Here is a 57,498-nt window from a genome sequence, read left to right on the forward strand (position 1 = left end):
GTTCCGTAAGCCTGTGAAGGGACAGTCGTGAGACATCCTGGAGGTATCGGAAGTGAGAATGCTGACATGAGTAACGATAAAGGGAGTGAGAGACTCCCTCGCCGAAAGTCCAAGGGTTCCTGCTTAAAGTTAATCTGAGCAGGGTTAGCCGGCCCCTAAGGCGAGGCCGAAAGGCGTAGTCGATGGGAACCACGTTAATATTCGTGGGCCTGCAGGTAGTGACGGATTGCGTGTGTTGTGAGGTCTTATTGGATTGATCTTGCAGCGAAGCGGTTCCAGGAAATAGCTCCTGCATATAGACCGTACCCTAAACCGACACTGGTGGACTGGTAGAGAATACCAAGGCGCTTGAGAGAACTGCGTTGAAGGAACTCGGCAAAATGCACGCGTAACTTCGGAAGAAGCGTGACCCTTCTTTAGGCAACTATTGGAGGGTGGCACAGACCAGGGGGTAGCGACTGTTTACCAAAAACACAGGGCTCTGCGAAGTCGCAAGACGACGTATAGGGTCTGACGCCTGCCCGGTGCTGGAAGGTTAAGAGGAGATGTGCAAGCATTGAATTGAAGCCCCAGTAAACGGCGGCCGTAACTATAACGGTCCTAAGGTAGCGAAATTCCTTGTCGGGTAAGTTCCGACCTGCACGAATGGCGTAACGACTTCCCCGCTGTCTCCAACGCAGACTCAGTGAAATTGAATTCCCCGTGAAGATGCGGGGTTCCTGCGGTTAGACGGAAAGACCCCGTGCACCTTTACTATAGCTTTACACTGGCATTCGTGTCGGCATGTGTAGGATAGGTGGTAGACTTTGAAGCCGTGGCGCCAGCCATGGTGGAGTCATCCTTGAAATACCACCCTTACCTATATGGATGTCTAACTGCGGCCCGTTATCCGGGTCCAGGACCGTGTATGGTGGGTAGTTTGACTGGGGCGGTCGCCTCCTAAAGAGTAACGGAGGCGCGCGATGGTAGGCTCAGAACGGTCGGAAATCGTTCGTCGAGTGCAATGGCATAAGCCTGCCTGACTGCAAGACTGACAAGTCGAGCAGAGACGAAAGTCGGTCATAGTGATCCGGTGGTCCCGCGTGGAAGGGCCATCGCTCAACGGATAAAAGGTACGCCGGGGATAACAGGCTGATGACCCCCAAGAGTCCATATCGACGGGGTTGTTTGGCACCTCGATGTCGACTCATCGCATCCTGGGGCTGGAGCAGGTCCCAAGGGTATGGCTGTTCGCCATTTAAAGCGGTACGTGAGTTGGGTTCAGAACGTCGTGAGACAGTTCGGTCCCTATCTGCCGTGGGTGTAGGAATATTGATAGGATCTGTCCCTAGTACGAGAGGACCGGGATGGACGTATCTCTGGTGGACCTGTTGTCGTGCCAACGGCATAGCAGGGTAGCTATATACGGACGGGATAACCGCTGAAGGCATCTAAGCGGGAAACCCACCTAAAAACGAGTATTCCCTATCAGAGCCGTGGAAGACTACCACGTTGATAGGCCGGGTGTGGAAGTGCGGCAACGCATGTAGCTTACCGGTACTAATAGCTCGATCGACTTGATCACTCCCATTTACAATATCCATCGAACGAAGTTCGATGTCTCTTTTGTCCTTGCGAAGTAAACTTCGAAGATGACAATAAGCATACGACTGTATGCCGCCGAATGTTCGGCGCGCCCGCGCAGCCATTCACAAAGTGAATGTGGCGTGAGCGAAAATAACAGCACGAAAGACAACAGCTTCTCATATTTGTGTTCTTCGCCGACCTGGTGGTTATGGCGGAGCGGCTGCACCCGATCCCATTCCGAACTCGGCCGTGAAACGCTCCAGCGCCAATGGTACTTTGTCTTAAGACACGGGAGAGTAGGTCGCTGCCAGGTCTGCTAAGCACACAAATCAATCCATCTTCTCATAATTACAAAACAGTCACAAAACGCGTAGTTCGCCAAAAATAACAAACCGGTTCATAATAAAAACCCTGGCGCGGGGTGGAGCAGCCCGGTAGCTCGTCAGGCTCATAACCTGAAGGCCGCAGGTTCAAATCCTGCCCCCGCAACCAACAATACGAACAAACCCGTCGCACTAGCGGCGGGTTTTGTTGTTTTTATAGCCCTTCCAATGGTTTGACGCTCCACCCAGTTGAGGATCGTGCCCAGTTCGCCGTGAAGCCTCGCGTAAATCTCGCCGCGTTCCGGCCCCGGGGTCAGCGAAATCTTCTCGATCAGGCCGCGCAATGGTGTTGTCACGTTAAGTTTCTCTGACCGGAAAGGTCAGCGGCTCGTAGATATTCAGTCGACACCGGCCGCAATTTTCCATGCATCGAAAGCTTCGAGGCGATGGTATCGAATTGTTTGTGCGGCTCGGCGGTGAGACGGAACTGAAAAGCAATTGCGGGTAGCTGAGTGCATGGTGACGAACCTTTGCAACATGCCTGGTGATCTGTGGCCTTGCATGGTTCGTTCCCGTTTTCGAATAGGCAGATGGCTATTCTCGGCTCGATTATTGAGGCCCTTGTGCGACCAATGATCAATGCCGGGTGCCACTTCAGCTTTTGCTGCACCGTATGAGCGGAGCTTATCAGTGATGATCCGTTTGGGAGCAAAGCCATAGCGCTTCATTAACGCCACGAGCAGCCTCTTTGCCGCCCCTTTATCACGCCGCTTCTGCAAGATTTCTTCGAGAACGGTGCCGTTTTGATCCACCGCACGCCAGAGCCAGAATTTCTCTCCAGCGCATTTGACGACCACTTCGTCCAAATACCAAATATCGCCGGGGCGCGCCTGACGCCGCCGCAAGTTGCGTGCGATCTGTGGTCCGAACTTGGCGATCCAACGACGAACTGTTTCGTATGGCACGTCGATACCACGCTCAAGCAGCATTTCCTCAACTTCACGCAGACTAAGGTTGAACCGAAGATAAAGCCACACCGTATGAGCAACGATCTGTGGCGGAAAACGGTGACGTTTGAAGCTGATATCTGATGACTGCATTGCCAAAATTTACGCCAACCCCGTCAGGCAGGCAACTCAAGCCCTGTTAACGTGACAACACCTTTAATACAGCTTTGGAGCATATTAAATCGAAGTCGTTTCGGACTAGGGTGCAGGGAAAACATAATCTGGACTCGGCGAGACCCCGGATGCAAGGTCTACGTAATCGAAGGTAAATTCTATGATCTGATCGAAAAAGTGCGAAATATACCGGACCACCTCGGCCAGCTCGCCATCCGCCCACGGCTCCCTAATCCGCGCCCGAGACATTGACCTCGTTCAGGCTGGCCTTAACGAGTGTTTGCGCGGCCTCTCCTGCGATCTCCATATAAGCGGGATCGCGATTGAGCAGCACGACCGAAAACGCGCCGTCGAGCAGCAGCCGGATCTGCTGAGGCAACCCTTTGGGATGAGATGCGCCAGCGCTTGCAAGCCGATCCCCCAGCCAGCGTTCGAATCCTGCCTTGTGCTGGTTGGCTGCTTTGAGCGCCGGGTGACCGGGCATCGTGACCAGTTCGGCGGAGGTTCTTAAGAAGCCGCAACCCTTCCAATTGGGTCTGCGGGCTGATCGGGCGAGATTTGTGAAGATAGCGCGAACCTTTTGTCCCGCGTCGCCCTCGGCCTCCTCATACCACTTTTCGAACGTATCGAGGTTTGGTTTATCGCGCCCCTTGAGATAGGCCTCGATGAGGTCGTCCTTGCTTTTGAAATGGTAGTATAGCGACCGCTTCGTCAGGCCCGCCTTTTCGGCGATAGCATCCACGCTGACTGAGCGAATGCCTTGTTTATAGAACAGCGACGATGCCGCTTTGATTATCTTATCGCGCGTGGAGTCCATCACTTGACCCTGTTGTATACTAACTAGTGAATATACATTACGACAAAAGTCCGCAATTCTCAAAGCGAAGATTTGTGGGGTGCCAGCATGACGGAAGCCAGACAGGAGGATCTCGAATTATTGTGCCGCGACGGTGTCGTCCTGCGCGGCCATCTGTGGGGCGATGGGTCTGACTCGATGCTGGGAACCGTTATCATAAATCCCGCAACCGGCGTGCTCGCGCGCTATTATCATCGCTATGCGCGCTTTTTGACGGAGCAAGGATTCCGTGTGCTAACCTACGATTATCGCGGGATCGGACAATCGCGTCCGCCATCGATCAGGAGATGCGGATATCGTTGGCGTGACTGGGGGGAGCAGGATTTCGACGCTGCCTTGCGCTTCGTTGAAGCGCAAGAGTGGTGCGAGCGAATTATTGTCGTGGGTCATTCGATCGGCGGTTTTCTTCCGGGACTATCCCCGTGCTCTCACATCATTGACCGCATGATGACGGTTGGCGCGCAGTACGCCTATTGGCGCGATTACTCCGAGCACCACCGGTCTCGATTATTCTGGAAGTGGCACATTGTCATGCCAGCGCTCACACTTGCCCTGGGATATTTCCCCGGTCGACGACTTGGCTGGCTCGAGGATCTCCCAGCGGGCGTTGCCAAGGAATGGAGCTTTCGTCGTCGGCGCATGGAGGACAGCTACCCTCCAGCGGAACGCTCAGCGATTTTGTCACGATTCTCGTCCGTGACGGCGGCGATTCTGGCAATCGGCATCAGTGACGATGAAATCGCCTCACCACAGGCCATCGACCGAACCCTCGAATATTACACATCGGCCGAGAAGACCCACGTTTTGCTGACGCCTCACGATTTCGGCGAGGAGGCGATCGGTCATTTCGGATTATTTCACGAGCGGCATCGGCCCGGCTTCTGGACGAAGTCGATTAAGTGGCTTGTTCAGGAGCAAAATCCTTGGCCCTCTGATACTATTCCGCCACTAAAGACCTTACACGAGATCGTTCCGGAACGGGCGATTCCAAAAGTATACTATTGAAAAAGCCGTCTATGAGCCTTGCTACAGTGAAAGCTTTTTTGCGGCGCAGGCGCCCGACATCGAGGTCATTGAGGCTGCATCAAGTACAGCAACCGTTGCCGAGGCGGCGACTGTTCATGGTGTGGCGCTTGCCCAGATCGCCAAAACCCTGTCGATGCGAGTGGGCGACCGCATCATCCTGCTCGTGACCGCTGGACATACCTGTCTCGATAACGGCAAGGCAAAGGCCGCATTTGGGGGTAAGGTCAAGATGCTCGGCCTTGATGAGGTGGAGGCGCTCACTTCCCTCGGGCCTTGAAACCTTTTCGCTCGAACTCTCCTGTGATGGAGAAGTCAAAAAAGAAAGGCTATGGGCGAAACGTGCTAGGCAGCCCGCTAACAGCCGTTGCGACTTTTCTCAAGCTTCTGCATTCTCAGGGTGATGTGTCGCCGATCAGGGCCGGAGAAGTCATCACGAGGGGGACGATCACCAAAGCTTACACGATCAAGCCCGGTGAAAAGTAGTCTACTAGGCTTGACGGCGTTGCGCTGAGCGGATTTGAGTTGACTTTCGCCTGAGCCTGCGAACGAGCGGTGGATTGGCGGAAGGGTTCTACATGATTGGTTCTGCCGCAAGGTAGAACCCAAGTATCAGAAGCCCTAAGAAAAAGACCTTCCGAAATGTCTGGATGCTCATCTTCGCCCTTAGCCATTGTCCGAGGAACATGCCCGCCAGCGCTGGGAGCAGGGCCAGCACCGATCCGCCGAATAGAGCGACAGAAGTTCCCTGCTGGCCTGGTCCACCGATTAAGGCGGCGGCCAAAGCAATCGTAGAGACTGTGAAAGACAGGCCGAGCGCCTGTATCAGGTCCTCCTTTTCAAGGTTAAGAGCCTGAAGGTACGGCACCGCCGGGATGACGAAGACGCCGGTGGCGCCGGTGACAAGACCTGTTAGCAGGCCAACGGCAGGCGACATCCATCGTTCATTCGCCCGACTAACCTGAAATCTGAACTGCGCAAGACCGAGAACAGCGTAGATGATCAGCGCGATCCCTAGCGCTGGCAACGCCAGTCCGTGAGCGCCGCTCGTCAACATGCTGCATGTTGCGATTGTACCGGCCGCGACACCAATCATCATTGCCCAAAAGCGACTAAGTAGCGCACGGAAAGAAGGACCTGCAAGTAATTGCCAGATGTTGGTCACGAACGAGGGAATGATGAGGATCGCCGCCGCCTGGGCGGGTACCATGACCACCGACAGGAGGCCCATGGCGACGGTTGGCAGGCCCATGCCGACGACGCCTTTGACAAAGCCTGCCATGATGAACACCAGCCCGACGATGGCCAGTGTCTTTGGGGATGAGAGAAGCGACTCGTTGGCCTCCATTAGCATGCCGGCGATTGTGTCAATCATGGAGGAGCATGTCCTCTATCGCGTCTTCTATGTCGTCATGAACGGCTGTGCCGGCAGCATTCAGTTGCTCGTTTCGGGCAGAGGGAATTAAGGTACAGAGGCCCCCTTGGATCAGCGATTGAGCGGCGATTATCGCCGCGAGGCCCAGCGCAGCAATCTCCAGCGTCAAAAGTTTATGGCCACCCGGTTGAATCTCGTTTGTCTTCATTGTTGTTCTCCTACCTGAAACTTGACCTTTTGAGGGGCGCTTGACAATCTGGGATTCGCTTGGCCAGCCTTCGTTCTGGCCGAAGGCTGGGAGGTAGCATGCGATACGATCTAGTCGATCTGAGACTGTTCTTGCACATCGCGGAGACCGGCAGCATCACATCTGCTGCGGCGCTGTCCGGTTTGGCTCTCGCGTCTGCGAGCGCTCGCGTCAAGGGCATGGAAGAGACGCTTGGTACTCGTCTGCTGGATCGTCAGCGGCGAGGTGTGAAACTGACTGCCGCTGGCGACACCCTGGTACATCACGCCCGCACAATCCAAAACCAGATCGCGATCATGGCGGGCGACCTCGGCGCCCATGCCGCAGGTCTTCGCGCACGCGTTAAACTCGTGGCAAATACGGGCGCCGCCACAGGCCCGTTACAAGAGCTCCTTTCGAGTTTCCTTGCTCGTCATCATGCTATCGATGTCGAGCTTGAGGAACGACCCAGCCACATTGTGGTCGAAATGGTTGCGTCCGGTGCGGTCGATCTTGGGATCGCCGCATCGTGGGCCGGCTTCTCCAATCTAGATCAGAGAATATTCTGCACGGACCAACTCACAGTGATTACAGCGCGCAATGCCGAGCGCTTCGCCGGGCTGCGATCATTACGGCTTGACCAGGTGCTCAATGAACCCTTTGTCGGCTTGTCTGCGGGCAATGCCCTTCAGGAGCATCTCATTCGCCAAACAGCCCGTCTGGGGAGGCATCTCAAATTTCGTATTCGGGTGGCGACCCCGGAAGTGGTGTGCCGTTTTGTAGCTGATGGTATTGGCGTGGCCATTATCCCGGAGGCGGTCGTTCGCACCGTCTCTTTCAGAAACAGGCTCCGTTCGATCCCGCTGGCAGATGATTGGGCGCTTCGGAATTTACACCTGTGCGCACGTGATTTTGCGAACCTGTCACCACAAGCAAGCCTCCTCTCGAAATGGCTTTCACCGAACGACGAGCATTCTCCGGGTGATTTGCAGCGTCGATCTGGCACGTATACCGACTAGGCAATTCAACCGCGTCGTGCGCTTCGCTAGGCTCTCCGTAAGAGGAGGTGTGCATGCAATCACACTTGACGATTGACTCCATCATGGCGCGGCCGGTGGTGACTCCGTTGGCGCTACCAAATCGTACCGCCGTCGGAACTGTTGAGAGCACGCACCTCATCAGGGAACGTGGAACTGAGGCCGAACTGAAGGCGCGCTATCCTCATCGGAAAGTTGCTTAATCTTGTCGCACCAGTCAGAGTTTAGCGACCAATTTTTACGACAGCGAATGACCGTTTCGTGCCACAGGCAGCCGTCGTAATAGGCGAAAGAAAAACAGACAAGATACACCAGGGTCTGTTATAACTGTCAAAGCCGATTAGAGGGTGTTGTCACGTTAACAGGGCTTGAGTTGCCTGCCTGACGGGGTTGGCGTAAATTTTGGCAATGCAGTCATCAGATATCAGCTTCAAACGTCACCGTTTTCCGCCACAGATCGTTGCTCATACGGTGTGGCTTTATCTTCGGTTCAACCTTAGTCTGCGTGAAGTTGAGGAAATGCTGCTTGAGCGTGGTATCGACGTGCCATACGAAACAGTTCGTCGTTGGATCGCCAAGTTCGGACCACAGATCGCACGCAACTTGCGGCGGCGTCAGGCGCGCCCCGGCGATATTTGGTATTTGGACGAAGTGGTCGTCAAATGCGCTGGAGAGAAATTCTGGCTCTGGCGTGCGGTGGATCAAAACGGCACCGTTCTCGAAGAAATCTTGCAGAAGCGGCGTGATAAAGGGGCGGCAAAGAGGCTGCTCGTGGCGTTAATGAAGCGCTATGGCTTTGCTCCCAAACGGATCATCACCGATAAGCTCCGCTCATACGGTGCAGCAAAAGCTGAAGTGGCACCCGGCATTGATCATTGGTCGCACAAGGGCCTCAATAATCGAGCCGAGAATAGCCATCTGCCTATTCGAAAACGGGAACGAACCATGCAAGGCCACAGATCACCAGGCATGTTGCAAAGGTTCGTCACCATGCACTCAGCTACCCGCAATTGCTTTTCAGTTCCGTCTCACCGCCGAGCCGCACAAACAATTCGATACCATCGCCTCGAAGCTTTCGATGCATGGAAAATTGCGGCCGGTGTCGACTGAATATCTACGAGCCGCTGACCTTTCCGGTCAGAGAAACTTAACGTGACAACACCTGAGCGGAGCTTATCGGTGATGATCCGTTTGGGAGCAAAGCCATAGCGCTTCATTAACGCCACGAGCAGCCTCTTTGCCGCCCCTTTATCACGCCGCTTCTGCAAGATTTCTTCGAGAACGGTGCCGTTTTGATCCACCGCACGCCAGAGCCAGAATTTCTCTCCAGCGCATTTGACGACCACTTCGTCCAAATACCAAATATCGCCGGGGCGCGCCTGACGCCGCCGCAAGTTGCGTGCGATCTGTGGTCCGAACTTGGCGATCCAACGACGAACTGTTTCGTATGACACGTCGATACCACGCTCAAGCAGCATTTCCTCAACTTCACGCAGACTAAGGTTGAACCGAAGATAAAGCCACACCGTATGAGCAACGATCTGTGGCGGAAAACGGTGACGTTTGAAGCTGATATCTGATGACTGCATTGCCAAAATTTACGCCAACCCCGTCAGGCAGGCAACTCAAGCCCTGTTAACGTGACAACACCCATCTGCGCGTTGATGACAGGCGTGTCTTGAGTGGAATTATATTCATTCTTCGCAATGGGTTACGGTGGTGTGATGCCCCTCGGGAATACGGGCCTTGTAAAACGCTCTATAATCGTTGGAACCGTTGGTGTCTCAAGGGGATATTTGCTCAAATATTGGAAGGCCTGTCTTCCAAGTCGCCGGCCGGAAAGACCGTCATGATGGATGCGACCTATTTGAAAGCACACCGCACGGCTTCAAGCCTACAGTTAAAAAAGGGGGCGATGGACGCCTGATCGGTCGGACGAACGGTGGCATGAATACCAAATTGCACGCCGTCACCGACACGCAGGGGCGTCCCATCAGGTTACACGTCACGGCCGGACAAATCAGCGACTATACAGGAGCTGCAGTCTTAATCGAGATGTTACCGAAGGTCGACTGGCTTCTTGCTGACAGAGGCTATGATGCAGACTGGTTCAGAAAACAGTTAAAAGACAAAGAGATAAAGCCATGCATCCCGGGGCGCAAAAACCGCAAGAAGGCTATCAAGTATGATAAACGCCGATACAAGCGGCGCAATCGTATCGAAATCATGTTTGGAAGACTGAAAGACTGGCGCAGAATTGCCACCCGTTATGATCGCTGCCCGATTGTGTTCCGAGCAGCAATAGATCTCGCAGCAGCCGTCATCTTCTGGCTCGGAAACCAATGAGTCCTGAGCCTAACAAAAGCGTTCTCTCTTAAACAGCAATTAGAAGCCATCGCCACACAAGTGGGTGTGGGTCCAAGGCTAAGGCTTGCTCCGTACCGAACGGATTTTTGCAACACGTTCGTTTCAGGCGTTCCACGAGCTTGCTGTCAATCAGCATTAAAACCTGACCAAGACGCCTATGACTATGGTCGGGCCGCTTTACGTTTCGTCTCATCTGAAATTCTGGGGAACGCTCAAAAATTCGAGAGAGACATTGAAATCGTCTATCAATCAGGAAACATGTGCTGTCTGTTGCCCACTCGAGTCAACATCTGAGACGCGTCGCGTCATTATATTTCACAGTGCTTTAGGAAAGTGGTTCCCTAACTTTGATCCTCGTTCGTCAATATAAGAGGAGTAGTGCCGGATAGGCTAGCGCTCCCTGCCGCTGCGATCAACGGGATTCTGTACCAGTTTGACGATGCAAGCAAAACGGTGCGAGGATAAAAGTAAATGCAGGTGAAAAATGGTTTTTCTACTAATGCTCAGTTGAAGGCGCTCGCCGCCCGGTCGGCCATGTGGCCAGAGGTGCGGACGAACTTGGGCGATCCTGAACCGGGATGGATTACGGCCCATGCGTTTTTCGCGGACGACGCGGCAATCGACGAATATCTTCATTATGAAGGCTCGTTTCATCAGGACACCGACCGCAAGACCTGCGCGGCTGCCATGATGGTTGATTATTGCTACGTCTTCGCCTTGGCGACAGTTCCGCTCTTCGCCGGCTTCGGCATCGTGCCCGATATGTCGCCGCGGCAATACGCGATGCAATTCTACACCGCTCCACTGGAGCACGACGGCCGAACCTTCGAGGTGCGCCGCGCTCATGTCCGCTTTCTATCGCCAGCCTTCTGGACAGACAGGGAAGAGAGTGAGGTTGATGCGTGGCAGCTGATGCATCATGACGGTCTGTGCGATTTCTACCGCCGCTCCGTCGAGGATCATGTCCGGCCGCTAGTGGAAAAGCTTGCCAGCAGGTCCGGCCTGTCGAGCAATGCGCTCTGGCGCTTGGTTGCGGACGCCATCGCTGCCTGCTTCCTTGATGCCGGACGGCGCTTCGGGTGCCTTGAAGAAGCCAAAGCGACGGCAATGACTGTTCTCAAGTATCCCGGGTCGCCGCTTTATAACCGTCAGCTTCATTTTTTCGACCTGACCTTGCGCGACGAACGGCAGCGTGAGTTGCTGACCTGGACTTTTCGTGCGCGCGGCGGGTGCTGCCGTTACTACACGGTGGAAGATGGAACGCTTTGCGAGACATGCGTGCTGAAGAAGCCGGCGGACCGGAATGCCGAGTTGCTGCGCGTCATGCGTCTCAGGTACGCGTCCATCTCCGGCGAGGCCCACGGCCGCGATACAGGAAGCGAGTCGGCTGGCTGAATTGTTGCGTAAATGCAACTATCGTTGCAGATTCTTCCTGTTGCGCGCGTTCACCACGTAGCTCCATCTTCCGCTGATACAGAAGTGAATCAAGTAACAAAATCAAGAGTAAACATGAGTTTTGTATGCAACTTTATGCGCCGCATCGCATCGCTTTGCTGGAAGCAATCTAAGTATCTGCACTTGCAAGAGAATTTTTGCCTTTGTATGGATCTGACAAGCCGTCATACCGCCACATGGACGCACGGCAAAGTCGAACATTGCTGGTCCGATGAACGGAAAGACAGACGAAATAGCGGCGCTCTATATCGCCGAACACGAACGCCTGAAGCGGCAGATCGGTAGCCGTCTGGGTTGCTCCAGCACTGCAAGCGATCTTGTTCACGACATCTTCCTCCGCCTTTGGGAGCGAACTGCCGGGCGTCTCGCTGAACCGGCTGCCTACCTGACGCGCAGCGCGCGCAACGCCACGATAGATCACATCAGGGCGGAGCGAAGGCGCAGTGAGTTCTTCGGCGGCTTTGTGCCTGAACAATATGCCGCACCATCCGCGTCCCCCGATGATGTCGTTTCCGCGCGACAGGAGCTGCGCAGCATTGATGACGCCTTGGCCGCATTGCCGACGCGCACGAGGCACATTTTTCTTCTTAACCGCGTCCACGGCAGAAGCTTTTCCGAAATCGCTGAAGTGCTCGGAATATCCCGGCGCGCCGTTACCAAGCACATGGCACGCGCTGTCGCTGTTTGTGAAGAGATCAAATAGATTGTCCTCAGGCTTTGCTTTGTGTGTCAGATACGGATAGTAGGCAACATGCGAGGCCCGCCCAAGTGCGCGGCATGCGGATAGCGACCCCGGAAGATATATGCGTATAGCCAACCAGCCACCGCAGAACCGATCCGAAGCCGAGCTTCGCGAAGAAGCCCGACATTGGTTTGTCTCGCTGCTGGAGCAGCCAACCACCGCAAAGCGGGCTGCGTTCGAGAAGTGGGTTCGGGCGGATTCTGCCCACTATGACGCCTATCGCGCCATCGAGGCCGCCTGGCAAGCAGCGGAAGACCCCGGTCAGCGGCTCGCGGAGCGGGAGGCCGACCAACTCGCCATCTATCTGGAGGCGATCGATAAGGCCAAGGCACATAAGAAGACTTTTCGTAGGCTCTCGGCTTTAAGCGTCATCCTCGTCGCCATACTCGCCGGCGGCATATGGCTGGAGCGTCCGAATATTTTTGAGGACATGCGCACCGACTATAACTCTGCACGTGGAGAGCGCCGCAGCATCACGCTTTCGGATGGTTCGTCCGTATTACTCGACGCCGACAGCGCCTTTGACGAGGACTTTACGGGCATGGAGCGGCGTGTTCGTCTTCTGCGCGGCGGTGCGTTCTTCGACATTGCGCGTTCAGACGTTCCCTTTGTCGTCCAGGCGGGAAACGGTGAGGTGCGCGTTCACGGCACCGCCTTCGGTATTCACTTGCTGGAGAATGGCGGCGTTGTGACGTTGGAGCGTGGTGTCGTCGAGGTGACGACCAACGAACATCCTGAAGCCACGAGGCTCGCGCCGGGTCAGCAGGTCCATTTCGGTGCCGCTGGCGTCGCTTCCGTCGAGGACGTGAACGTCGATGACGAGCTTGCGTGGCGCGACGGCCGCTTCGTCTTCTATCGCGCAAGTCTGGCAGACGTAGTGAGTGAAATCCAGCGCTATCGCCGCGGGCGGATCGTTATCGCGACGTCGCGACTGGCGGAAGAGCGTGTGACCGGTAGCATCTCGCTTGCCGACACCGACGTCGCGCTTGCCTCGCTCCAGGCCAGTCTCGGCTTCCGCATGACGACGGTTGCCGGACGCCTCACGGTCATTGGACCGTAGCGCCACTTCCGGTTGGAATCCCGGCGTGGTTCAAACCTCTGTGCAAAAAAAATGCGTTCGGAGGTTCCCCGATTGCCCGTGCCGAGCGTGAACGCACTAGGAGCATGATGAAGAGTGGCAAATAGCCGCCCGTGCTCTCCAACGTTCGAGAGCAACAGGGACAGGCAGATATGACGGCTCAAGGGGTACGAGGGGTAACATTCGCGCTGGCGGCGGCGCTGATGACGGCGGCGAGCAGCGCTTCAATCGCGGCAGCACAAGCGCAGCAGGTCGTGCAGGGTCAATTCACCTTCGACATCAAGGCCAAGCCCGTGCCGCAGGCCGTTAACGATATTGGTCGCATTGCCGGACTTTCCGTCGTGTTCCGCGAAAACCGGCCAATATCGGCTACCGGCAATCCGGTTCGTGGTAGGATGAGCGCCGAGCAGGCACTGGCAACCATGCTCGCCGGAACCGGCCTTGGCTACAGTTTCAGCAACCCGACGACGGTACAAGTCTTCGAGGTGGCGGTCGAAAACTCTGCGCCTTTATCGGCTGACGGCGCTACGATGCTCGACCCCATCACCATCTATGGTGCGAGAGATGCGACGAGCTTGAACGACACCTCCGCAAGCGTAGGGATCGTTACGGCTGAAGAGATCCAGGACAGCCAGATCCGCAACTACCGCGATTCCTTCCGTCGCATGGCGAATGTCATGGATGCTGATTGGATTAACGGCGGTTTCGTCATTCGCGGCGTGAACTCGGAGGGTTTTAATACCGGCGCAAATCCTATCGGGTCACTTTATGTCGACGGAGTATTGCAGTCGACCGAAGGAACCAGACGCGGTGCGCGCGGTCTATGGGATGTCGAGCAGGTGGAGGTCTATCGAGGACCTCAATCGACACTGAGCGGTCGCGCTGCGATGGCGGGTGCAATTTATATCAAGACAAAGGACCCGACCTTCGAAAAGGAGGCAGAAGTTTCTGCAACCGTCGGAAACGATCATCTGGCTGGTACCGCCTTCATGGTAAACACGCCGCTTCTTGAAGACCAGATCGCCATGCGCATCGCCGGTTCGTTCGAGCGCAGCAAGAGCGATCTCAACGCCCCATCCTTCACAGGCTTTGATCGCTACGACGATTTCATGACGAACCTTACCTACAACATCCGTGGCAAGATGTTGTTCACGCCCGCTGAACTCCCCGACACAAAAGCCCTGCTCAGCTACTCCTTCGCACATGACGCGCCCACCGAACGAAATATTGGCGGGCCGGGCCAGGGCTTCCGATGGGAGGATAAAAGGGCGGACTACTATCTGCCGATCTACACAGAGGTTCGCTCCACCAAAGTCCACAATGTGGGTCTGGAAATCACGCATGACTTTTCCGATGCGTTGCGGTTCACCTCTCAAACCGGCGTAACGCATGACATTCATCAGCGCCCTTCCATCAATGAGGGTACGCCAGGCGAGGTCAATACACTCATAGGAGATCGAAAGAATACGTTGTTTACCCAGGAAGCTCGCCTGAACTATCAGGGCGAAAGATGGAAATGGGTCGGCGGCGTCTTTGGAAGCCATCAGAATTATAGCAACAGCTATGATGGAACACTTGGCTTCTATAACCAGTTTCAGGACGATCACAGGAAAATTACAAATCTTTCCGCGTTCGGTGAGGCTACATATGAATTTTTTCCGAGTTGGCACCTCACAGCCGGAGGCCGTATCGATTACACGAAGCAGTCGACGGACTATTTCTATCGAATGCGCGATTCACGCTCTCCGAATAATCCCCGTATAACGGATTATTCAGGAAGCGGTGAGGAAACGAATTTTGTTCCGAAGATTGGAATATCGAAGGATTTCGGCGACGATCATACGGTTGGTTTTTCCTATTCGCAGGGCTTTCGCAATGGCGGCATTGCTTACGATACGGTCAACCGGGTCATGTATAACTATGACCCGGAAAGCTCGCATAGCTATGAAATCTTCTACAAGGGAAGCTGGCTGGACGATCGTCTCAGGTTGAACGCCAATTTCTTCTATACCCAGTACAGAGACCAGCAGGTGGACATTGAAGACTTCGCGAACCTCACCAACAGGATCGCGAATGCCGCAGGCTCGCGCGCCTATGGCTTCGAAATCGAGCCAACCTGGCAGGTTACGGATCAGCTCTCCACATTCCTTGCACTCGGCTATCTCAATACGAAGTTTGACCGGGAAAGTGAGGCCGACACGATCGATCTACCCGGCTTCCCGTTCCCGGAAGCCCCGGAGTGGTCCATTGGCCTGGGTGGTCGCTACGAGTTTGAGAACGGCTTCTATGTCGGTGGAGACGCAAAATACACCTCTTCGTACATGGCTCGGTTCTCCGCAAATACGCCCAACAGTTTCGTCGGTTCCAGAACGATCGTAAACGCGCAGGCTGGCTATCGGCTGGACGGTTGGGAGATCAATGCATTTGCCGAAAACCTTCTTGACGAAGAATACCTGACTTATCTCGAAGCAGACAGGATGGCGACCCTGGGCCAAAGACGTAGTTTCGGCTTGAATGTTAAGGCGAAATTCTGAAGACATCGTGATGCTGTTCAGCATGACGGCATCTCCCACAGCCAAGATGATGAGAGTTAAGATGGAAATTTTTCGGTCGCTTCTTATGAGTTTGGGCATGTTGTTGGCGGCTATTCCAGCGTGGGCATCGTGCGATGGGAGAACCATAGCCAAGAACGTCTATGAAGCCCCGGTTTGTGTGCCCAAAAAGCCTCAGCGCGTGGTTGTCCTCGACCATTTCTATAATCTGGGAATGGCTTTAGAACTGGATATTCCGGTCGTTGGCGCGCCGCTGATGGCGGCGCCGGACGCAGAATTGCGCGAGCGCGCGACAGACGCCTTTATTAAGGACATCGGCAACGCGCGTCAGCCCAATTTAGAGTTGATAATCAGCCTCAAGCCGGATCTCATTGTCGGTGAGGCGCAATTCCATGGCCAATTCTACGATAAACTTTCCCTGATCGCACCGACAGCTCTGATCGACGCAGCAAATTGGAAGGAACACTTCCTCCTGCTAGCCGATGTTGCTGATCGTTCAGATGAGGGTGCCAAGCTTCTGAAAGCTTACGAGGCGCGTGCGTCCGCTATCCGCACTCGCGTGCCTGCTGACGTCGAAGTCTCAGCAATCAGAGTCGCACCACATGGCTTTCATGTCTATCTTGACAGTCCGTCGGCCTATGCGCCCTACGCCGTCCTCCGGGAGGCGGGTATAAGACGCACCGCCTATGAAACGACTGAGGATGACGCGGTGCTAAAGCGCCCGGATTGGGAGGAGCTAAAAGCCTTGAACGGCGATATTCTTCTCTACGTGGTCGCCGCTGGAAATGCGCCCGGCCAGGACGAGGAACTGAATGCGGTGACCATCGGCAATCCGTTTTGGCAGATGCTTCCTGCAGTGCAGGAAAGACATGCGTATCGTGTCGAGAAGGGGGCATGGTTTGGCTTTAACAGTATTGCCTCTGCCCATCGGGTTCTCGACGACATCGAACGCTATGTCCTGAACAGGCCGTGAGCGAGGGGCGGATGACAGGAACCACAGTGACCGGCTGTTACGATAGCCGTGCAGATTCGATGCGGGCCTCATCGCTCGCGGTGCTGTGTCTCGCCACGGCGAGCCTGGCGGTCTGGTCCGTGACGCTGGGCACGTCGCGCATTGCGGTTGCGGATGTGCTTGCGGCGCTCTTTGCGTTCGATGGCTCGCGCGAGCATCTGGTGGTGACGACGCTGCGCCTGCCACGCGTGCTGGCCGGGCTTATGGCTGGCTCCGCGCTGGCGGTGGCAGGCGCGATCATGCAGGCAATGACGAACAACCCGCTCGCTTCGCCCGGTCTGCTTGGCATCAATGCCGGGGCATCCTTCGCCGTGGTCGTGGCGATATCCGTGCTCGGGGCAGGATCGAGCAACGCCCATATCTGGTTCGCCTTTGGCGGCGCGGGCTTGACGGCCGTTGTGGTCTATGCGCTGGCCTCGGCCGGAGTTGCCGGTGCGACGCCGCTCAAGCTGGTGCTGGCCGGGGCTGTGCTGGCCACCTTCCTCACCTCGCTGGCCACTGCGATCCTCATTTTCGACCAGACCACGCTCGACGCCGTGAGGCTGTGGACGGCCGGTTCGCTTACCGGCCGCACTATGGCTCAGGTGACCGCCGTAGCACCCTATATTCTCGTGGGCTTGGCCGCAGCTCTGATCTTTCGCCGCCATCTCATGACATTAAGCCTGGGAACAACTGTCGCCCAATCTGTCGGGCAGAACCCAGTCCTGTGGCGTGGTCTCGCCGTTGTTATAGTCATTCTGCTTGCTGGCGGTGCAGTATCGCTCGCCGGTCCCATCGGTTTCGTCGGGCTGGTCGTCCCGCATCTTGCACGGATGACGGTCAGTGTCGACTACCGCTGGATCATCCCGTTCAGCGCGGCTGGCGGTGCACTGCTGATCGTGGTGGCGGACACGGTGGGCCGGACGTTTTTTGCCAGCCAGAGCTTTCCGGTTGGGGTGACGATGGCGCTTGTCGGCGCACCGTTTTTCATATGGATCGCCCGCCGCCGCGTGGACGGTGCCTCATGATCCGCATTGTCTCTCTCTCGTTGCTGCTTCTGGCAGGTATTTCCGCTTCTCTTGCTTATGGCGATCATACCGTATCGTTTAGCGATCTGTTGTCGGTTCTGACACAGCCAGCGGGCATCAATCCACAGGTCGAGATGATCGTGCTCGACCTGCGCATGCCACGCGCATTGCTCGCCGCACTGGTCGGTGCAGCTCTTGCCGTGGCCGGGGCAATAGCACAGGCTGTGATGCGCAACCCGCTCGCTGAACCCGGCATCCTCGGCATCAATGCCGGCGCGGCTCTTGCAGCCATGATCGTCATCGTGGCGCTCGACAATGCACCGATCCAGCTTTTGCCCTGGGCTGGCTTTGCTGGCGCAGGCGGGATGGCAGCTGCAATCTACATGCTGTCATGGCGCAATGGCGGCACCTCGTCGCTGCGCATTATCCTAATAGGCATCGGGCTTTCCGCACTAGCGGGCGCGGCCACGACCTTTCTCACCGCCTTCGGCGAGGTTGGAGACGTGCAGCGCGCCATGATCTGGCTCGCTGGCAGCGTCTATCACGCAGATTGGATGGGAGTGTATGTCCTCACACTCTGGCTTGTCACACCCTTGGCGGTGACGATGATTTCGAGTCGGCAACTCGACCTGATCCGTTTTGGCGACAATGCCGCGCGCAGTCTTGGACAGCGCGTCAACCTCGTTCGAGGACTGATGATCCTGCTTTGTGCGCTTCTGTCCGGCGCGGCCGTCGCCGCCGCCGGGCTGATCAGCTTCGTCGGGTTGGTCGCGCCGCATATAGCCCGCCGAATTGTCGGTCCGGCCCATGCAAGGCTGATCCCCGTGTCGGCTTTGATCGGCGCAACGCTGGTCGTGGCGGCGGACCTTGCAGGTCGCTCGATCATCGCCCCGGCCCAGCTTCCAGCCGGGATCGTAACCGCGCTGATCGGCGCACCTTTTTTCGCATATCTGCTATGGGGGCGTCGTCATGTCCCGGCCTGACGTAAACGGAAACATAGACCTCGCTGCCGAAGGCGTTACGGTCGCCTATGGCCGCGCAGTGGTCGTAAAAGATCTCGACCTTATAATTCCTCGCGGCGCCTTCACCGCGTTGATCGGGCCGAACGGTAGCGGCAAGTCGACGATCCTGCGCGCGCTTGGCGGCCTGCTTGCGCCCATGGCTGGCACAGTTCGGCTGGACAGGCGGCCCATAGCCGAATTTTCGGCAAGGGAAATCGCACGACGCATAGGCGTGCTGGCGCAAGGGCCGGTCGCGCCGGAAGGGTTGTCGGTGCTGGATTTGGTCCGGCAGGGCCGGTATCCGCACCTTTCCCTGTTCGGCCGCAGGTCCGAACGGGACGATGCGGTTTGCGAGGAGGCCCTGCTGCTGACCGGGATGCAAGACCTAGCTGGGCGACCGCTCGACAGCCTGTCCGGCGGCCAGCGCCAACGAGCGTGGATCGCGATGGCGCTTGCGCAGGAGACCCCCATCTTACTGCTCGACGAACCCACAACGTTTCTCGATCTCGCTCATCAGATCGAGGTGATGGAGTTGGTGAGCCGCCTGGTTGCTGAGCGCGGCAAGACAGTCGTTGCCGTGCTGCACGATCTCAACCAGGCCGCGCGCTACGCGGACCACATGGTCATGCTTAGGAAAGGTAAGATCGTGGCTACCGGTCGCCCCAGCGTTGTGATGACGGCTGAGATCGTACAGCATGTTTTCGGGGTTGCCGCTATCATTATTGCAGATCCCGTCGCTGGAACACCGATGTGCATTCCTGCCGCCTCCTGACTTGCCCCCGTGGGGTGATCCGTTTGGAATGTTAGTGCATGTTCGGTCTGATGGCCACAGCCGGGCGTTGATGCTGGCCAAGGATATTCTAATGCAAACCGGCTCTTATGAGCACACGAGTTATGCCATCCAGGACACGCCGACGACTGTGGTTTAGCACTCCGGGCACTTCCTTCCGCAGGATAAGGCAGAGATTGCCGCCCTCATCCTAAACCCGGTCTGGAGAGCTGCGTAGATGGACCCCGTCGGAGTGTGGCGCTTTTTACATTCTAAGTGCTTCGTTGGTTTTCCGATAAGACCTATTTCGCTTATTATCAAAAATCCGTAGCAGTCGAATATCTGCCATATTCGTTCGAAATAACAAGAATCGTCGTAGCCGAGAAATAGAAAGAAACAGCGATATGTCTTTCTAAACAGGCACTTGTAGCGAATGTCGGTATCGGTGGTTGCGAGCCCCCCGCAACCAACAATACGAACAAACCCGTCGCACCAGCGGCGGGTTTTGTTGTTTTTATAGCCCTTCCAATGGTTTGACGCTCCACCCAGTTCAGGATCGGCTCCAACTCCAAGACGGACTTCGATTTATGTATAAACCAATCGCCGACTGGTCACGCGATGACAGGCTTAGGAGGGAAAGAGGCAATCCCGGCATTGTTGACCATTACGTCGAAGCCGCCGAGTTCCTGTTCGGTGTGCTTGATCACGGCGTAGCCGTTATCCCGCTTGTTGACATCGGCAGAGAAAGTGCTGGCCTTGCTTCCGAGCGTCTCTACCTCCTTCTTCACAGTCCCAGCTTATCGGCCTTCAAGTCAACAAGCGCGGCATTTTCTTGCTGTCCATTGACATGATACTTCTCCTTGAATTGAATTTCGACATGGCAGTCTGAAGTGGACGGACTGCCATGTCAGGTTGATGCGTACTCAGAAGTGAGCGTCGATATCGACCACATCGATCAGCTTGTGGTTCACGAACTCCTTCAATCCAAGGCCGAGCAGTTCGCGCCCGTAACCCGATCGACGAACACCACCGAACGGCAGATCCGCTTCCACCTTCGTGGGATGGTTGACGAACACCATGCCGGTCGAGATTCGCTTCGCGACCTCGAAGCCGCGCTTTTCATCCGCCGTGAACACCGAGCCGCCGAGACCGAAGGGCGAGTCATTGGCAATGCGAACCGCATCGTCTTCGTCTTTCGCGCGGAACAGCATCGAGACCGGACCGAAGAACTCCCAGTAGCGGGCCGGGTTGTCCTCTCCCACATCGGTGAGAATGGTTGGCTGCACGAAGGCACCCTGGTTGGGGACAGGTAGGCCGACTTCCTCGGCCTTGGCTCCGTGACCAACCGCTTTGCGAATTTGCTCCTTGATGTCGTCTGCGGCTTTCTGGGAAGACAACGGTGCGAGCGTAGTCTTAGGATCAAAGGGGTCGCCAGCGACTAGCTTCGCCACTCCGTTCCGATAACCGTCAAGGAATGCGTCATAGACCTCGTCCACGACGATCATGCGCTTGGACGACACACAGACCTGTCCGCCGTTCCAGTGACGACCAAAGACGGCCCAGTCAATGGTCTTCTTGAGATCGGCATCCTTGAGCACGACGAAGGCATCTGCGCCGCCGAGCTCCATTGTTGATTTCTTCAGAGCCTTGCCGGCTTCCGCCGCGACGATGGAACCTGCTGCCTCCGATCCGGTCAGCGCCACGCCATGGACCCTCGGATCGTTAATGATCATGTTGATCTGGTCGCGCGTTGCATAGAGATTCTTGAAGCAGCCTTCCGGCAGTCCGGCCTGCGCCATCAGCTTTTCGAACGCTGCAGCACTCTGCGGTACGTTGGAGGCATGTTTGAGGATCAGCGTGTTGCCGGCAGAAAGCTGCGGCGCCAGGATGCGGGCGATCTGATAGTACGGGAAGTTCCATGGCTCAATGGCGAGCAGCACGCCGAGCGGCTCATGCACCAGAACCGCATCGCCTTCAGCGGGATCGAGCACCGGGAGCTTCTCCGGCTTCAGCAAGGCTTCGGCATTGCGGACATAATATTCGAAGATCTTGGCCGAGAGCTCGACTTCCGCCTTGGCCTCCGCGAAGAGCTTGCCCATTTCCAGCGTCAGAAGTTTAGCATAGGCATCGCTGTCGCGGCGCAGAAGGTCGGCGGCCTTCTGAAGAATACGGCCCCGCTCACCAAAAGAGGTTTCCCTCCATTTGAGGAATGCAGCATCCGCGTTGTCGAGGGCCGTCTTTGCCTCCGCGTCAGTCGCGTCGGGAAACGTCGCGACGGTTTCACCGGTATAAGGATTGATGGTTGCATAAGCCATGTTCATTCTCCTTCGTGAATGGTGGCTGGGTTGCGAATGAAGATTAGGCCGCGAGATCTTTCACGGCCTGGACCATCTGGGTCAGCACGGCCTGCGCATCGCCGTAGACCATGTTACAATTTTCTTGGAAGAACAGAAGGTTCTCGACACCAGAATAGCCTTTGCCTTGGCCACGCTTGACAACATAGACTTGGTGGGCCTGATCGGCATTGAGGATAGGCATGCCATAGATCGGCGATGACTTGTCGGTGCGAGCCGCCGGATTGACGACGTCGTTCGCTCCGATCACCAGTGCGACATCGGTATTGGTGAAGTCAGCGTTAATGTCTTCCATGTCGTATATGATGTCATAGGGGACCCCGGCTTCAGCAAGCAGCACGTTCATGTGCCCGGGCATGCGACCCGCTACCGGATGGATGGCGAACTTCACATCCACACCAGCTGCCTGAAGCAGTTTTACGAATTCGTAGAGCTTCTGCTGTGCCTGCGCGACGGCGAGGCCATAGCCGGGGATGATGACAACACTCGAGGCGTAGCGCATGGCGATGGCCGCGTCGCTTGCGTCGGCGCTCTTCATTTCTCCGTGGGTCGCGTCGCCGCCCGCAACGACTGCATCTCCGAAGTTCGAAAACAGAACGTTGGTCAGCGAGCGATTCATCGCCTTCGCCATCAGCACGGTGAGGAGCGTGCCGGCCGAGCCCACGACCATGCCCGCGATCATCAGGGCCGGGTTCTGAAGCGCATAACCTTCGAGACCCACGGCAAGACCTGTGAAGGCGTTGTAGAGCGAGATCACAACCGGCATGTCGGCGCCGCCGATCGGCAGGGTCATCATGATGCCAAAGGCCAGTGCACCGAGGAAGAACAAGCCGGCGAGAAGCGGCAACGTCGGACTGTCAAAGAAAATGACGAGCGCGATGCCGAGCAGGAGCGTCAGGGTGAACAAGGCGCCGTTGACGAGACGCTGCCCCCTGAACCGGAACGGCTTCCTGATCTTGCCATCGAGCTTTGCCCAGGCGATCACAGAACCGGTAAGCGAGATGGAGCCGATCAGCGCGCCGGCGGCGGTCACAGCCAGGATCACCGGGTTCGACGCACCGCGCGCCGACAACTCAACGGCCGCAACCGCTGCCGCGGCACCACCGCCCATGCCATTATAGAGTGCGACCATCTGCGGTATCGCGGTCATCTCGACCTTCTTGCCGCGCAGCCAGGCCCAGCCGCCGCCGAGTGCGAGGGCAGCGAGCGCCAGAATAATATTGACGCCGAGATACGGGCGGACCGTCTCAGTGACATCGAATACTGCGAGGAAGCTTGCGGCGACCGCGACAATCATGCCGACGCCAGCCACGACGATTCCCGACAAGGCGGTTACCGGCGACGACATGCGCTTCAGGCCGAAGATGAACAGGGCGGCTGCGGCAAGTCCGCTCAGTCCGAGCGTGTGCTGGATAATCATCTCACTTTTTCTCCGCATCGCTAGTCTTGAACATGGCAAGCATGCGATCCGTGACCACATAACCGCCGGCGGCATTGGCAGCGCCGAGCGCGACGGCGATGAAGCCGAGAATCTGCCCGAACAGGCTGGTCGCGTTGATGAGGGCGTGCAGAGCACCGACGACGACGATGCCGTGGATGAAGTTCGATCCGGACATAAGCGGCGTGTGCAGGATCGAGGGAACACGTCTGATTACTTCATAGCCAGTGAACGCCGCCAGCATGAAGATATAGAGGGCAATCAGCCAAGTCATGGATGTGTCGATGGTCATTTCGAGATCTCCGCTCTGCTTGAAGTTTTGCCTTCGATGGAGCTTCGCACCGCTTCATTGCGGATTTCGCCCGCATGGGTGAGCACGGTTCCGGCGATCACCTCATCCTCGAAATCGAGGGTGAGGGCGCCATCCTTCACGATGAGCGTCAGGAGGTTGAGGATGTTCTTTGCATAAAGCTCACTCGCATGCTGAGCGAGTGCGGAAGGCACGTCGAGCGGCGCCAGAATGGTTGCTGGCCCGACAGTCACAGTTTCTCCCGGCTTTGTGCCTTCACAGTTGCCGCCACCCTCCGCGCCGAGATCCACGATCACGGCACCTGGTTTCATCGCCGCGATCTGGTCGGCCTCAATCAGCACCGGCGCACGCCGACCGGGGACCGCCGCTGTGGTGATGATCATGTCTGCATCGGCGATGTGCTGCGAAAGTACATGCCGAACTTTCGCTTTCTCATCGGGCGTCAATTCGCGCGCATAGCCGCCTTCACCACGGGCGTCTATGCCTGTATCGACGAATTTCGCGCCGAGCGAACGCGCCTGTTCCGCAGTTTCAGGACGAACATCATAGCCCTCACAGATCGCACCGAGCCGGTGCGATGTCGCCAGAGCCGAGAGGCCAGCGACACCAAGCCCCATCACCAGCACCTTGGCTGCCCGCAACGAGCCGACGGCAGTCGTCATCATCGGAAGGATACGTGGCATGTTAACTGCGCCCAGAAGGGGTGCGTAATAACCGGCCAACGCCGCCTGACTGGATAGCGCATCCATGGACTGCGCGCGACTGATACGGGGGATAAGCTCCATGGCGAACGCCGTTATCTTGCGGTCGCGCAGTGCGATGACCAATTCTCCGTTCGTCTGCCCGTAAATGAACGAGACCAGCACGGCACCCGGTTTGATGGCCGCTACGGTCGCGGTTGATGGAGGTTGCACGGCGAGAACCACGTCGGCATCCGCGACCAGGGCATCACCCGTGTCCATAAAGGTTGCGTCCTTGTATGCGGCGTCGGCGAATGTCGCGGCGAGTCCCGCGCCTCGTTCGAGCACGATTGAGGAGCCGAGACGCTCTAGCCGTTGAACGACCGAGGGAACCATTGAGACGCGTTTCTCGCCCGGCTTTGTTTCCTTCAAGACTGCGATTTTGATCGACATGAGCATCCTCATAGGGAGCGGGCCACACCATCACGGTGCAACTTATTCTATGAGAGTAGATCTCCTTTGCCGAGCTGTACATTGATTCAAATCAATTGAAATCCAGATATCATATGACATCTATGTGATACGGTACGTCGATGCCGACAGGAGGTGTTGGGAGGACATGAAAAGAATCTACGGACGGAAACGGCTGAGTCGGCAGGAGGCGCAGGCTCAGACACGCGAGCGTCTCATCGAGGCCGCAAAGAGACTATTCATACAGCGCGGTTTCGCCGGTACATCCTTGCGCGATATCGCGGAGGAAGCCGGGTATTCGCAAGGAGCGTTCTATTCTAACTTTTCATGCAAAGAGGCTGTGATGCTTGAGCTTCTCAAGCGCCACGTGGTCTTGAAGGATAGTGAGTTTGATGCAATCGTAGCCAACAAGGATTACACGCCGGACCAAATTCTGGTTGAATTGGAAATCATGCTAACAAGGTTTGAGACCGAGCAGGACTGGTCTGTATTGGCTATTGAACTCCAGCTATGCGCCATGAGGAGCCCGTCATTCGCCGAGAGTTACGCCGCAGTCTGGCATGAGCACGAGAAGCGAGTGGCGACGATGCTGAGGCGACTATTCGAGCGTCTGGACCAAACGCCGCCGGCTGAGGTCATACCAATCGCCAAGGGACTGATTGCGCTGACGAACGGGCTGGTTGTGCAGCAAGGCCACAGACGGCCAAACTATATAGCAGGTACGATTGCCATGTTCCTGCGCGCCGTCCTTTCCTCAGGTCCCAGCGTGACAATGCGTTAGACGCTTCATAAAGGGCCGCCCCCTTGATGTATTCGAGTGGTGGGTGTTTGTCGGGCAAAAGCGTCGGGATCGGGTAAGAAAGTTGAGTTCATGCGTTAACTATGTGTGTTCTAAATCTTTATTATTTCTTTGTAATTGTAGTTATTTTTCGCCGTTCAGTCGGGAAAATTCTATTTATTCATTTCTTTAATCATTCAAAAAATTATTCGCAAAACAGCTCTCTCTTCTTTCTAAAATATGGCTTCGCGAGAGAGATTCTCTGGTATCTCCGGTGTCGTATCGATGCCTGTCCTTTTCTGCCTTGCGATGATAGAGCGCGAAGTGTTCGTCGCCGAATGATTTGAGACTATTTGTGCTTTTGAAGATTGGAGTTTGCGGTTCTGTTTGCTTGTTGATTTAAGCCGCTTTGGCCGGGTGGTTTAAACTGGCCTTTTCATTCTATCCAAATGGATACAGCGCTCTCGCCCCGCGGATATGCCTCCAGCTAACGATATTGATTTGGCGAAAGAAAACGAACGCTGCGAAAAGAGAACCGCCTACTCTTGGAGGAGAGGGAGGTATTAAATTGAAGCTGTATAAGTAATCGGTCCAGAGGATCGCTTACCCGGCGGCACACTACCGTGTTCGTTGCAAACCAAAGCAAGTGAGGTTTGCTTTCGTGGAAGAGCGCCGCACTCAGTTTCCAGTCCATCGGCTGTACCAAATTATGGACATCACATCGCGGGGGTTATCGTGCGTGGCATAGACGGCCATTAACCTTCTGTTCGCCCAGCTCAGTGGTCACGGCGTTATTGAGCTCGCAACGCTTCATCTTGAGTTTTCTTGAAAAACTACGCAACCGATATCGACCGGCCTCTTTGGCGAGGCCGATTAATCGAACTGAAGAATGATAATCCCCGGATTATATGCCAGCCCACAGTGCACAGAGCGCGAGAACGGCAGGCACGGTTTGCACGAAGGCGATCTTCCTGCTGACGGTCGCCGAACCATAAATGCCGGCGACGGCCACGCAGATCAGGAAGAACAGCTTGAAGGCATATCCATCCGCTTGCAGGAAAAGACCGACGATAAGCCCCGCAGCGAGAAACCCATTATAAAGCCCCTGATTGCCAGCCAGAACTTTGGTCTGGCTGGCAAAGTCTGGCGATAGGTTGAACGCGCGTCGGGTCTGGGGCCTGGTCCACAGGAACATTTCCAGCACGAGGATGTAGATGTGCAGTGCTGCGATCAGGGCGATGAGGATATTGGCGATCATCGGTCTTTTCCCCTGCCGCTCAAGGCTTTAGCAGCACTTTGCCGGCTTTGCCGGGGGCCAGACAGGCGCACACCGCATCAGCAATCTGGTCGAGCGGGAAGACCGCCTCGACCGGCAGATTAAGCTCGCCCGTCGCGACCATCCGTAGCAATTCACCGATCAGGGCGACGCGCTTTTGCACCGGCATGGCGGCACTAACCTTTGAGCCCCAGAACCCTTTCACGACCGCCTGTTTGAAGATGAGATCACCCGAGGAAAGCTGCATCGGTTCGCCGGCCATGGTGCCGAACGACACGAGCAATCCGCTCTCGCCGAGCAGGTTCAGAAGATCGCCGCTGGCCCTGCCGCCGATGGAATCGACAGCTGCACGGATGAACGCCCCGCCGGTGATGGTGCGCACACGATCCTGCCAGCCATCAGTCGCCGTCGAGACTGCGTTGGCGATGTTGAGGGCCGCGAGCTCCTCTATCCCGGCATCGCGGCGTACGAGATTGACCACATGCACGCCGCGTGCCGCCGCCAGTATCGCCAGCGTCTTGCCGACCGCGCCGTTTGCGGCGTTCTGAATCACCCATTCACCGCTCTTCACCTCCAGGAAATCGAGAAGCGAAATGGCGCTGAACGGCATGGCGATGAGCTGCGCTGCGGCCTCGTCGGAAATTGCGTCCGGGACGGGGACCAGCCCGGCTGCCGGAGCGAGGAAATACTCGGCCCATGTCCCGTGGACGGATGCAACGGCGACCCGCTGACCGACAGTCACGTCGGTCACTTCATCACCCAGAGCATCGATGGTGCCCACGGCTTCGGAGCCTCCAATTGCGGGTAGTTCTGGCTTGTATCCGTAGCTGCCGCGAACCGTCCAGATATCATGATTATGGATCGGCGACAGGATGGTCCTGATCCGCACCTGACCCGGTCCAGGTTGAGGAATAGAGCTTTCACCGAGGGCGAGGACGTCGGCTGGTTCGCCGAATGCGGCGTGAATTGCACTTCTCATGATGGAAAATCCTTTAGATTGTGGTGACGTGCGGGCGCACATTGATGTTGCTGCGGGTAGCGTTGGAATAGGAGCAAATCTGATGCGTCGCCTTGGCCATTTCCGGAGCGGAATCCGCATTGAGGCCGGTGATCTGCCCAATATCGACCCCGGCGGCGCCCTTCCTTGCCGCAAGATCCAGCTTCCTGTTTTGGGCTAGTTGGTACAGCGCGCTGTCGAAACACGCGGCAAACCCGATTGCAAACAACTGCTTGGGGATGCGCCTGTCTTCTTGGCGTTGGGCATGGCCAGGTCGTGGGTGAGGCTGTCATCATCGAGCGCCGCGTGACCCTAGCGGCGACACGTGACTGTTGCGCTGGATCTATAGAAAACCTTCATTGGTCGGCTCCTTTTTACACGGGGTTGTGTGGTGGCTCGCAGGCGAGAAGCCGCTCGGTCGCGGTCATGGCCTGTTCCATCGGGGTGCGGGTTCGAGTCAGCTTTGCGAGCAGCGCAGCGCCAAGCCACATCTGATAAAGCACCTGCGCCAACGCAGCAGGGGGTGGTCCGGGTGGCAGCGAACCGTCTTCGCGTGCCTCGGCGATCAGTCTGGAAATCCGCTGAAGCAGCAGCGCTACGCCATCGCTCAGGACAGCCCGCATGGGCTCTGACAGGTCCGCGACTTCCGCCGAGAGCTTGACGACGAGGCAGTCCTCGGCCCAGCCGCCAATCACGTCACGCGCAAGCGGATCGTCAATCCAGGCTTGCCAGTAACGCATCAGGCGCTCGCGTGCTGTCACGGCTTGCAGCGACAGCAAATGGTTGAGCCGCTGACTGTAATCATCCACATAGTCCTGCAAAAGCGCGCAACCGAACGCCTCCTTGGACGGGAAGTAGTGATAGAACGAACCTTTGGGCACACCGGAAACCTTCAGAATCTCCTGAAGGCCGAGGGCGGAAAAGCCCTTTTTCAGCACGAGGCTGTAGCCGGCATCAAGGATGTTCTGCCGGGTCGTTTTAGCTTTGGGTGTCAATATCATGAGTACCATATAATGTATAATAGACCGGTCGTCTAGTTGGGATGTCGGAGGTTTTTGCTCTGCCGCCAATCACGAATCGACAGCTCTCGATCTGCCAAATCGCATGGCAGATATCGTTCTACATAAATCTCCGTTACGTCGATCTGGCGAAGAACGTGAGAGCTGCGAAGGCAAAGGGTGCCTGTCGCTGACGAATGGCCTTCACGCAACTCATCACTGGCATATTGGCTTCCCCTGTCGAATGCTGGATCAATCCCGGCTTTGGTTGCCGGATTGCAATCGCCTTCTGCAGGGCGCTGATGGCGAGGTCCTTTTTCATCCGGTCACTTGCTTCCCGGCCGATGATGCGACGCGAATAAAAATCGACACCCATTGCCAGATACAGCCGGCCTTCTGCGGCCCATATGTAACTGATATCGACATCCCATTTCTGATCTGGTCCGCCACAAGTGAAGTCCTGATCGAGAAGATTGGGAGCGACAGGCTCACCATGATTGCTGTCGGTCGTGCGTTTGAAGCGCGTTATCTGTCGGGCTTTCAAACCATTTTCACGCATCAGTCGCGCCGTGCGGCGACGATCTGCTCGAATACCTTCTTCATTCAGTTCAACATGCATCCGAGGGCTGCCATAGGTTCCACGTGACAGCGCAAACTGATTACGAATGGGAGCCAGAATAATCATGTCATCGAGCTGGCAACGACTGGGCAAAGGATGCTTCCACGCATAATAACCGCTGATGCTGACGCCTGCGAAAAGCACACAGACGTGACAGAGAAATACGGGCCTCCTCCGTGTCGATGAACGCAAACTTCATCGACTGTTCGGCGGGAAAACAGTTCAACGGACTGTTTTCTTATCCGCCTCAACTCGAGCGAAGAAGGCCGTCGCGTTGCGCAGGGAAAACGATTCACTGGATCGTTTTCTTTACGAAGCTGGACAAGCTCTTAGCTCATGTCCTCATGCGGACCAGAAAGTAAATCTTTCTCAGCAAAATTGCACCGCCAACGGTCAATCGTTGACTTACCAATCCCAAGGTCCTCAGCAGCCGATGAGATGCTTCGATCACTCGTGGTTAAAACCCGAACGGTTTCGCGCTTGAAATCTTCTGTAAATTCGCGCTGCTTCCATTCTAAGTCTCCTGTCAGTTTTGTCTAACAGAAGCCCTCCACTTTTGAAGGGGAAGTCCACCTTCAGTAGCCCGGCCTCCAGCGGAGAGCTGTCCCAAACCCCGACCGCAACAAAATGATGAGGTTGATTGTAGGCGACATCGTCTGTGCGCGGGGCCAACGGTTGCACGCTCTTACGGTCGCCTGGCGCAATCCGTCCCGCAATGTAAAGCGGAAACATCCTGCGTCGGGCTCGATGTGAAAGACTCGCCAAAAATGGTTGAAGCCAGAGCTCGAGGCTGTCCATCCGATCAGCATTCATCACCAGCTCCTTTCAAAAGCTGGGTCCTTATGAAACACCTAAACTCCGCGGACGGAAGCCCAAAACATTAATCTGCCAAAGTAGTGTTAAGCATCTTCACAAAGCGTCGATGTCATCGAATGAAGGTCGGCGGTGCTTAACGGGGATATTTTGCACGCATTACTCCGAAGACTAGTCTGGGGGCCTATTTCGAATGCTGATTGAGATGCGAGGCCAAAGATTCAAACTACTTACAATGATTCTTAAGCAGGGAATTGCTGCGCTCTTCTTCGGGCCATGATCGCAGTCAGTCTGCATGTAATGTGGCTCTAAACTATGTGGAACATGAAAAGGCTCCAATTTTTCACTCTGTCCGAAGATGATGGCTTGACTAAGTAATAGTCAACCTGTCATACCACTAAAGAGGATGAGTGGAGGACTGCGAAGAAAAGCATGTATGCGCTTAACGGAGTAAACTCCGTCTTCGAGTGCGCTTATGCTTTGCCGCCGCTGTGAAAATTGCTTGAAATTGTAGCGTGTCGAATAATGCATGCCTTCGCCACACAGATAATATTGAGGAATATGTGAAAATGAAAATTGCTATCATCGGGTGTGGTGTAGTTGGTTCGTCCTGGTCACTGGTCTTCGCACGTGCAGGTCATGATCTCGTAATTTACGATCAGAATACGAGTGCAGCAGAAGCGGCAGTTGCTTTTGTTGCTGCCGCAAATCCAGTGTTTGCGGAGAAATGCCGCGTTGCGAAGAGTCTAGCCGATGCTTTGACTGGCGTGGATTATGTGCAAGAAAGTGCACCTGAGCGATTGCCGATTAAGCAAGCGCTTTATCAAGAGATGGATGCGCTTGTCGCTCCAACGACTATCATTGGTAGTTCAACGTCTGGATTCCCGGCTTCTGAATTCACCGAAGGTCTTGTGAATGCCGAACGTTGTCTGGTTGCGCATCCTATCAATCCACCCCATCTTATTCCGCTTGTCGAACTGATCCCCGCTCCATGGACCTCGTCGGAGACGCTAAGTTTCACTCGTGATCTCATGCGTGAATTAGGTCAGAGCCCAATCACTTTGACCCGAGAGATCAATGGTTTTGTAGTCAACCGACTTCAGAGCGCGTTGCTTGGTGAAGCATTCCGCTTGGTTGAAGACGGCATTTGTACGCCTGCCGAAGTTGATGCGGCGGTGGCAGATGGCCTTGGCCTGCGTTGGTGCTTCATGGGGCCTTTCGCGACTATTGATCTGAATGCGGCCAACGGTGTAGCTGAATATTGTGCCAATCTGGGGCCGATGTATCACCGCCTTGCAACGGAGCAAGCTGATCCACGTGAATGGGGCCCGGAGCTGGTTTCATCCATTGAAGGTAAAATGCGCGATGCCGTTTCTGCTGCAGATCTTCCTAATCGTCGCAAATGGCGCGATAAGTTCCTTGCCTCCATCGTTGAGGCAAAGCGCAATATAACGAAGGAACTTGGTTCATGAGTGGATTTGGCACGCCCGTACATCTAAGTCGTGAAAGATTGTCAGATAAAATTGCACGTGACATTGAAGCTCGTGTGCTGTCTGGCGAGTTAACAGTCGGCGACCAACTCCCGTCTGAACGGGAACTGATGGTTCATTATGGTGTAGGGCGGCCAGCTGTTCGCGAGGCTTTGCTTTGGCTCAACAAAACTGGGATTCTGGCAGTTTCAAACGGCGATCGAACGCGCGTTACGGAACCTGATCCACGCGATTTACTCCAGCTTCTTTCAGGAGCCGCGAAAATGCTTGTGGCCAAGCCTCAAGGAGTTCGCCAGTTCCAAAAGACCCGAACTTTCGTTGAAGTTGCTATGGTGCGTGACGCCGCACGCCTTGCGAGTCTTTCAGATATAGCAAAGTTGGAAGAGTTGCTGAAGAAGAACGAAAGCAGTGGCGGTGACATCGCTGTTTTCTCTGCAACCGATGATGCTTTCCATCAGTTTATTGCGACGATTGGTCAGGACCCTCTTCTTGATGCTCTTTATGAAGTTGTGATGGATCTGCTTGAGGATCAGCGGCGGATGTCACTTAGCCATCCGCAGGCGCTTTCAATGGCTGCGGCCGCTCATCGGAAAATTTTCGAAGCGATTCGTGATCACGATGCGGATCGTGCTGAAGCCGCTATGAGAGATCATTTGAACACTGTGGTTCAAACCTATTGGGACATTTCCGAGCAGAAAAGTGGGACTGATTAAAAGTCCTTTTCTCCTCATTTTCTAAAAAGGCGAAGACTATGTTACTTGGTTGTATCGGAGATGATTTCACCGGTTCCAGCGATCTTGCGAATACCTTGTCGAAACAGGGTATGCGGGTGACCCAGTATTCAGGCGTACCACACGAAGATGCGCACTCAAGCGTTGAAGCTGGTGTTGTGGCACTGAAATCGCGCAGCATTCCAGCCGCTGAAGCAGTAGAACAATCATTACAAGCATTGAAATGGCTGCAGGCTCAGGGCTGTAAGCAGATATTGTTCAAGTATTGCTCAACTTTCGACAGTACGCCTGAAGGCAATATTGGGCCCGTTGCCGCGGCTCTTGCAGATGCACTAGGAGCAAGAAAAGTTGTCGTTTGCCCAGCATTTCCAGGTGCGGGTCGTACCATCTACCAAGGCAATTTATTCGTAAATGACCGCCCGCTAAATGAAAGCGGAATGGAAAATCATCCCCTTAATCCGATGCCAGATTCTGATATTCGTCGTTGGTTGGCACGCCAGACAGATATGCCGGTCGGCCATGTATCTTTTGAGAAAGTAAATCAGGGGTCGGATGCTATCGCGGGAGCACTTGCGCTCGCTGATGAAGCCGGCGCGCGCTTAATTGTGGTCGATGCAATCTCTGACACAGACTTGATGGAGATTGGTAAGGCGCTCGACGGGCTACCGCTTTTGACAGGCGGTTCTGGAATTGCAATTGGATTGCCACATAATTTCCGCCAGCAGGGGCTCGTTTCGGGTGAGAAGCTCGAATGGCAGGGAGTTGCAGGCAAATGCGTAGTACTTTCAGGGTCATGTTCGACTGCTACGCGAACGCAAGTCGCGCAACATCGTACTCAGTCATTGCCGACTTTTGAAGTTACGGCTGATGACGCGGTCGCTGGGCTACTGAACCCAAACGACATCGCCCAATGGGCTCTGAAACAAGATGAGCGGCCTTTGGTGTTCTCCTCGGCTGATCCTGAAGTTGTGCGCAAAGCACAAGAAAAACATGGACGAGAGAAAGTTGCCGCGGCGATCGAAGCGCTTTTTGCAGATATTGCAAAAGAACTGGCAGACGGGGGCGTCAGACGCGTGATCGTGGCTGGTGGCGAAACATCGGGTGCTGTGGTCGAGGCTCTTGATTTGAAGGCGCTTGAGATTGGACCCGAAATTGCGCCTGGCGTTCCGGCTTTGATGGGAACGTTGCCGGGAGGCCAACTGATAGCGCTTGCTCTCAAGTCGGGAAATTTTGGTGGGCCTGAGTTTTTCAATGAAGCTGATCTTATTCTGAAGGGAAGCTGATCACGCTGATGGCAGGAGGGGAAGGATTTGCCCAGCCACTCTAAATTAAATAATGGAGGAGAGTAGAAAATGATTAGTCTTAGAAAGACTCTTAAAAACGCGTCGCTTGCAGCGCTAGCAAGCCTTGCAATCGCTTCAGTTCCGCTGGTTGCCTACGCGCAAGATGTGCTGAATTTGAAACTTGGCCATATCCAATCCGAACAAGACCTTTGGCACTATGGCGCGCAAAAGTTCAAAGAAGAGCTTGAGGCGCGCTCTGATGGCAAAATTACTCTCACCATCTACCCAAACTCTACCATCGGCGGTGATCGTGATCTCGTCGAAGGTATGCAGATGGGAACTGTCGACTTTGGCTTGATCGCTGGCGTTCTAGGCAATTTCGAACCGTCGATCCAACTTCTGGAACTACCATATCTCTTCCGCTCACAAGATGAGTTTGACACCGTGATCGGCGGAGAAATTGGTGCAGAAATCGCTGAGAATGTACGCCAGAATGCAAATGTACGTATTTTAAATTGGTGGGAACGCGGTTCTCGTCAAGTCACTTCAATGAAGCCGATCAATGGGCTTGAAGATTTGAAGGGACTAAAAATACGCGTTCCAGAAATCCCAGCTATGGTTGCAACATGGCGTGCGATGGGGGCCAATCCAACACCAATGGCTTGGAGTGAAGTCTATACGGGTCTTGAGCAGCACGTGATTGACGCTCAGGAAAACCCTATTCCATTCATTTATGGTGGACGTCTTGGTGAGGTTCAGGACTATCTCGCTTTCACCAACCACAAATTTGAATATGTTACGCTTGCTATGAGTGAGTTGCGCTGGAACCAGCTGACTGACGAGCAGAAGAAAATCATCACAGAGGCAGCAGCTGCAGCAACGGCGGCTGAGAATGAGGCAGTTCGAACACAAACGTCGGAAATGCTAAAAAAGATGACTGATCAGGGACTAAAAGTAACCGAACCGAATACGGATGAAATAGCTGCCGCCGCAGTTGTGGCTCATGAGCCTTTCGCCAAAACGGTCAACATAGATCTTTATAACCGCATTATTACAGCCCTCAAACGCTGAGTAAAACCAAGCCTGATTATCCGTCGCGATTATCTGGTCGCGGCGGGCATTCTTAGCGCGGAGGAGGCAAGCTTGAACAAACTTGACCAAATTATCCAAAAATTTCTGCTTTGGGCAATCGGTACGCTGATCTTTGCCATGATGGTGGTGACATTCTCTCAGGTTGTAGCACGTTACGCATTTGCGAATTCGCTCAGCTGGTCAGAAGAAGTCGGGCGTTATATTTTTGTATGGATCACCTTTCTCGGTATGTCTGCCGCCTTTCAGTCACGAGCGCATGTTGCGCTTGATTTCCTCGTGAACCTGTTGCCCGCCAAGCCGTCAAAGCTATTGACAATACTTAATGCTCTTCTTGTGGCTTTGGTTGGGGCAGCACTGATCATCGGTGGTGCTTCGCTGATCAAGTTTGGGATGAACCAACGGAGCGCGGCTTTAGGCATACCGATGTACGTCATTTATTCTGTAATCCCGTTTAGTGGGGTCACTCTTTTGTACTTCGCGTTACGAGAAGCATGGCGTCGCACACTCAGCAGTGGTCCTATCGTCAGGGATGCTTCTGTAATTACGGCTGAAGGATCTTTAGAATGATCTCTCTCATCTTATTTGGCGGTTTTGCCCTTTTCTTGGCGATTGGTTTGCCGGTAGCATTTGGTATTGCGATCGCTTCTCTTGTCGCGATTTGGTACAATGGCCTTCCGATGGCATTGTTTGGCCAGCGCCTGTTTACGTCGGTCGACTCTTTTCCCTTGATGGCAATTCCTCTTTTCATGCTTGCTGGTGCCTTGATGGGGCATGGCGGAATTACCACGCGTATTATCAACTTTGCGCTTTCGATTTTTGGGAATATTCGCGGCAGTCTTGCTCAGGTCGTATCAGCAAGTGGTATTGTGATGGGTGGTGTCTCAGGTTCTGGTGTCGCAGATGTTGCAGCACTCGGGTCGGTGATGATCCCCGAAATGAAGAAACGTAAATATGATGCTGCTTTCTCAGGGGCGCTTGTTGCGTGTTCAGGAAGTCTTGCACTTATTCTGCCGCCGAGTATCGCCATTATTATCTATGGCGTTTCAGCTCAGGCTTCCATTGGCGATATGTTTATGGCTGCAATCGCACCTGGCTTAGCTATTGGTATAGGGTTCCAGATCTACGCCTATATTTATGCGCGTATGAAGGGCTATCCACGTGAAGGTGGCGTGAGTAATGCCGAAAAATGGCGCCGTTTTAAGGATGCCAGTTGGTCGCTTTTGATGCCAGTTATTATTATTGGTGGTATCCGAATGGGGATATTCACGCCGACGGAAGGCGGTGCGGTCGTAGCAGTCTATGCCTTTGTTGTCGGCATGTTCGTCTACAAGGAAATTACCCTAAAAAAAATTCCGCAGATTTGTATGGAAGCTGCGATTGGTACGGCTGTCGTGGCAGCCATTATCGCGGCGACTTCTCTCTTCGGCTGGCTTTTGACCAACGCACAGTTGCCTCAGGCGATAGCTGCTGCCATTCTGACACTAACAGACAATCCAATTCTGCTGCTTCTTTTGATCAATGTGATGTTGCTGATCATTGGTATGTTTGTAGATAGTGGTCCTGCTATCTTGTTGATGACACCCATCTTGTTACCGGTGGCAAATCAGATTGGTGTTGACCCTGTACAGTTTGGTCTCATCATGGTTATCAACTTGACGATAGGCTTGTTGACACCACCTGTCGGAACGGCCCTCTATCTTGCCAGTTCGATATCTGGGGTTGCTATCATGCGACTGACGCGTGCGATGTTACCTTTCTGGGGTATTATGATTTTTGTGTTGCTTTTGGTGACTTACTGGCCAGGCTTCACGAGTTGGGCTATCTCAAAATAGGCTCACTGGCTTGAGTATATTTCTTTCGGGAAGGCAGCGTAATCTCTGCCTTCCTTTGTAACTATTCGGCGCCTATGAAATGGAGCGTAGTTCATGGACCGTGAGACCAAAGCAAAAAAACTTTGCAGCCTTTGTCGTAGCTTGTTCGATCGGGGTTATTCGGTTGGAGGTGCTGGAAACGTCTCGGTGCGAATTGAGGGTGGTGGTTTTCTTGTCACGCCTACTGGTGGGAGTCTGGGAAGGCTGGAGCCATCGGACCTCGCCGAGATTAGCACTGATGGTGAAGTATTGGCAGGACCTAAACCGTCAAAAGAGTTCACCTTTCACAAGGCTCTGTTCGACTGTCGTAGTGATGCGGGTGCGATAGTTCATTTACATTCCACTTATTTAACGGCGCTTTCGTGTCTGGAAGATTTGCCACAAGACAATGCTTTGCGCCCCTTTACACCGTATTATGTGATGCGCGTTGGCTACATGCCCGTAATTCCCTATTACCGCCCTGGTGCGGTTGAAATTGCTAGAGATCTCGCAGCGGCAGCCCAAGCACATAAAGTGAATGCCTTTCTGCTGGCTTCGCACGGTGTGGTTGTTCTTGGTAAAGATATTGAGGATGCCGTTAACAACGCAGAAGAGCTAGAGGAAACAGCGCGGCTGGCATTTATATTGCGAAGTGAAAAAATCCGCTACTTAAGCGAGAGCGAAATCGCAGAGCTTCGTTCGTAAAAGAACCGGAAGAGTTCTATAAGTTATACAACGACTGTAACTGTTCAATTTGAAATGTAACTCAAAACTGACGTAGCAGTCGCTGTAAGTGATAACTATTTTACATATTATGCGCTGACTAAACCGATTGCCCGTCCCATGCCCCCCGTTGCTCCTTCAAATTTGTGGGGCAAGAAGATAAAGACAGCCCCCCTTGTGGGAAGCTTGCCAAGATTTGTCAGATTTTCAGTGGCGATCATACCATATCCGAGCGCGGCCCAATGGGGGGTGTAGTCATCTTGCATCAGACCAATGCCACGGCCGTCAATCCCAATATGCTTCACTCCCCGCTCGTGCAAAAGCTCGATAGCATCTGCGCCCGGTGCAGGATGCGATCGGTCGTATTTGAAGCCCTCTGGATAAGGGTGGAAGTAATTATCAGACCAATCGGTACGAAAAAGAACAATATCTCCTGCAGCAAACTCACCATTTTCCTTTTCCCATGCCTCAAGGAACGCACGATCAATAACGGGACTTTGGGCAAGATGCGTGGTTTCACCTTTGGGGACAGTTGCAATGAGTGGGCGGACATCCACAACGACAGCGGGTCCGATCATGTCATTGAGGTCAAGCTGATCAATCGTAACGCTACCGAATTCGTTCGCGTGAGGCAAACCTGTGTCCGCTGCTGGGATCATATGACATGGCGCATCGCAATGAGTGCCTGTGTGGTCGTCATGTACTTGCACATATTCAAGAAACTGTCCGCGCGGCCATGTATAATGGTTCATCATGAACTGACCAAAACGCTGGCCTTCAGGCGGCGATGACGGCTGGTTCTCACCTGTGAGTACCGAGAGATCAATAAGCTTCGCACCCTGAATAAGGGAAAGTAGAAGATCGGCATTTGACATAGATCGCACCATGAACTGTGAGTGAAACTCATTAGATAGGATAGGTTGCCTGCGAAGTTGTCAATAGTTTCAGATAAGAAAAAATAATTTCCATTATGAAAATACGATATTTATTTTGAGACGCTTTTCTTCGCACGTTTTCCCAGTCTGTCACTTAGTACTTCACGCAAAGTTTGGGCGAGGTTTGGTGTGGCGCTTGAGCACATGACCAATAACTTTGCAGGGAATTCACCAGTAGACAGATAAGCGTGTCCCATGGTGCTATCAAAATAAGCTGAGTCACCTTTCTCTAGAATTGTCGGCTCATACAGCTCTGTCTGTAACTCGATGCTGCCTTCTAATACATAAAGGTATTCTTCGCCAACATGGTTCCAGAGCCCTCCCACCTCGTTAAGTGAATGCGCGCGGACTTCAATCATCATAGGGATGATACGCTTATGCGCGATATCGGTACAAAAATAGGTGTAGGTGAAGTTGTCATCACCCATAACAAGACCTGCGCCGCCGTGCGAAATGCTTCGTCGGCCCGTCAACTTTCTTAACTCTTCGCCTTTGGAATTTGAACCTGAAACCAGATCACCGATTTCAATGCCGAGCCCTGCGCAGAGTTGTAATATCGACTGGTAAGATGGGGAGATAAGGTCATTCTCAATTTTGGAAAGGGTTGATTTCGATATCCCGGTTTTTGCCGCTACGTCTGCAAGTGTCCATCCATGATAACCTCTTCTTTCACGAAGCGCTTCGCCTATTGAGGGTGTGCCGACATTTGAAGGTGCTGTTGAAGTCATTTTTCTTATCCGAGATATGTAGAAACTATATGAACGATAGCAGTTATGCGCAGCCTCTAAATTTTCAATTATTTTCCGTCTTCGTCGAATGAAAGTCAATCTTTATGTGTTTCCGTATTGACACAAAGTTTCTTATATGAAACCTTATGTCAACAAGGCAACTAAACGGGAAGTTATCGATGGCCGATCTATCTGGCAAAGTTATCTGGGTTACGGGAGCAGGCAGCGGAATTGGTGAAGCTTCGTCTCTAACCTTGGCTGCTTCAGGTGCTACTGTGGTACTCACGGGGCGCCGGCATAATGCGCTCGATTCCGTTGCTTCTAGGATCATTGCCGCAGGCGGTTCAGCCATTATTGAACCGGGTGATCTGACTAATGCGGTTCGCGTGCAAGAAATCGCAGATTCTATTGTGAAACGTTTCGGGCGACTTGATATCCTAGTCAATAATGCTGGAATTAATATTCGCGATAGAAGCTCAGCAACTTTGACACCTGCAGGTGTCGACACGTTATTATCTACCAATCTTGCCGCTGCTTTCTACTGTGTCACAAGCGTGTTGCCGATTTTTCGGGGTCAGGGCGGCGGGTTGATGATCCATACGGCTTCTTGGTTAGGCCGTCATAGCCATAAATTGGCGGGTGCAGGATACAGTGCGACCAAGCATGCAGTTGTTGCGATGAGCCATGCTATAAACATGGAAGAATTCTCTAATAATATCCGTTCCTGCGCACTGTGCCCGGGCGAGGTCGCGACACCGGTGCTCGAAAACAGACCTGTTCCAGTGCCGCAGGATGAACGTGATCGTATGTTGCAGTCTCAAGATCTTGCCGACATGATTTTAATGGTTGCATCGCTGCCGGATCGGGTTTGCGTCAATGAAATTGTCATCAGCCCAACCTGGAACAGGATGTTCTTATCACAAGAGCAATCGGGACTTGTTGCACAGCTGAAAGGCGCTGCTGCTTAAAGGGTCATAGTGATATGTCATATGTTCAGCAGGAAATTCATAAGCAAATAGCTGTTCCTCTGCTACAGATGCGGGACATCACAAAGCGCTTTGGTTCTATACGTGCGCTGAATGGCGTTGACCTTGATGTTTATGCAGGTGAAATTCACGCTTTGATGGGTGAGAACGGCGCCGGTAAATCAACCTTGATGAAGGTTTTGTCTGGTGCCCATCCGGCAACATCAGGTGAAATCAGCATCGCTGGCAAGCCGATTACGATCTCAGGACCATCTCATGCCCGTGAATTGGGTATTTCTATAATTTATCAGGAGCTGGCGCTTGCTCCTAACCTGACAGTTGCTGAAAATTTGCTGTTGGGACGTGAGCAGACAACTATGGGAGTTTTGAATCGCAGCGCGATGAACCGGCTCTGCGAAAACGTTCTAGAAGAGCTAGGTGTTGACTTTAATACAGTGGATAAGGTGGCGACCTTGTCGCTTGCACAGCGGCAGCAGGTGGAAATTGCGAAAGCGCTGCTATCAGACTGTCGTATTCTTGTCATGGATGAGCCAACAACATCACTGTCCTCAACCGAATGCGACAGGTTGTTCCAACTCATTCGTCGATTGCGTGATAAGGGCATGGCGATCATCTATATTAGCCATCGCATGAACGAGATATACGACTTGAGTGATCGCGTCACTGTGTTGCGCGATGGCCTATATATTGGCTGTATTCAGCGTTCGGAGCTTTCCGAAGAACGCCTCGTTCAAATGATGGTGGGAAGAGATATTTCGAGCTTTTATCAAAAAGATCGAAACGCAGAGTATCAGCCAGGGGAGAAGATACTTGAAGTTAAGGACATTGCGGATGATCGCAAAGTCCTGGGTATTTCACTTGATCTTCATGCTGGTGAAATTTTAGGCCTGGCTGGTATTGTAGGAGCAGGACGTACCGAGCTTGCACGTCTGATTTATGGGGCCGATAAAAAAACTTCTGGCACCATCACTCTTAAACGCCGGCAGTTGAATATAAACAATCCTTTGGATGCAATCGCTGCAGGTATTGTTTATCTGACGGAAGACAGAAAAGGCGAAGGCCTGTTTCTCGACATGAGTGTGTCGAAGAATATAAATATAGCTGTAATAGAGCAGGATAGCCACGGTTTCGGTTTATTAAATGCCAAAAAAGCAACTCAACGGACAAACGCGGCTATTTCCGATATGCAAATCGCTGTGGTTAGTCCGCAAGTCAATGTCGGCTCACTTTCGGGCGGAAACCAGCAAAAAGTATTGCTGGCTCGGCTTTTACAAACCAACCCAAAAGTGCTCATTTTGGATGAGCCGACGCGTGGTGTTGATATTGGAGCTAAATCAGAGATATATCGGATCATAGAAGCACTCAGTGAACGAGGAACCGCTGTTCTCGTCATTTCGAGTGAACTTCCAGAACTTGTCGGAATCTGTGACCGTATTCTCGTCATGCGAGAAGGCCTCCTTGCTGGTGAAGTTGGAGGGCATAGCGGAATTGCGATCGATTCCGAGGCGATCATTGCAATTGCGACAGGATCAGCCAAAGCCAATAATTAAAAATCAGGGAACTACCATCATGACAGCTACGGATACAGTTGCTGCCGCGCGGCATAGACGAAATATCAAGGCATATTTTCATGCATTGGGGATGCTCCCGATACTGATCCTGATTGGGTTACTATTCCAGATACTGAGTGGTTATGGTGAAACCGGAAGCTTGACTGAAGCATGGTCTGCCGGACGTTTTCTATCTGTTCAAAACTTGTCAATTGTCGCACAGCAAGCGTCAATTAATACGGTACTTGCAGCTGGGATGACTTTTGTCATTTTAACGGGTGGTATTGATTTGTCAGTAGGCTCCGTATTGGCTGCTTCGGCTATGGTTGCCGTGATGGTCTCTCTCATTCCTGATGGTTTTGGACATCTTGGCATACCTGCAGGCATTTTTCTTGGCATGATATTGGGCTTTGTAAACGGAGCACTCATAGCATTTGCGAAGCTTCCACCTTTCATCGTGACTTTAGGAACACTGACTGCAGTTCGTGGTCTGGCCCGACTGTTGGGGGACGATAAAACTGTATTCAATCCCGAATTACCATTTGCATTTATCAATGGCACAGCATTTCTTGGTATTTCCTGGCTAAGTCTCATCGCCTTTGCAGTCATATTGGTGTCTTGGTTTATCCTGCGTTTCAGAGCGCTTGGCGTACGTATTTATGCTGTTGGCGGGAACGAAGTCGCAGCTCGCCTTTCAGGAATTAAGGTATGGGCTGTTCTGCTATTTGTTTATGTGGCTTCCGGTTTCCTTGCGGGCCTGGGTGGTGTGATGTCCTCCACGCGGCTATTGGCGGCGAACGGCCTTCAGCTGGGGCAGGGCTATGAACTCGATGCAATTGCAGCCGTTATACTTGGCGGTACGAGTTTCGTCGGCGGTGTAGGGACGATATGGGGAACATTAATCGGCGCGCTCATTATTGCCGTCTTATCAAACGGACTGATCCTGACGGGTGTCTCAGACGTATGGCAGTTCATCATCAAAGGTCTTGTCATCATCGGTGCGGTTGCTCTCGACCGTTATCGCCTAAAGACCTCTGCCCGTACTTGATTGGTAAACTGTCAGAAAGACGTGTCGGCCGTCTTTTTGGTAGCTCAATAAGCCGATGCAAAAAGGGGAAAACCGAAATGAAACGCTTACTTCTCGCGGCGGTCTCAATTATCACACTAAGTACATCAATGGCCTCCGCCACTGAATTGAAATCAATAGGTATTTCACTTGCTTCTTTGGGAAATCCATTCTTCGTTGCTTTGGCATCGGGGGCTGAAGCAGAAGCAAAGAAAATCAATCCTGACGTTAAGGTAACAACGGTTGGTTTTGAGCAAGATTTGAACAAGCAGGTAGATCAGATCGACAGCTTTATCGCGGCCGGCGTGCAGATGATCCTGCTTAATCCCGGTGATCCGAGCGCTCTTGCTCCGCAATCAAAAAGGCTAAAGACGCAGGAATTATTGTGGTTTCAGTCGATACAGCTGCTCAGGGAGCAGATTTGACTGTCACCACCAATAATTTTCAGGCTGGCGAAGTGGCTTGTCAGTTTATTGTTGATAAGCTTAGCGGAAAAGGTGATGTCATTATTCAAAATGGCCCACAGAACTCTGCGATTATAGACCGTGTGAAAGGATGCAAGCAGGTATTTTCTGCCAATCCAGACATCAAGGTGTTGTCGGACGATCAGGACGGCAAGAGTTCGCGTGATGGTGGGTTGCAAGTGATGCAGGCACAGTTGACACGGTTCCCCAAAATAGATGCTGTGTTTGCAGTCGCTGACCCACAATCGATTGGTAGTAGTCTTGCGATGAAGCAACTCGGTCGCGAGGGTATTATCATTGCATCGGTTGATGGTGCGCCAGATCTGGAAGCTGAGCTCAAGAACCCTGCAAGTATGTCGATCCAGGCTACGGCGAGCCAAGATCCCTATATGATGGCACGTACTGCTGTTGAGTTGGGTTTCAAGGCATTGAATGGAGAAAAGCCAGAGCAACCAATAGTCTTGTTGGATTCGAACCTAGTTACACGCGATAATGTTGGTGACTATCAAGGTTGGGAAGCCAAACGGGACTGAAATGGAAATGCAGGCTCCTGCATTTGTTGGAGCCTGTTTCATTATTATAGCAAATCTATAGAGCGCTTCAGGCAAGAAGGCGTTTTATATTTTCATCAGACATAGCCGTCATAAGCTCATAGCTGGTTTTAATTTTGATCGGTGTGTTCGTGCGTCCTGATATGAGTATAGCTTCCAGAATTTCCAGAACATGAAGTGCATTGCTGCCAGCAGCGCGAGGTTTGCGGCCATTCACAATAGCATCTGCCATCTCTGCGACTGCGGTCGTACGATAATTCGCTATGCGTGGGGCATCGTAAGGCCAGTTGATAGCGCCAAGCAAACTATCTTCGGATTTAAATGTCTGCCATTCTCCACCACGATCACTATAAAGCACGTCGCCGCCATAGGTGTCCGGATCCGGCAACCGCAATGAACCATCCCGTCCATACAACTCGATATATGGGTTCCCCTGTGCCCATACGTCCCAACTGATGCCGAGATTGACGATCGCACCGGAGGCAAAGCGAATAACCGCCATCGCTGTTGTTTCAGTGGTTACTCGGAAGCTTGTACCTTTGTTTGGACCATCAGCAGTGATTGTGCGATTTTCATTGCCGATTGAGGACATGGCGAAAACCTGAGTAGCCGGTCCCAAAAGACTAAGAAGCATCGAAATATAATAAGGCCCCATATCAAGGATTGGGCCCGCACCTTCCTGATAATAAAATGATGGGGCAGGGTGCCAATGTTCCATGCCATGGCCCATCATATAAGCGGTTCCTCCGATGATTGGCCCCAGGCTACCGTCACCGATCAGATTACGCGCCTTTCGGCCTGCAGCACCAAAAAAAGTGTCTGGTGCAGATGCTAATGCCAACCCTTTTTCGGCAGCCAATGTGACAAGCTTGCTGCCCAGTTCAGTTGAAACAGCCAAAGGTTTTTCGGTGAAAACATGTTTACCTGCTTCAAGCGCTGCTTTCGTTACCGGATAATGCTCAGTTGGAACTGTCAGATTGAGAACGATATCCACATCCGGGCTGGCGAGCAGCTTTTCGGCAGTCATTGCCGTAATTCCATATTCAGCGGCACGCCTGGCGGCTGTTTCGGGTATGATGTCCGCGCAGGCCGTCAACTCGATATTATTAAATAGCGCTGCGTTGCGCATGTAAGTCATTGAGATGTTACCGCAGCCGATAACGCCGATTCTCATTTTGCTCATGTTCAAGCTCTGAAGTTTGAGGATTTATTCTGCGCTGACGATTTGAATTATTTTCGCAGCGATCGCTTTGCCGAGAACCTCGTGCTGGTCGGCTTCAAAGTGGACACCATCAACTGCACTCACACGAATGAGGTTCCCCGCATCAAGGAATGAAGAGCCGAGTGCCTCGGCGACTTCTCGGTATTTGGAAGATAGTCCACGAGACTTCGCAGCTCCGCCAACAAAAATTTCTCCAAGGAAGCCTATTTCTTCAATGGGTGCTGGCGCGATAATGAGAAGCTTCGGGATGGTGCCGTTAGGGCCGGACGGGTTTTGATGGATAGTGTTGACCAACGCTTCCAGCCCACGCCGAATATCCTCGGGCGTGAGGCTGAAGCGGGTTTTGAGGTCGTTGGTTCCGAGTGTCAGCACAACCAAGTCGATTGGGTTGTGACTGCCCAGGCAGGGCAACAAATAGGTTTTGCCATTTCTTGATGCACCTTCAATCGGGTCATCATGAACAGTTGTACGTCCCGGAAGCCCTTCTTCGATAATGTTATAAGCGCTGCCAAGTTGTTTGCGTAAAATACCTGTCCAGCGAATGTCCGAGGCGAAGCGTTCAGCATGCGTTGCATGACGCATGGGTACCGTTCCGTAGGTGTTGGAATCTCCAAAGCAAAGGATGTTGATGACTTCGGTCATAAGCACTCTCCTCAGGCTGCTGCGGTTGCTGGCGGTTGTTGTGCACCGGTCATGATAGCGACAGCATCCGACATAGATATATCCGTCGATTTGACGACACATGCCCGCTTGCCAAGTCGATGAATGTGGATGCGATCAGCGACTTCAAAGACATGTGGCATGTTGTGGCTAATGAGAACAATTGGCATGCCGCGTTCTCGCACGCGCAAAATAAGATCGAGAACTTTACGCGATTCCTTCACACCCAAGGCGGCTGTCGGTTCATCCATGATCACAACCTTGGAACCGAATGCGGCAGCTCGCGCAACAGCTATACCTTGTCTCTGACCGCCAGAAAGCGTTTCGACAGTCTGATCGATTTTCTGGATCGTCATCAGACCAAGCTCGCTCAGCTTTTGACGGGCGATATTCTCCATCTGGACTGTATCAAGTGTCCGCATCAGCAAGCCGGAGAGGCCGCGCTTGCGAATTTCGCGACCAAGAAACATGTTGTTGGCAATGGAAAGTGCCGGTGAAAGAGCGAGATTCTGGTAGACGGTTTCTATACCCGCTTCCCGTGCCTCCATTGGAGATCGGAATGCGACTTTCTTTCCATCCAGTAGAATTTCGCCATGGTCAGGGGTAAGTGCGCCTGAAAGCGCCTTGATCAGTGAGGATTTTCCGGCTCCATTGTCACCGATAACCGCAAGAATTTCGCCGGGCATGAGGTCAAATTCGGCAGCATCAATAGCCGTGACACTGCCATATTTTTTCACGAGGCCACGGGCCTGAAGAACGGGTTGAACATTGGTCATGCAGAAGCCCTCCGGATCCATTGGTCAAGTGCAACAGCAATGATGATAAGGAATCCGACCGTAAAGTCCTGCCACAATACATCTACCCCAGCGAGAGAAAGACCATTGCGGGATGCGGCGACAATAAGTGCTCCGAACAACGTGCCGAGAATAGACCCGCGACCACCAAAAAGACTTGTACCGCCGATGACGACTGCAGTGATGGAGTCAAGATTGGCGAGCTGTCCAGCCTGGGGGCTTACGGAGCCAATACGGCCGATCAGTGCCCATGCACCGAGTGCGCAAATGATACCGGCAACGACATAAACCTGCAGCAGCACTTTGTTTGTTCGGATACCTGCGAGGCGGGCAGCTTCCACGTCATCGCCGACAGCATAAACATGCCGTCCCCATGCTGTTCGATTGAGAATATGCCAGAACACGATGGCAAGTATGATGAGGAAAATAACACCGTAGGTGAAGCGCGCGCCGCCAATCGTGAAGCTTGTGCTTAGCCATTGTAGGAAGGGTGCGGTCGCCGCAACATCCTGTGAGCGAATGGTCGCGCTTGATGAGTACCAGAGGTTCAGCGCGAAAAACATGTTCCATGTGCCCAGTGTCACAATAAATGGCGGAAGGCGAACATAGGTAACAAGAAAGCCATTTATAAAACCACAGCCAGCACCGGCAGCAATACCGATCGCGAAAGCCATCGCTGGTGGCAGGCCGGTAATGACCGCAAGCTTGCCCATTATAACGGATGCGAGCACCATTATTGCCCCAACGGAAAGATCAACGCCGGCGGTAAGGATAATCAGGGTTTGAGCAATTCCCAGGATACCGATGATCGTAACCTGCTGCATGATGAGTGAGAGGTTCATCGGATGATAGAACCTGTTCCCCACAATCATAGAAAACAGAGCGACTGCTATCAGAAGTACAATCGCGGGAATCGCAGTAGGATTTTTATGTAGAAAGTGCTGCAAACGACGCAACAAGCTCGGTGATTGCTCTTCAAATGACGCTACGTCGTTTTGGGGGTGAGTGGTTCCTGTTAGACTCATTTCGCATCGCCTCCTGCCGACGTCTTGCGAGACCGGGAAAGCGCACTTCGCCACAACGGTCTGCGAAGGCGTATGTTGGGAAAAATGCGAGGCATGATTAGTTTCAATCACGCCACGCTTTTGAAACGGCGATCTGGGGACGGCGTGTGTGACACCTCGCCTAGATCAAATAACTAACCCCAGCAGAGCTTGAGTGCTTCTTCCGATGTAATGGAATCCAGACCGTCTACTGGTTTGTCTGTAACAAGCTGCGTTCCAGTATCCAGGAATTTTAGGCCGGGGGTGTTTTCCGGAAGTTTACCTGTCTTGCCGTGCTCGACGATAGCCTGAACGCCGAGTTCAGCCATGCGCAGCGGAAATTGCATCGACGTTGCGCCAATGACGCCTGCGCGAACATTCTCTACACCTGGACAACCGCCATCGATAGAGGTGATCGTGATGCCTTTTTCTGCGCCAACGGCCTTGATCGCTTCATATGCTCCAGCGGCAACTGGCTCGGCGATTGTGTAAACGACATTGAGTGTCGGGTCGCGTTGCAGCAGGTTTTCCATGCCTGTGCGCCCGCCTTCTTCATTGCCATCAGTCGCCTCATGGCCGACAATGCGTTTATCGTCTTCGTCACCAATGACATTCGGATCTTTAATGTCGATCCCGAACCCCTTCATGAAGCCTTGATCGCGCAAGAGATCAACAGTGAAACCAAGCTTGCTGACGTCAAGGAAGGCGATACGCGCATTTTCGGCTTCATCACCGAGCGTTTTGTTTGCCCATTCACCAATCAGCTGACCGGCCTTAAAGTTGTCTGTAGCAAATGTTGCATCGGCTGCATCGATAGGATCGAGCGGCGTGTCGAGCGCGATGACGATAATTCCAGCATCTCGCGCTTTCTTGACTGCCGATATAATGGCCTTGGAATCGTTAGGCGTAATTAAAATGCCCTTGGCGCCTGCGGATATGAGGTTTTCGATAGCCTCAACCTGGCTTTCATTGTCTCCATCGATGCGGCCAGCAAATGATCGAAGCTCGACACCCAGCTCAGCTGCTTTTGCTTCGGCGCCTTCCTTCATCTTGACGAAAAATGGATTGATATTGGTTTTCGTGATCAGACCTACAATGTCTTTGGCCGCAGCAGGGGTTGCCATAAGAGCGCAGGCAGCAGCGCTGGCGAGAGCCAGTTTTTTAAATCTATTCATATGTTCCTCCCAAAAAACGATCCCCGCCCATCTCCTAATAGGCCGGCTTCTCCCGATCGCAGCAGTATTTGACTATTTACGATCAAATATTGTCATATCAGTGAGGGAAATTTTGTCAATTGAGAAAATTTCATTGACTTTGACGTGTAAAACTATGCAAAACCGTCTAATAAGATCAATAATAATCATTATGGGATTATTTTTGCCCGTCCTTGGAGGAGGATTTTAAATGCGGATAGGTTGTCAAACATTCACCTGGGAAATGCTCGGAGACGATTGGGCGGGCAGCACTGACGATGTCGTCCGGGCAATCGGCGCGGCCGGCTATGCAGGGATAGAGATCACAAACAATATGATAGGCGGTTACGACCGCGATGCGGAAAGCTTTAAGCGCCTTTTGTCTGAACAGGGTTTGACTTTCGTGGCGTATGCCTTCTCTACGCCGAGCGGATTTACCGTAGAAGAAAAGACAGACGACGAGCTCGCTGCCATCTCTTCGGCGATGGATTTTATCGCAAAATTTCCAGGAACCGTCCTGTCTTTGGGGTGCCCGACAGATCATCGCGGTATAGGCGATGCAAAGGCGATTGAGATTGCGGGGCGTATTTTCAATCGTGCTGGCGAGATGGGCAGAGCACGCGGTATTCCCGTCGCATTCCATCCAAGCAGCCATCACGGCTCTGTTGTCGTGACACGAGAGCAATATGAAGCGATTATGGCGGCAACTGACCCGAAACTCGTTAAATGGGTTCCTGATACGGGCCATATTATTCGTGGTTCGCAGGACATTCTGGAAACTTTGTTACTCTTCCAAGACCGCATTGCCTATGTGCATCTCAAAGACGCTTCTCAGGCTGGAAAATGGAAAATGATGGGTGCCGGTGATTGTGACATACCGGGCGTTATCGCACATCTCCATGATAAGATCGGTTTTGATGGATGGGTGATAGGGGAAGAAGAGTCGGATGAAGCAGGTCTTGATCCTGCAGCCGCTGTTAAGCTCAACCGCGAATACCTCGCCCGCATCATCGGATGATTGAATTCGATCATGGTTCTGGCTGTGTCATCCTCATACTTTAAGCGGTAGTATTATGGGTCTGAATGAACTTAAAGAGGCCGTCCTTGAAGCGAACCTTGCAACGGTTCGCGAAGGACTGGTCCTTTCAACATTTGGCAATGTCAGCGGGATAGACAGGGATGCCGGTCTCGTCGTTATAAAGCCTAGCGGTGTTGAATACGAAAAGCTGTCTCTCAATGATCTGGTTGTAACGGATCTGGAAGGCCATGTTGTGGAAGGTCATCTCAAGGCTTCTTCGGATCTTCTTACCCATCTCGTACTTTACAAGGCTGTTCCGGCAATTGGTGCGGTTGTGCATACACATTCGACTTATGCGACGATTTTTGCGCAGAGCCAACGTCCCATTCCTCCCTATGGCACAACCCATGCTGATTATTTTCACGGCACAATTCCTGTCACACGGCCTCTTACTGAAGAAGAAATTCGGGACCGCTACGTGGAGGCGACTGGCTGCGTTGTTATCGAGGCACTGGGAAATTATGATCCAATGTCTATACCCGCAGCTCTTGTAGCCGGGCATGGTCCGTTTGCCTGGGGGGATGGACCGGCAGACGCGGTGCACAATGCACTTATTTTAGAGGAAGTTGCCCGTCTTGCATGGCATACGATTTCACTTAATCCAGATGCCCAGCCGATTTCGCAAAGCCTTCTGGACAGGCATTATCTTCGCAAGCATGGTGACAACGCCAGTTATGGACAGTAAGCGTCTGTCCTAGGCTCGGACGCAGTTCCGCCAAATGAATGCGTCCCTGGCCTGAGAGTGGAGGAAATCTTATGAGCGTTGTTATCGGTGTCGATTTCGGCACATTGAGCGTGCGTGCAACCGTCGTCGATTCTGTGAGGGGTATTTTATCGAATGCGTCTAGCAGCTATCCGCTAAAAAGGTCCCCGTCAGATCCCGATCTGGCGACGCAGTCGCATGACGATCACATGAATGCGCTCGTAATTGCTGTCCGCGAAGCAATCGCCCGCGCAGATATCGATGGTGAATCTGTAGAAGCTTTGGCGTGTGATACCACGGGTTCCAGTGTGGTGATGGTCGATAAAGCGCTCAAGCCTCTCGCTGACTACTATCTCTGGTGTGACCATCGTGCTCACACGGAAGCCTCAGAAATTACGGAAGCAGCCCATCGCGAAGGCATAGAGGCTATTAAGTGGTGTGGTGGCGTTTATTCTCATGAATGGGGCTATGCGAAAGTACTCCATTTCCTGCGCCATAACCCGGACAAGCGGGATCGCTTTGCAAGTGCTTTCGAACATTGTGATATGCTAGCTGCCACTCTCTGTGGTGTTACAGACGTTAATAAGGTTGTGCGCAGTATCTGCGCTATGGGACACAAGTGGATGTGGGGAAAAGCTTGGGGCGGTCTGCCCCCGCAGGATTTTCTTACGCGGGTCGATCCACTTTTCGATGGCATTAATGCGAAACTGGCCGGGGAATATAAGGGATCCGATCAGATCGCTGGTCATCTGATACCCTATTGGGCCGAGCAGTTAGGTCTCCGTACTGGTATTCCAGTCCCTGTTGGGGCCTTGGATGCCCATTGGGATGCAATTGGTGCTGGTTGCCGGATGGGGGACGTCGTCAATGTTGTTGGAACATCGACGTGTATTATCGCGCTTGGGCCGGAAGATTGCGGAGTTGTTCCCGGCCTTTGCGGCCTTGTGCCCGGCAGTGTTCATCCCAATCATATGGGTGTCGAGGCGGGGCTTTCCGCTACAGGCGATCTTTTTGAAGCCATTGCGCGCCGCGCAGGCAGCGACGTCGCCACTCTTTCCAAAGAAATTGAAAAATATGGGCCCGGTGAAACAGGCCTTCTCCGGCTGACATGGGATAATGGCGATCGAACGGTTCTTGTTCGTTCTGATCTTGGCGGCGTAACACTTGGATGGGATATCAATCACACAGCCGCAGACGAACTACATGCCGCAATTGAAGGAACTGCCTTTCATACGCGCATCATTTTAGACCGCATACGAAGCGGCGGTATCCCTATCAAGCGTGTTATTAACGGTGGAGGTATTCCGCAGAGAAACGAAATGCTCAATCAGATTTACGCCGATGTATTGGGTTGTCCGGTGCTTGTGCCGGACGGGGCACCCACAGGCCTTGGTTCTGGCATTTTTGCTGGTTTGGCTGCCGGGGCATTTTCATCAATTGAAGAGGCACAGGATAGCTTATGCTTACCAATGCGCACTATCGACCCGCGCCCTGCGGCTACGGCGACTTACGAGAAATTGTTTGGAATTTACCAGAATCTTTATTTTGGTTTTGGTGAAGGTAGGCAAGTCAATCTGGCAGAAGTTCTCCCTGCCTTGAAAAGAATGCGCCGCAAAGTTTAGAGTGCGTTTCGATCCGAATGCATCAGACCGGCACTCTAAATCATTGTTTTAACGCGCATCTTCATTTGAAAACCGTTTCACATTTTTCGGGATGCGCTCTAAGGCAGATCGAAGCAATTCCAGTGGATTTTATTGCGCCTATCGCCATGATAAAGTTGAAGACAAAATTGATAGGGAAAACAGCGTGAACGAACTCGAGCGTCAGGAAGCTATTCTACGAATTCTTGCAACATCGCAGTTCGCGAGTGTTAATGATATCGTTGATCTGCTGGACGTCTCACCAGCCACAGTTCGCCGCGATATAGCCAAACTCAACGAGCAGGGCGCTATACGCAAGGTGCACGGCGGCATTACAACTGCTGACAATTTAAGCTCGGCTTCAGGCCGTTCAAAGCCCTATATCGAAAATCAAGTTATCAATGTGGCGCAGAAGGAAGCGATCGCAAGCGCTGCTGCGGAGTATTGCAACGATGGCGATACAATTTTCATACATGGTGGAACAACCTGTTCTCTATTCTCGCGAAAACTCGCTACCAAAAGCCTCAAGGTCATCACCAATTCGGTTGCAGTAGCAGATACGATATGGAACAGTTCGACATGTAACCTGCACGTGCTGGGTGGAGATTTGCATCGGGAGCCTGCAATCTTCTATTCTCCACAGCTATGGACTGAAGAATTTTACGTGTCCCGATATTTCCTGGGCACGCTTGGAATAGACAACGAGGGCTTGCTGGAGAATAATCCGCTTCTTGTCCGCGTTATTGATATGGTCGTTGGGCGAGCAAGCGAAGTTGTTGTTTTAGCTGATAGCTCCAAGTTCTTCGCACGCCCGCGACTTCGTGCCCTGACCTTTAATCGCATCAGCACACTTATCACGGATGATGGTATTTCTGATGCAAATGCAAAAATGATCGAAGACGCTGGAGTTGAGTTGATAGTTTGCTCTTCGTGATGTTATAAATTTTGATATTGCAATAATATTATTATAAACTGTATTTTTATAAGATGTATATTTATTATGTTAATAAAAACATGTTGAATTTCAGGAAATCAATCTCAGCGCGGCTTGCGATGAATTTTATTTCGGATTTTTTATTTTTGATAGATGTACCATGTCATTAAATTATTTTTTAAACATTTTCTAGATGTAATAAATATTAATAAGTAAATTTTAAATATTGGCTACGCGAAAACATAATGTAGCCAATATTTTATGATAGATAGCTCTGGTGCTGAGGCTTAAGGCAGAATATCAGAATGCTGACTAAGGGTTTGCCTGACTGTTATTGAAGTCTCATCTTCATTTTCGACGTCAATAGCGCCTTGAATCATCTCTCCTGTGACGCGTAGTTCAGCGCCAATAGGTGTGTACTGCGTGGCTGGAGCAAATGGTGCAGATGGTGTGGAGTCTGGACGCGTTCCCTTTCACAACATGAAAAATGCCGCCATCAGAATATTTAAAGCGCTAAGCGACCAGAAGAAGCCTGACACACCAAAACTCGCCATAATCGGTGATATGACTAGCGGACTTAGCATCGAGCCAAGTGAATTGATGAGGAGCATGCCTTGTATCATGCGTACGAGTGAATCTGCAGACGTACTGTCTGCTGAGAAGCTGATTGCAACTGGATAGATCGCAAATATACAGCCGCTGAGTAAGAATAACGTAAAAATGAAGAACGATGAAGAAGGTGGTAAAATAATAACGGCAGCAGATAGAAGAACGCAACAAATATTGAGAGTTATAAGGATTATGCGTCTATCTTGTCTGTCGGACCATCGTCCTACCGGATATTGTAGCACCATTGCACCAAGAATGACGCTTGCCATCATCGTTCCCACTTCACCCACGTTCAGCCCAATGCGCTGGAGATAGAGGGGCAACAGTGAATAAACAGCAGCGATTGCTATAACCCGAACCAAAGCAGCCAATAACGCCGCTTGGTGTCATACGCAGCAACTCAATATGGTTGATTGGTGCCGCACGCTCAACGACTGGGGCAATTTTAGGTAAGATGACGATAGGCAAGACGGATAAGGATGCTAGTATACCAGCCACCATAAATGGCGCTACATTACCCCTCGCATTGATAGTTCCGAGGAATGCTTGTCCAATTATCGCGGAGCTATAGAAAGCAATCATGTATAAAGCAAGAATACGGCCTCCTATTTTTTTCGTCTGATGCCAGCAACAGCCAACTCTCGATAACTAGGAAAACACCAATAGCGGCCCATCCGTATAAAAGCCTTAACGCAAACCAGAACCATTCGTTAAAATACATTCCCTGCAAGAGAACGCTAACAGCAATCAGATAGGCGAAGCTGCTATATGCACGTATGTGGCCAATACGGACGATCAGTCGGCCCTGAAAAAGTTCACCTAAAGTGAGCCCAACAAAGTAAGCAGACGACACAATGCCGATGACGGTCGCAGATGTGCCTTCAGCATCTAGTCTCAGTGTTGTTAGAGAAGAGAGAAAGCCATTTCCGATGCTGACAATAAATAGTCCGAGAAGGGGGGCTAGCACCATTGCCAGCAATTGCGGGGACATTGTGACCTCTATAAAGTTGAGCAATTGCTCAATTGATAATGAAACTCATCGCATTATGCTGGTTGGCAACCTGTTTCGATGAGGTAAATCTGAATAGCTTGCGATGTGATATTCTCAATATGAAGGCGTCTAAATTCGACTCTCAATTCATCCGTTAACCGATTCGTTGTGTCGCTTATCAGCCTGCAAATATGTCATTCAAGTGAAACAACGAGTGGGCAAAATAACAGGTAGAGTTAAAATCGGTGAGGAGTGTGGAGGCAAAGACGGGTGTGGGAATGCAGTTTACCGCGATTTGAATTGTATTCTTGCGTGGTTATTTGAAAAGCCAATTAGAAATAAAAATATAACGTTTATAAGAAAACAACATATTTTAATAAGGTCCGAATGTTATATAATTTTTTTGTTTTAATTATTTTCGATTAAATAATATGAATGGCAACCCAGACATCAAAGAATTAACATAACGACGTTTTTGGTATTTACCATTCAGGGATATGCGTGGAAGTTCTTCTGGTCTTTTAAGACCATCAAGTGTTAATACGCCCGGTTGCGTTGTGACTGCTGCACGAATGCCTGCCGCGGCAACTGCGGTCGTCTGATGTTGGCTGACTGCCGTTTTCCAACCATATGGATAAGCGAAGGAAAGGGGACGCTGCCCAGTGATCTTCTGCACTTGAGATATAGAATTTTCGACCTCCCGCTTTAAGCGCCGGGGGCTGATGCGTCTCAGGTTTACATGATTTATAGTATGCGCACCTATGTGAGCCAACGGATCGCTTGCAAGCGATTTGATGTCTAACTCTGTCATCACGAGTTCATCTACAATTGCCAGCGGATTAATTTGGCAAGATTTCGCAGCATCGTCGATCTTTTGCACGGCGAGGTCTTCGTCAATTGATTGAACGAAATCAGCTAAACGACGGAAAGCTGTCGATTTGTCAGTACGAGTTTTGCAACGTACGTTTTCAATGCCAGTGCCAAAGTCAAAGGAAAAAGAGGTAACTTCTTGTGTTAGCCTGGCTGCTGTTTCCCACCAAATTGTTCTGGTGCGACTAACGAAGCCTGGAGTGATGAAAACGGTATAAGGGATATTGAATTTACGAAACACAGGGGCAGCAAATTCGGCGTTATTCTTATATCCATCGTCTAGTGTGAAGGCGAAAAATTTACGGTTGTCCGTCGGGTCGCTTAGCAGTGCCGGTATATCATGCAAATGAACAGGAATTAGACCCCGCTCTTGGGCAGCGCAAATAGCAACTTCGAGAAATTCTGGTGTGATTGAAAGAATATCGTTGGGATCAAAATCAGCTGCCTTGGTAGGACGGACATGATGAAGAGTAAATATCACGCCACGCCCGCTTGCGCTCGGAAAAAAATGGCTAAGCAGTGGAATAGAAGTGATTTCCAAGCCAATGCGTATAGTGCAGTATTTTAGAGCATTTTTGAAGACACTTAGCGGCAACATCCGGCGTTTCCTGCTCTGAAGATTGTTGTTATTTATTGTAAATTCGTCGCTTTATAACTCGAAATATTGTTATGGGAAGATCAACAATACCGGGTTTCAGATCGCTCCAGGAAAATGCTGCCCATGCGCGGACTCTGAGTAATGAAGCAAGATATTCTCTAATCCGTAACTTTCCTCTCATCATAAGAATAACCGCAGCGACAAGATCACGAGATAGATACATCCAGGCGGCTTCGGAATGAGCTGGCAATGCAGGCTTTTCTTGCCGATTATTCATAACGTCCCACATCATTTGCGTTATGTTCATGCCGGTTGCGCCGCTCAATGCGAACCATGACCAGGGACGGGGGTTTACATCCAGAATATTAAGCATTCCGTTGGTAGGATCTCGCTTGAATTCCACCTCCACCAGTCCACTATAGCGAACTGAACTTAATATTTTGCGTGCCGATGTTATGGCTTCTGGAGCATTTATCGTTTCAACAAACGTGCTGGTGAAACCAAAGTCCACAGGGTATTGACGGCTTCTTCGAGCTGTAAACTCGCCAACGGGTCTACCGTCGTGCCAAAAAGCTGCGTAGGAAAGCTGCGTGTCACCATCGCCGGGAATTAGGCGTTGAATTACGATCTTTTCTAAGCCGATTTCCCGAGTTGCCGTTTGAAAAACCTTAATGAAGGAAGGTTTATCGTCGACTTTTAACACTTTGGCTTTAGCTAGCGCGCTGTCGCCACCGCCCATATTGGGTTTGAGAACGATCGGAAAATGAAAGTCTTTTTTATAAACGTCGTCGTAAGATGTCAGATGATAAGTCATTGGATGAGCAATTTGTAGTTCGTCTGCGCGTCTATAAAGATTAGGCTTGTCGCAAAGCCACTTCAATCGTTCCCACTCTGGTGTCATGAGAATAAATCGTGTTGCAAGAACATCAGTATTCTGTGACACAAACTTTACGTCCTGATCACTGGCGGGTATCAGCAGTGCGCCTCTCAGCTTGTATAATTCAGCAATCTTAAGGAGTTCTTCGGTTGCACAGGCCGTTTGCGGTCCGGACCATCGAATGCTTTTCTTAATGTGTCGTGACCATCGAGCTAATGGATAGTCATTTGTGATGTAGAATACCGGTATTTTGAGTACCGCCAAGCTCCTCGCTAATGCCAGAGAGCCATGAGCTCCGCCAAGTATGATAACGCTTGACGGTGATAATGTTGGATGTGATCGCGACATATAGCTGTTACCCATCAATAGCGATCACATCCGTATCAGCGAAATATAAACTGGTATATAACTGACGATCTTTTAATTAAGCATTTTGGCCAGTTAATTTGTCACTGTTAAATTTCCTTGGGGAGCAAGGGGTAGTTTGTATAAACTGATCGGGCAACAACAGCGGCTAATATCGCTTTAATCAGGTCGCCAGGTACGAATATCATAGAGCCGATTAATGCCTTGTCGAAAGAAAGGCCGGTTAT

Annotated in this window: 53 protein-coding genes, 1 tRNA gene, 2 rRNA genes and 5 pseudogenes (2 of these 61 only partly in view); 33 read left to right on the forward strand and 28 right to left on the reverse strand. The window is 52.5% G+C overall.

Features of this window, described 5'->3' with window-relative positions; genetic code table 11:
• From H5024_RS15250 to H5024_RS15260, 3 genes are all read left to right on the forward strand, one after another.
• Positions 1–1,564, forward strand: a 23S ribosomal RNA gene (locus tag H5024_RS15250) (it extends 1,358 nt beyond the left edge of the window).
• Positions 1,565–1,764: 200 nt separating this feature from the next.
• Positions 1,765–1,879, forward strand: a 5S ribosomal RNA gene (rrf, locus tag H5024_RS15255).
• Positions 1,880–1,981: 102 nt separating this feature from the next.
• Positions 1,982–2,058: transfer RNA gene (locus H5024_RS15260), tRNA-Met, on the forward strand.
• A 229-nt stretch (positions 2,059–2,287) separates the two neighbouring features.
• Here H5024_RS15260 and H5024_RS15265 read toward each other — a convergent pair.
• Positions 2,288–2,989 (reverse strand): IS6 family transposase, encoded by a 702-nt coding sequence (locus H5024_RS15265; RefSeq protein WP_187547999.1) that lies wholly within the window; start codon positions 2,987–2,989, stop codon positions 2,288–2,290.
• Between the two features lie 250 nt (positions 2,990–3,239).
• Positions 3,240–3,827 carry a TetR/AcrR family transcriptional regulator gene (locus tag H5024_RS15270; protein ID WP_187548000.1) on the reverse strand — a complete coding sequence of 196 codons (588 nt, stop codon included), beginning with the start codon at positions 3,825–3,827 and terminating at the stop codon, positions 3,240–3,242.
• An 87-nt stretch (positions 3,828–3,914) separates the two neighbouring features.
• Between H5024_RS15270 and H5024_RS15275 the strand changes: the two genes are divergently transcribed.
• The 3 genes from H5024_RS15275 (at position 3,915) to H5024_RS21170 (ending at position 5,375) form a co-directional block, all read left to right on the forward strand.
• Positions 3,915–4,871: an alpha/beta fold hydrolase gene (locus H5024_RS15275; RefSeq protein WP_187548001.1), complete on the forward strand. Its 957-nt coding sequence runs from the start codon at positions 3,915–3,917 to the stop codon at positions 4,869–4,871.
• Positions 4,872–4,992: 121 nt separating this feature from the next.
• Entirely contained in the window at positions 4,993–5,169 is a 177-nt protein-coding gene (locus tag H5024_RS21290) for a YbaK/EbsC family protein (RefSeq protein WP_348770702.1), read from the forward strand.
• Positions 5,170–5,195: 26 nt separating this feature from the next.
• On the forward strand, positions 5,196–5,375 hold the full coding sequence (locus tag H5024_RS21170) for a hypothetical protein (RefSeq protein WP_210309706.1): 180 nt from the start codon (positions 5,196–5,198) through the stop codon (positions 5,373–5,375).
• Between the two features lie 88 nt (positions 5,376–5,463).
• Here the strand turns inward: H5024_RS21170 and H5024_RS15285 are convergent, their stop codons facing one another.
• On the reverse strand, positions 5,464–6,237 hold the full coding sequence (locus tag H5024_RS15285; RefSeq protein WP_247875362.1) for a sulfite exporter TauE/SafE family protein: 774 nt from the start codon (positions 6,235–6,237) through the stop codon (positions 5,464–5,466).
• A 19-nt stretch (positions 6,238–6,256) separates the two neighbouring features.
• Complete coding sequence (locus H5024_RS15290; RefSeq protein WP_187548003.1) at positions 6,257–6,472, reverse strand: hypothetical protein; 216 nt, start codon at positions 6,470–6,472, stop codon at positions 6,257–6,259.
• A gap of 98 nt (positions 6,473–6,570) precedes the next feature.
• Between H5024_RS15290 and H5024_RS15295 the strand changes: the two genes are divergently transcribed.
• Complete coding sequence (locus H5024_RS15295; protein ID WP_187548004.1) at positions 6,571–7,509, forward strand: LysR substrate-binding domain-containing protein; 939 nt, start codon at positions 6,571–6,573, stop codon at positions 7,507–7,509.
• A 426-nt stretch (positions 7,510–7,935) separates the two neighbouring features.
• A complete protein-coding gene (locus H5024_RS15300; RefSeq protein ID WP_187547999.1) occupies positions 7,936–8,637 on the forward strand; it encodes an IS6 family transposase in 702 nt (233 codons plus the stop codon).
• A gap of 53 nt (positions 8,638–8,690) precedes the next feature.
• Here the strand turns inward: H5024_RS15300 and H5024_RS15305 are convergent.
• Positions 8,691–9,116, reverse strand: a pseudogene (locus H5024_RS15305) (IS6 family transposase); the annotation flags it as partial.
• A gap of 68 nt (positions 9,117–9,184) precedes the next feature.
• On the opposite strand from H5024_RS15305, the pseudogene H5024_RS15310 reads away from it, so the two are divergent.
• The 9 genes and pseudogenes from H5024_RS15310 to H5024_RS15350 form a co-directional block, all read left to right on the forward strand.
• Positions 9,185–9,873: pseudogene (locus H5024_RS15310) on the forward strand (IS5 family transposase); the annotation flags it as partial.
• 492 nt (positions 9,874–10,365) lie between these two features.
• Positions 10,366–11,289, forward strand: coding sequence for a ferric iron reductase (locus H5024_RS15315; protein WP_187548005.1), 924 nt, complete (start codon positions 10,366–10,368; stop codon positions 11,287–11,289).
• Between the two features lie 271 nt (positions 11,290–11,560).
• A complete protein-coding gene (locus tag H5024_RS15320; RefSeq protein WP_187548006.1) occupies positions 11,561–12,052 on the forward strand; it encodes an RNA polymerase sigma factor in 492 nt (163 codons plus the stop codon).
• 100 nt (positions 12,053–12,152) lie between these two features.
• Positions 12,153–13,151, forward strand: a complete 999-nt coding sequence (locus tag H5024_RS15325) for a FecR family protein (protein ID WP_187548007.1) — start codon at positions 12,153–12,155, stop codon at positions 13,149–13,151.
• A 170-nt stretch (positions 13,152–13,321) separates the two neighbouring features.
• Complete coding sequence (locus H5024_RS15330) at positions 13,322–15,703, forward strand: TonB-dependent receptor (protein ID WP_187548008.1); 2,382 nt, start codon at positions 13,322–13,324, stop codon at positions 15,701–15,703.
• Positions 15,704–15,764: 61 nt separating this feature from the next.
• Entirely contained in the window at positions 15,765–16,694 is a 930-nt protein-coding gene (locus H5024_RS15335) for an iron-siderophore ABC transporter substrate-binding protein (RefSeq protein ID WP_187548009.1), read from the forward strand.
• An 11-nt stretch (positions 16,695–16,705) separates the two neighbouring features.
• Positions 16,706–17,740, forward strand: coding sequence for an iron ABC transporter permease (locus H5024_RS15340; RefSeq protein ID WP_187548010.1), 1,035 nt, complete (start codon positions 16,706–16,708; stop codon positions 17,738–17,740).
• The gene (locus H5024_RS15345; RefSeq protein WP_187548011.1) at positions 17,737–18,723 is read left to right on the forward strand and encodes an iron ABC transporter permease; all 987 of its coding nucleotides are present in this window, start codon (positions 17,737–17,739) and stop codon (positions 18,721–18,723) included. The genes H5024_RS15340 and H5024_RS15345 overlap by 4 nt, the downstream gene beginning before the upstream one ends.
• Positions 18,710–19,513, forward strand: coding sequence for an ABC transporter ATP-binding protein (locus H5024_RS15350; protein ID WP_187548012.1), 804 nt, complete (start codon positions 18,710–18,712; stop codon positions 19,511–19,513). The genes H5024_RS15345 and H5024_RS15350 overlap by 14 nt, the downstream gene beginning before the upstream one ends.
• A gap of 608 nt (positions 19,514–20,121) precedes the next feature.
• Here the strand turns inward: H5024_RS15350 and H5024_RS21295 are convergent.
• The 5 genes from H5024_RS21295 to H5024_RS15375 all read right to left on the reverse strand — a co-directional run bounded on the left by H5024_RS21295 (position 20,122) and on the right by H5024_RS15375 (position 24,757).
• The gene (locus H5024_RS21295; protein WP_348770703.1) at positions 20,122–20,298 is read right to left on the reverse strand and encodes an SDR family NAD(P)-dependent oxidoreductase; all 177 of its coding nucleotides are present in this window, start codon (positions 20,296–20,298) and stop codon (positions 20,122–20,124) included.
• 135 nt (positions 20,299–20,433) lie between these two features.
• Positions 20,434–21,825, reverse strand: a complete 1,392-nt coding sequence (locus H5024_RS15360) for an NAD-dependent succinate-semialdehyde dehydrogenase (protein WP_187548013.1) — start codon at positions 21,823–21,825, stop codon at positions 20,434–20,436.
• A gap of 43 nt (positions 21,826–21,868) precedes the next feature.
• On the reverse strand, positions 21,869–23,284 hold the full coding sequence (locus H5024_RS15365; protein WP_187548014.1) for an NAD(P)(+) transhydrogenase (Re/Si-specific) subunit beta: 1,416 nt from the start codon (positions 23,282–23,284) through the stop codon (positions 21,869–21,871).
• A 1-nt stretch (position 23,285) separates the two neighbouring features.
• Complete coding sequence (locus H5024_RS15370) at positions 23,286–23,594, reverse strand: NAD(P) transhydrogenase subunit alpha (protein WP_187548015.1); 309 nt, start codon at positions 23,592–23,594, stop codon at positions 23,286–23,288.
• On the reverse strand, positions 23,591–24,757 hold the full coding sequence (locus H5024_RS15375) for an NAD(P) transhydrogenase subunit alpha (RefSeq protein ID WP_348770704.1): 1,167 nt from the start codon (positions 24,755–24,757) through the stop codon (positions 23,591–23,593). Before H5024_RS15375 ends, H5024_RS15370 begins: the two co-directional genes overlap by 4 nt.
• Positions 24,758–24,911: 154 nt before the next feature.
• On the opposite strand from H5024_RS15375, the gene H5024_RS15380 reads away from it, so the two are divergent.
• Positions 24,912–25,544 carry a TetR/AcrR family transcriptional regulator gene (locus tag H5024_RS15380; RefSeq protein ID WP_187548017.1) on the forward strand — a complete coding sequence of 211 codons (633 nt, stop codon included), beginning with the start codon at positions 24,912–24,914 and terminating at the stop codon, positions 25,542–25,544.
• Positions 25,545–26,445: 901 nt separating this feature from the next.
• On the opposite strand, the gene H5024_RS15385 is transcribed toward H5024_RS15380, so the two are convergent.
• From H5024_RS15385 to H5024_RS21300, 6 genes and pseudogenes are all read right to left on the reverse strand, one after another.
• Positions 26,446–26,799 (reverse strand): DUF1304 domain-containing protein, encoded by a 354-nt coding sequence (locus H5024_RS15385; protein ID WP_187548018.1) that lies wholly within the window; start codon positions 26,797–26,799, stop codon positions 26,446–26,448.
• Between the two features lie 19 nt (positions 26,800–26,818).
• Positions 26,819–27,796, reverse strand: coding sequence for a zinc-binding dehydrogenase (locus tag H5024_RS15390; RefSeq protein WP_187548019.1), 978 nt, complete (start codon positions 27,794–27,796; stop codon positions 26,819–26,821).
• 13 nt (positions 27,797–27,809) lie between these two features.
• Entirely contained in the window at positions 27,810–28,043 is a 234-nt protein-coding gene (locus H5024_RS21175; RefSeq protein WP_210309707.1) for a hypothetical protein, read from the reverse strand.
• A 145-nt stretch (positions 28,044–28,188) separates the two neighbouring features.
• Positions 28,189–28,815 carry a TetR/AcrR family transcriptional regulator gene (locus tag H5024_RS15400; protein ID WP_187548020.1) on the reverse strand — a complete coding sequence of 209 codons (627 nt, stop codon included), beginning with the start codon at positions 28,813–28,815 and terminating at the stop codon, positions 28,189–28,191.
• Between the two features lie 203 nt (positions 28,816–29,018).
• A pseudogene (locus H5024_RS15405) lies at positions 29,019–29,961 on the reverse strand (IS3 family transposase); the annotation flags it as partial.
• A gap of 46 nt (positions 29,962–30,007) precedes the next feature.
• Positions 30,008–30,244: pseudogene (locus tag H5024_RS21300) on the reverse strand (transposase); the annotation flags it as partial.
• Positions 30,245–30,813: 569 nt separating this feature from the next.
• Here H5024_RS21300 and H5024_RS15415 point away from each other — a divergent pair.
• From H5024_RS15415 to H5024_RS15445, 7 genes are all read left to right on the forward strand, one after another.
• Positions 30,814–31,716 (forward strand): 3-hydroxyacyl-CoA dehydrogenase, encoded by a 903-nt coding sequence (locus H5024_RS15415; protein ID WP_187548022.1) that lies wholly within the window; start codon positions 30,814–30,816, stop codon positions 31,714–31,716.
• Positions 31,713–32,447 (forward strand): FCD domain-containing protein, encoded by a 735-nt coding sequence (locus H5024_RS15420; protein WP_187548023.1) that lies wholly within the window; start codon positions 31,713–31,715, stop codon positions 32,445–32,447. The genes H5024_RS15415 and H5024_RS15420 overlap by 4 nt, the downstream gene beginning before the upstream one ends.
• Before the next feature lie 38 nt (positions 32,448–32,485).
• On the forward strand, positions 32,486–33,748 hold the full coding sequence (gene otnK, locus H5024_RS15425; protein WP_187548024.1) for a 3-oxo-tetronate kinase: 1,263 nt from the start codon (positions 32,486–32,488) through the stop codon (positions 33,746–33,748).
• A gap of 69 nt (positions 33,749–33,817) precedes the next feature.
• A complete protein-coding gene (locus tag H5024_RS15430) occupies positions 33,818–34,819 on the forward strand; it encodes a TRAP transporter substrate-binding protein (RefSeq protein WP_187548025.1) in 1,002 nt (333 codons plus the stop codon).
• 72 nt (positions 34,820–34,891) lie between these two features.
• On the forward strand, positions 34,892–35,407 hold the full coding sequence (locus tag H5024_RS15435) for a TRAP transporter small permease (RefSeq protein ID WP_187548026.1): 516 nt from the start codon (positions 34,892–34,894) through the stop codon (positions 35,405–35,407).
• On the forward strand, positions 35,404–36,672 hold the full coding sequence (locus tag H5024_RS15440; RefSeq protein WP_187548027.1) for a TRAP transporter large permease: 1,269 nt from the start codon (positions 35,404–35,406) through the stop codon (positions 36,670–36,672). The genes H5024_RS15435 and H5024_RS15440 overlap by 4 nt, the downstream gene beginning before the upstream one ends.
• A 93-nt stretch (positions 36,673–36,765) precedes the next feature.
• Complete coding sequence (locus tag H5024_RS15445) at positions 36,766–37,395, forward strand: aldolase (RefSeq protein ID WP_187548028.1); 630 nt, start codon at positions 36,766–36,768, stop codon at positions 37,393–37,395.
• A gap of 107 nt (positions 37,396–37,502) precedes the next feature.
• Here the strand turns inward: H5024_RS15445 and H5024_RS15450 are convergent, their stop codons facing one another.
• The gene (locus tag H5024_RS15450) at positions 37,503–38,288 is read right to left on the reverse strand and encodes a cyclase family protein (protein WP_187548029.1); all 786 of its coding nucleotides are present in this window, start codon (positions 38,286–38,288) and stop codon (positions 37,503–37,505) included.
• A 110-nt stretch (positions 38,289–38,398) separates the two neighbouring features.
• Entirely contained in the window at positions 38,399–39,076 is a 678-nt protein-coding gene (locus H5024_RS15455) for an XRE family transcriptional regulator (protein WP_187548030.1), read from the reverse strand.
• A gap of 146 nt (positions 39,077–39,222) precedes the next feature.
• Here H5024_RS15455 and H5024_RS15460 point away from each other — a divergent pair, with 146 nt between their 5' ends.
• The 4 genes and pseudogenes from H5024_RS15460 (at position 39,223) to H5024_RS15475 (ending at position 43,675) form a co-directional block, all read left to right on the forward strand.
• Entirely contained in the window at positions 39,223–40,044 is an 822-nt protein-coding gene (locus H5024_RS15460; RefSeq protein WP_247875300.1) for an SDR family oxidoreductase, read from the forward strand.
• A 14-nt stretch (positions 40,045–40,058) separates the two neighbouring features.
• Positions 40,059–41,612 (forward strand): sugar ABC transporter ATP-binding protein, encoded by a 1,554-nt coding sequence (locus tag H5024_RS15465; RefSeq protein ID WP_187548031.1) that lies wholly within the window; start codon positions 40,059–40,061, stop codon positions 41,610–41,612.
• A gap of 19 nt (positions 41,613–41,631) precedes the next feature.
• Positions 41,632–42,660, forward strand: a complete 1,029-nt coding sequence (locus H5024_RS15470; RefSeq protein WP_187548032.1) for a ribose ABC transporter permease — start codon at positions 41,632–41,634, stop codon at positions 42,658–42,660.
• 77 nt (positions 42,661–42,737) lie between these two features.
• A pseudogene (locus tag H5024_RS15475) lies at positions 42,738–43,675 on the forward strand (ABC transporter substrate-binding protein).
• A 67-nt stretch (positions 43,676–43,742) separates the two neighbouring features.
• On the opposite strand, the gene H5024_RS15480 reads toward H5024_RS15475, so the two are convergent.
• The 5 genes from H5024_RS15480 to H5024_RS15500 all read right to left on the reverse strand — a co-directional run bounded on the left by H5024_RS15480 (position 43,743) and on the right by H5024_RS15500 (position 48,536).
• Entirely contained in the window at positions 43,743–44,876 is a 1,134-nt protein-coding gene (locus H5024_RS15480) for a Gfo/Idh/MocA family oxidoreductase (RefSeq protein ID WP_187548033.1), read from the reverse strand.
• 24 nt (positions 44,877–44,900) lie between these two features.
• Positions 44,901–45,557 carry an SGNH/GDSL hydrolase family protein gene (locus tag H5024_RS15485; RefSeq protein WP_187548034.1) on the reverse strand — a complete coding sequence of 219 codons (657 nt, stop codon included), beginning with the start codon at positions 45,555–45,557 and terminating at the stop codon, positions 44,901–44,903.
• Between the two features lie 11 nt (positions 45,558–45,568).
• A complete protein-coding gene (locus H5024_RS15490) occupies positions 45,569–46,351 on the reverse strand; it encodes an ATP-binding cassette domain-containing protein (protein ID WP_187548035.1) in 783 nt (260 codons plus the stop codon).
• Positions 46,348–47,394 (reverse strand): ABC transporter permease, encoded by a 1,047-nt coding sequence (locus tag H5024_RS15495; protein ID WP_187548036.1) that lies wholly within the window; start codon positions 47,392–47,394, stop codon positions 46,348–46,350. The genes H5024_RS15490 and H5024_RS15495 overlap by 4 nt, the downstream gene beginning before the upstream one ends.
• Before the next feature lie 173 nt (positions 47,395–47,567).
• The gene (locus H5024_RS15500) at positions 47,568–48,536 is read right to left on the reverse strand and encodes a sugar ABC transporter substrate-binding protein (RefSeq protein WP_247875363.1); all 969 of its coding nucleotides are present in this window, start codon (positions 48,534–48,536) and stop codon (positions 47,568–47,570) included.
• Positions 48,537–48,816: 280 nt separating this feature from the next.
• Between H5024_RS15500 and H5024_RS15505 the strand changes: the two genes are divergently transcribed.
• The 4 genes from H5024_RS15505 (at position 48,817) to H5024_RS15520 (ending at position 52,960) form a co-directional block, all read left to right on the forward strand.
• Positions 48,817–49,623, forward strand: coding sequence for a TIM barrel protein (locus H5024_RS15505; RefSeq protein ID WP_187548038.1), 807 nt, complete (start codon positions 48,817–48,819; stop codon positions 49,621–49,623).
• A gap of 55 nt (positions 49,624–49,678) precedes the next feature.
• Positions 49,679–50,368 carry an L-ribulose-5-phosphate 4-epimerase AraD gene (araD, locus tag H5024_RS15510; protein WP_282186067.1) on the forward strand — a complete coding sequence of 230 codons (690 nt, stop codon included), beginning with the start codon at positions 49,679–49,681 and terminating at the stop codon, positions 50,366–50,368.
• 71 nt (positions 50,369–50,439) lie between these two features.
• Positions 50,440–52,008: a ribulokinase gene (locus H5024_RS15515; protein ID WP_187548039.1), complete on the forward strand. Its 1,569-nt coding sequence runs from the start codon at positions 50,440–50,442 to the stop codon at positions 52,006–52,008.
• Positions 52,009–52,192: 184 nt separating this feature from the next.
• Complete coding sequence (locus H5024_RS15520; protein ID WP_187548040.1) at positions 52,193–52,960, forward strand: DeoR/GlpR family DNA-binding transcription regulator; 768 nt, start codon at positions 52,193–52,195, stop codon at positions 52,958–52,960.
• Between the two features lie 473 nt (positions 52,961–53,433).
• On the opposite strand, the gene H5024_RS21180 is transcribed toward H5024_RS15520, so the two are convergent.
• The 5 genes from H5024_RS21180 to H5024_RS15540 all read right to left on the reverse strand — a co-directional run.
• Positions 53,434–53,940 (reverse strand): MFS transporter, encoded by a 507-nt coding sequence (locus H5024_RS21180; protein ID WP_210309709.1) that lies wholly within the window; start codon positions 53,938–53,940, stop codon positions 53,434–53,436.
• A gap of 194 nt (positions 53,941–54,134) precedes the next feature.
• Positions 54,135–54,560, reverse strand: a complete 426-nt coding sequence (locus H5024_RS21185) for an MFS transporter (RefSeq protein ID WP_210309710.1) — start codon at positions 54,558–54,560, stop codon at positions 54,135–54,137.
• Positions 54,561–54,972: 412 nt separating this feature from the next.
• Positions 54,973–56,028, reverse strand: coding sequence for a polysaccharide deacetylase family protein (locus H5024_RS15530; protein ID WP_187548041.1), 1,056 nt, complete (start codon positions 56,026–56,028; stop codon positions 54,973–54,975).
• A gap of 28 nt (positions 56,029–56,056) precedes the next feature.
• Positions 56,057–57,169 (reverse strand): ATP-grasp domain-containing protein, encoded by a 1,113-nt coding sequence (locus tag H5024_RS15535; RefSeq protein ID WP_247875302.1) that lies wholly within the window; start codon positions 57,167–57,169, stop codon positions 56,057–56,059.
• A gap of 191 nt (positions 57,170–57,360) precedes the next feature.
• Positions 57,361–57,498, reverse strand: the end of a protein-coding gene (locus tag H5024_RS15540; RefSeq protein ID WP_187548042.1) for a biotin transporter BioY. Its footprint extends 426 nt past the window's final position; the window shows 138 of its 564 coding nt (coding positions 427–564); the start codon falls outside the window, past its right edge; it ends in the stop codon at positions 57,361–57,363.

This window comes from Ochrobactrum sp. Marseille-Q0166, assembly GCF_014397025.1.
In the GTDB taxonomy this organism is placed as follows: domain Bacteria; phylum Pseudomonadota; class Alphaproteobacteria; order Rhizobiales; family Rhizobiaceae; genus Brucella.

Bases quoted from the DNA above. Each gene is read 5' to 3' on its own strand.
- H5024_RS15265 (WP_187547999.1), bottom strand. From the start codon at position 2,989: ATGCAGTCATCAGATATCAGCTTCAAACGTCACCGTTTTCCGCCACAG.
- H5024_RS15270 (WP_187548000.1), bottom strand. From the start codon at position 3,827: ATGGACTCCACGCGCGATAAGATAATCAAAGCGGCATCGTCGCTGTTC.
- H5024_RS15275 (WP_187548001.1), top strand. From the start codon at position 3,915: ATGACGGAAGCCAGACAGGAGGATCTCGAATTATTGTGCCGCGACGGT.
- H5024_RS21170 (WP_210309706.1), top strand. From the start codon at position 5,196: ATGGAGAAGTCAAAAAAGAAAGGCTATGGGCGAAACGTGCTAGGCAGC.
- H5024_RS15285 (WP_247875362.1), bottom strand. From the start codon at position 6,237: ATGGAGGCCAACGAGTCGCTTCTCTCATCCCCAAAGACACTGGCCATC.
- H5024_RS15290 (WP_187548003.1), bottom strand. From the start codon at position 6,472: ATGAAGACAAACGAGATTCAACCGGGTGGCCATAAACTTTTGACGCTG.
- H5024_RS15295 (WP_187548004.1), top strand. From the start codon at position 6,571: ATGCGATACGATCTAGTCGATCTGAGACTGTTCTTGCACATCGCGGAG.
- H5024_RS15300 (WP_187547999.1), top strand. From the start codon at position 7,936: ATGCAGTCATCAGATATCAGCTTCAAACGTCACCGTTTTCCGCCACAG.
- H5024_RS15315 (WP_187548005.1), top strand. From the start codon at position 10,366: ATGCAGGTGAAAAATGGTTTTTCTACTAATGCTCAGTTGAAGGCGCTC.
- H5024_RS15320 (WP_187548006.1), top strand. From the start codon at position 11,561: ATGAACGGAAAGACAGACGAAATAGCGGCGCTCTATATCGCCGAACAC.
- H5024_RS15325 (WP_187548007.1), top strand. From the start codon at position 12,153: ATGCGTATAGCCAACCAGCCACCGCAGAACCGATCCGAAGCCGAGCTT.
- H5024_RS15330 (WP_187548008.1), top strand. From the start codon at position 13,322: ATGACGGCTCAAGGGGTACGAGGGGTAACATTCGCGCTGGCGGCGGCG.
- H5024_RS15335 (WP_187548009.1), top strand. From the start codon at position 15,765: ATGGAAATTTTTCGGTCGCTTCTTATGAGTTTGGGCATGTTGTTGGCG.
- H5024_RS15340 (WP_187548010.1), top strand. From the start codon at position 16,706: ATGACAGGAACCACAGTGACCGGCTGTTACGATAGCCGTGCAGATTCG.
- H5024_RS15345 (WP_187548011.1), top strand. From the start codon at position 17,737: ATGATCCGCATTGTCTCTCTCTCGTTGCTGCTTCTGGCAGGTATTTCC.
- H5024_RS15350 (WP_187548012.1), top strand. From the start codon at position 18,710: ATGTCCCGGCCTGACGTAAACGGAAACATAGACCTCGCTGCCGAAGGC.
- H5024_RS15360 (WP_187548013.1), bottom strand. From the start codon at position 21,825: ATGGCTTATGCAACCATCAATCCTTATACCGGTGAAACCGTCGCGACG.
- H5024_RS15365 (WP_187548014.1), bottom strand. From the start codon at position 23,284: ATGATTATCCAGCACACGCTCGGACTGAGCGGACTTGCCGCAGCCGCC.
- H5024_RS15370 (WP_187548015.1), bottom strand. From the start codon at position 23,594: ATGACCATCGACACATCCATGACTTGGCTGATTGCCCTCTATATCTTC.
- H5024_RS15375 (WP_348770704.1), bottom strand. From the start codon at position 24,757: ATGAGGATGCTCATGTCGATCAAAATCGCAGTCTTGAAGGAAACAAAG.
- H5024_RS15380 (WP_187548017.1), top strand. From the start codon at position 24,912: ATGAAAAGAATCTACGGACGGAAACGGCTGAGTCGGCAGGAGGCGCAG.
- H5024_RS15385 (WP_187548018.1), bottom strand. From the start codon at position 26,799: ATGATCGCCAATATCCTCATCGCCCTGATCGCAGCACTGCACATCTAC.
- H5024_RS15390 (WP_187548019.1), bottom strand. From the start codon at position 27,796: ATGAGAAGTGCAATTCACGCCGCATTCGGCGAACCAGCCGACGTCCTC.
- H5024_RS15400 (WP_187548020.1), bottom strand. From the start codon at position 28,815: ATGATATTGACACCCAAAGCTAAAACGACCCGGCAGAACATCCTTGAT.
- H5024_RS15415 (WP_187548022.1), top strand. From the start codon at position 30,814: ATGAAAATTGCTATCATCGGGTGTGGTGTAGTTGGTTCGTCCTGGTCA.
- H5024_RS15420 (WP_187548023.1), top strand. From the start codon at position 31,713: ATGAGTGGATTTGGCACGCCCGTACATCTAAGTCGTGAAAGATTGTCA.
- otnK (WP_187548024.1), top strand. From the start codon at position 32,486: ATGTTACTTGGTTGTATCGGAGATGATTTCACCGGTTCCAGCGATCTT.
- H5024_RS15430 (WP_187548025.1), top strand. From the start codon at position 33,818: ATGATTAGTCTTAGAAAGACTCTTAAAAACGCGTCGCTTGCAGCGCTA.
- H5024_RS15440 (WP_187548027.1), top strand. From the start codon at position 35,404: ATGATCTCTCTCATCTTATTTGGCGGTTTTGCCCTTTTCTTGGCGATT.
- H5024_RS15445 (WP_187548028.1), top strand. From the start codon at position 36,766: ATGGACCGTGAGACCAAAGCAAAAAAACTTTGCAGCCTTTGTCGTAGC.
- H5024_RS15450 (WP_187548029.1), bottom strand. From the start codon at position 38,288: ATGTCAAATGCCGATCTTCTACTTTCCCTTATTCAGGGTGCGAAGCTT.
- H5024_RS15455 (WP_187548030.1), bottom strand. From the start codon at position 39,076: ATGACTTCAACAGCACCTTCAAATGTCGGCACACCCTCAATAGGCGAA.
- H5024_RS15460 (WP_247875300.1), top strand. From the start codon at position 39,223: ATGTCAACAAGGCAACTAAACGGGAAGTTATCGATGGCCGATCTATCT.
- H5024_RS15465 (WP_187548031.1), top strand. From the start codon at position 40,059: ATGTCATATGTTCAGCAGGAAATTCATAAGCAAATAGCTGTTCCTCTG.
- H5024_RS15470 (WP_187548032.1), top strand. From the start codon at position 41,632: ATGACAGCTACGGATACAGTTGCTGCCGCGCGGCATAGACGAAATATC.
- H5024_RS15480 (WP_187548033.1), bottom strand. From the start codon at position 44,876: ATGAGCAAAATGAGAATCGGCGTTATCGGCTGCGGTAACATCTCAATG.
- H5024_RS15485 (WP_187548034.1), bottom strand. From the start codon at position 45,557: ATGACCGAAGTCATCAACATCCTTTGCTTTGGAGATTCCAACACCTAC.
- H5024_RS15490 (WP_187548035.1), bottom strand. From the start codon at position 46,351: ATGACCAATGTTCAACCCGTTCTTCAGGCCCGTGGCCTCGTGAAAAAA.
- H5024_RS15495 (WP_187548036.1), bottom strand. From the start codon at position 47,394: ATGAGTCTAACAGGAACCACTCACCCCCAAAACGACGTAGCGTCATTT.
- H5024_RS15500 (WP_247875363.1), bottom strand. From the start codon at position 48,536: ATGGCAACCCCTGCTGCGGCCAAAGACATTGTAGGTCTGATCACGAAA.
- H5024_RS15505 (WP_187548038.1), top strand. From the start codon at position 48,817: ATGCGGATAGGTTGTCAAACATTCACCTGGGAAATGCTCGGAGACGAT.
- araD (WP_282186067.1), top strand. From the start codon at position 49,679: ATGGGTCTGAATGAACTTAAAGAGGCCGTCCTTGAAGCGAACCTTGCA.
- H5024_RS15515 (WP_187548039.1), top strand. From the start codon at position 50,440: ATGAGCGTTGTTATCGGTGTCGATTTCGGCACATTGAGCGTGCGTGCA.
- H5024_RS21185 (WP_210309710.1), bottom strand. From the start codon at position 54,560: ATGTCCCCGCAATTGCTGGCAATGGTGCTAGCCCCCCTTCTCGGACTA.
- H5024_RS15530 (WP_187548041.1), bottom strand. From the start codon at position 56,028: ATGTTGCCGCTAAGTGTCTTCAAAAATGCTCTAAAATACTGCACTATA.